The sequence below is a fragment of the Nocardioides sp. 503 genome, assembly GCF_004522095.1.
Lineage (GTDB): Bacteria > Actinomycetota > Actinomycetes > Propionibacteriales > Nocardioidaceae > Nocardioides.
Map to the genome: position 1 here is coordinate 619723 of NZ_SPUI01000002.1, position 55986 is coordinate 675708.

The 55986-nt window shown below is 73.7% G+C and carries 54 protein-coding genes (2 of these 54 cut by a window edge); 29 read left to right on the forward strand and 25 right to left on the reverse strand.

Annotation, left to right across the window (positions count from 1 at the left end):
• Window positions 1-1158, reverse strand: partial view of an MFS transporter gene (locus E4622_RS04000; RefSeq protein WP_134738759.1) — the 5' portion only. The gene continues 255 nt to the left of window position 1, outside the view; 1158 of the gene's 1413 nt are visible here — the first part of the coding sequence; it begins with the start codon at window positions 1156-1158; the stop codon falls past the left edge of the window.
• The gene (locus E4622_RS04005) at window positions 1155-1715 is read right to left on the reverse strand and encodes a TetR/AcrR family transcriptional regulator (RefSeq protein ID WP_134738760.1); all 561 of its coding nucleotides are present in this window, start codon (window positions 1713-1715) and stop codon (window positions 1155-1157) included. The genes E4622_RS04000 and E4622_RS04005 overlap by 4 nt, the downstream gene beginning before the upstream one ends.
• Before the next feature lie 165 nt (window positions 1716-1880).
• On the opposite strand from E4622_RS04005, the gene E4622_RS04010 reads away from it, so the two are divergent.
• Genes E4622_RS04010 through E4622_RS04020 form a run of 3 tightly spaced genes read left to right on the forward strand, consistent with a single transcriptional unit; the run spans window position 1881 to window position 5733 of the window.
• On the forward strand, window positions 1881-3338 hold the full coding sequence (locus tag E4622_RS04010) for an APC family permease (protein WP_134738761.1): 1458 nt from the start codon (window positions 1881-1883) through the stop codon (window positions 3336-3338).
• A gap of 59 nt (window positions 3339-3397) precedes the next feature.
• Window positions 3398-4738 (forward strand): 3-deoxy-7-phosphoheptulonate synthase class II, encoded by a 1341-nt coding sequence (locus tag E4622_RS04015; protein ID WP_134738762.1) that lies wholly within the window; start codon window positions 3398-3400, stop codon window positions 4736-4738.
• A gap of 2 nt (window positions 4739-4740) precedes the next feature.
• Window positions 4741-5733: a GntG family PLP-dependent aldolase gene (locus E4622_RS04020; protein ID WP_134738763.1), complete on the forward strand. Its 993-nt coding sequence runs from the start codon at window positions 4741-4743 to the stop codon at window positions 5731-5733.
• Here the strand turns inward: E4622_RS04020 and E4622_RS04025 are convergent.
• The 6 genes from E4622_RS04025 to E4622_RS04050 form a co-directional block, all read right to left on the reverse strand.
• On the reverse strand, window positions 5730-10766 hold the full coding sequence (locus E4622_RS04025) for an AAA domain-containing protein (RefSeq protein WP_134738764.1): 5037 nt from the start codon (window positions 10764-10766) through the stop codon (window positions 5730-5732). The two genes, E4622_RS04020 and E4622_RS04025, sit on opposite strands and share 4 nt — an antisense overlap.
• Window positions 10766-11926: a M48 family metalloprotease gene (locus tag E4622_RS04030; protein ID WP_134738765.1), complete on the reverse strand. Its 1161-nt coding sequence runs from the start codon at window positions 11924-11926 to the stop codon at window positions 10766-10768. Before E4622_RS04030 ends, E4622_RS04025 begins: the two co-directional genes overlap by 1 nt.
• Window positions 11927-11936: 10 nt before the next feature.
• Window positions 11937-12983 (reverse strand): hypothetical protein, encoded by a 1047-nt coding sequence (locus E4622_RS04035; protein ID WP_134738766.1) that lies wholly within the window; start codon window positions 12981-12983, stop codon window positions 11937-11939.
• A gap of 10 nt (window positions 12984-12993) precedes the next feature.
• Window positions 12994-14028 carry a 3-deoxy-7-phosphoheptulonate synthase gene (aroF, locus tag E4622_RS04040; RefSeq protein ID WP_245155874.1) on the reverse strand — a complete coding sequence of 345 codons (1035 nt, stop codon included), beginning with the start codon at window positions 14026-14028 and terminating at the stop codon, window positions 12994-12996.
• A gap of 200 nt (window positions 14029-14228) precedes the next feature.
• Entirely contained in the window at window positions 14229-15122 is an 894-nt protein-coding gene (locus E4622_RS04045) for a DMT family transporter (RefSeq protein ID WP_245155875.1), read from the reverse strand.
• Entirely contained in the window at window positions 15119-16000 is an 882-nt protein-coding gene (locus E4622_RS04050; protein WP_134738768.1) for a deoxyribonuclease IV, read from the reverse strand. The genes E4622_RS04045 and E4622_RS04050 overlap by 4 nt, the downstream gene beginning before the upstream one ends.
• Before the next feature lie 87 nt (window positions 16001-16087).
• Here E4622_RS04050 and E4622_RS04055 point away from each other — a divergent pair, with 87 nt between their 5' ends.
• The 3 genes from E4622_RS04055 to E4622_RS04065 are packed head-to-tail and all read left to right on the forward strand — an operon-like array spanning window position 16088 to window position 18287.
• Complete coding sequence (locus E4622_RS04055; protein WP_134738769.1) at window positions 16088-16669, forward strand: TetR-like C-terminal domain-containing protein; 582 nt, start codon at window positions 16088-16090, stop codon at window positions 16667-16669.
• Window positions 16666-17844, forward strand: coding sequence for an SGNH/GDSL hydrolase family protein (locus E4622_RS04060; RefSeq protein ID WP_134738770.1), 1179 nt, complete (start codon window positions 16666-16668; stop codon window positions 17842-17844). Before E4622_RS04055 ends, E4622_RS04060 begins: the two co-directional genes overlap by 4 nt.
• Entirely contained in the window at window positions 17841-18287 is a 447-nt protein-coding gene (locus tag E4622_RS04065; protein WP_134738771.1) for a nuclear transport factor 2 family protein, read from the forward strand. The genes E4622_RS04060 and E4622_RS04065 overlap by 4 nt, the downstream gene beginning before the upstream one ends.
• Before the next feature lie 19 nt (window positions 18288-18306).
• Here E4622_RS04065 and pknB read toward each other — a convergent pair whose 3' ends face one another.
• Window positions 18307-20286: a Stk1 family PASTA domain-containing Ser/Thr kinase gene (pknB, locus tag E4622_RS04070; RefSeq protein ID WP_245155876.1), complete on the reverse strand. Its 1980-nt coding sequence runs from the start codon at window positions 20284-20286 to the stop codon at window positions 18307-18309.
• Between the two features lie 187 nt (window positions 20287-20473).
• Here pknB and E4622_RS04075 point away from each other — a divergent pair, with 187 nt between their 5' ends.
• Entirely contained in the window at window positions 20474-20848 is a 375-nt protein-coding gene (locus tag E4622_RS04075) for an Rv2175c family DNA-binding protein (RefSeq protein WP_134738772.1), read from the forward strand.
• Between the two features lie 3 nt (window positions 20849-20851).
• On the opposite strand, the gene E4622_RS04080 is transcribed toward E4622_RS04075, so the two are convergent.
• A complete protein-coding gene (locus tag E4622_RS04080; RefSeq protein WP_134738773.1) occupies window positions 20852-21922 on the reverse strand; it encodes a polyprenyl synthetase family protein in 1071 nt (356 codons plus the stop codon).
• A gap of 63 nt (window positions 21923-21985) precedes the next feature.
• Between E4622_RS04080 and metF the strand changes: the two genes are divergently transcribed.
• Genes metF through E4622_RS04105 form a run of 5 tightly spaced genes read left to right on the forward strand, consistent with a single transcriptional unit; the run spans window position 21986 to window position 26872 of the window.
• On the forward strand, window positions 21986-22876 hold the full coding sequence (gene metF / locus E4622_RS04085; protein WP_134738774.1) for a methylenetetrahydrofolate reductase [NAD(P)H]: 891 nt from the start codon (window positions 21986-21988) through the stop codon (window positions 22874-22876).
• A 34-nt stretch (window positions 22877-22910) separates the two neighbouring features.
• Window positions 22911-23519, forward strand: coding sequence for an SIMPL domain-containing protein (locus tag E4622_RS04090; RefSeq protein WP_134738775.1), 609 nt, complete (start codon window positions 22911-22913; stop codon window positions 23517-23519).
• Window positions 23504-24343: an alpha/beta fold hydrolase gene (locus E4622_RS04095; RefSeq protein ID WP_209021772.1), complete on the forward strand. Its 840-nt coding sequence runs from the start codon at window positions 23504-23506 to the stop codon at window positions 24341-24343. The genes E4622_RS04090 and E4622_RS04095 overlap by 16 nt, the downstream gene beginning before the upstream one ends.
• Window positions 24344-24385: 42 nt before the next feature.
• The gene (locus tag E4622_RS04100; RefSeq protein ID WP_134738776.1) at window positions 24386-25876 is read left to right on the forward strand and encodes a hypothetical protein; all 1491 of its coding nucleotides are present in this window, start codon (window positions 24386-24388) and stop codon (window positions 25874-25876) included.
• A gap of 45 nt (window positions 25877-25921) precedes the next feature.
• Window positions 25922-26872 carry a TIR domain-containing protein gene (locus E4622_RS04105; RefSeq protein ID WP_134738777.1) on the forward strand — a complete coding sequence of 317 codons (951 nt, stop codon included), beginning with the start codon at window positions 25922-25924 and terminating at the stop codon, window positions 26870-26872.
• A 284-nt stretch (window positions 26873-27156) separates the two neighbouring features.
• On the opposite strand, the gene E4622_RS04110 is transcribed toward E4622_RS04105, so the two are convergent.
• Window positions 27157-27816, reverse strand: a complete 660-nt coding sequence (locus E4622_RS04110) for a response regulator transcription factor (protein ID WP_134738778.1) — start codon at window positions 27814-27816, stop codon at window positions 27157-27159.
• A complete protein-coding gene (locus tag E4622_RS04115; protein WP_134738779.1) occupies window positions 27813-28997 on the reverse strand; it encodes a histidine kinase in 1185 nt (394 codons plus the stop codon). The genes E4622_RS04110 and E4622_RS04115 overlap by 4 nt, the downstream gene beginning before the upstream one ends.
• A gap of 305 nt (window positions 28998-29302) precedes the next feature.
• Here E4622_RS04115 and E4622_RS04120 point away from each other — a divergent pair, with 305 nt between their 5' ends.
• From E4622_RS04120 to E4622_RS04140, 4 genes are all read left to right on the forward strand, one after another.
• Window positions 29303-29782, forward strand: coding sequence for a DUF308 domain-containing protein (locus E4622_RS04120; protein WP_209021773.1), 480 nt, complete (start codon window positions 29303-29305; stop codon window positions 29780-29782).
• A gap of 365 nt (window positions 29783-30147) precedes the next feature.
• Entirely contained in the window at window positions 30148-30429 is a 282-nt protein-coding gene (locus tag E4622_RS04130; protein WP_134738781.1) for a hypothetical protein, read from the forward strand.
• A gap of 82 nt (window positions 30430-30511) precedes the next feature.
• Window positions 30512-30886: a hypothetical protein gene (locus tag E4622_RS04135; protein ID WP_134738782.1), complete on the forward strand. Its 375-nt coding sequence runs from the start codon at window positions 30512-30514 to the stop codon at window positions 30884-30886.
• A gap of 87 nt (window positions 30887-30973) precedes the next feature.
• Window positions 30974-31216: a hypothetical protein gene (locus tag E4622_RS04140; protein WP_134738783.1), complete on the forward strand. Its 243-nt coding sequence runs from the start codon at window positions 30974-30976 to the stop codon at window positions 31214-31216.
• Here E4622_RS04140 and E4622_RS04145 read toward each other — a convergent pair.
• From E4622_RS04145 to E4622_RS04160, 4 genes are all read right to left on the reverse strand, one after another.
• Window positions 31158-31877, reverse strand: coding sequence for a hypothetical protein (locus E4622_RS04145; protein WP_134738784.1), 720 nt, complete (start codon window positions 31875-31877; stop codon window positions 31158-31160). The two genes, E4622_RS04140 and E4622_RS04145, sit on opposite strands and share 59 nt — an antisense overlap.
• Entirely contained in the window at window positions 31874-32422 is a 549-nt protein-coding gene (locus E4622_RS04150) for a SigE family RNA polymerase sigma factor (RefSeq protein WP_134738785.1), read from the reverse strand. Before E4622_RS04150 ends, E4622_RS04145 begins: the two co-directional genes overlap by 4 nt.
• A 95-nt stretch (window positions 32423-32517) precedes the next feature.
• Complete coding sequence (locus tag E4622_RS04155) at window positions 32518-33405, reverse strand: LLM class flavin-dependent oxidoreductase (protein WP_134738786.1); 888 nt, start codon at window positions 33403-33405, stop codon at window positions 32518-32520.
• 29 nt (window positions 33406-33434) lie between these two features.
• Window positions 33435-34013, reverse strand: coding sequence for a TetR/AcrR family transcriptional regulator (locus E4622_RS04160; RefSeq protein WP_134738787.1), 579 nt, complete (start codon window positions 34011-34013; stop codon window positions 33435-33437).
• Between the two features lie 86 nt (window positions 34014-34099).
• Here E4622_RS04160 and E4622_RS04165 point away from each other — a divergent pair, with 86 nt between their 5' ends.
• A complete protein-coding gene (locus tag E4622_RS04165; protein WP_134738788.1) occupies window positions 34100-34981 on the forward strand; it encodes an SDR family oxidoreductase in 882 nt (293 codons plus the stop codon).
• A 63-nt stretch (window positions 34982-35044) separates the two neighbouring features.
• On the opposite strand, the gene E4622_RS04170 is transcribed toward E4622_RS04165, so the two are convergent.
• The 6 genes from E4622_RS04170 to E4622_RS04195 form a co-directional block, all read right to left on the reverse strand.
• Entirely contained in the window at window positions 35045-36346 is a 1302-nt protein-coding gene (locus tag E4622_RS04170) for an FAD-dependent oxidoreductase (protein WP_134738789.1), read from the reverse strand.
• Between the two features lie 28 nt (window positions 36347-36374).
• On the reverse strand, window positions 36375-37778 hold the full coding sequence (locus E4622_RS04175) for a hypothetical protein (protein ID WP_134738790.1): 1404 nt from the start codon (window positions 37776-37778) through the stop codon (window positions 36375-36377).
• A gap of 9 nt (window positions 37779-37787) precedes the next feature.
• Window positions 37788-38384 carry a DUF4126 domain-containing protein gene (locus tag E4622_RS04180; protein ID WP_134738791.1) on the reverse strand — a complete coding sequence of 199 codons (597 nt, stop codon included), beginning with the start codon at window positions 38382-38384 and terminating at the stop codon, window positions 37788-37790.
• Window positions 38385-38393: 9 nt separating this feature from the next.
• Window positions 38394-39167, reverse strand: a complete 774-nt coding sequence (locus tag E4622_RS04185) for a hypothetical protein (RefSeq protein ID WP_134738792.1) — start codon at window positions 39165-39167, stop codon at window positions 38394-38396.
• Complete coding sequence (locus E4622_RS04190; RefSeq protein ID WP_134738793.1) at window positions 39164-39658, reverse strand: SigE family RNA polymerase sigma factor; 495 nt, start codon at window positions 39656-39658, stop codon at window positions 39164-39166. Before E4622_RS04190 ends, E4622_RS04185 begins: the two co-directional genes overlap by 4 nt.
• An 83-nt stretch (window positions 39659-39741) precedes the next feature.
• Window positions 39742-40230, reverse strand: coding sequence for a YbaK/EbsC family protein (locus tag E4622_RS04195; protein ID WP_134738794.1), 489 nt, complete (start codon window positions 40228-40230; stop codon window positions 39742-39744).
• Window positions 40231-40271: 41 nt separating this feature from the next.
• Between E4622_RS04195 and E4622_RS04200 the strand changes: the two genes are divergently transcribed.
• The 7 genes from E4622_RS04200 (at window position 40272) to E4622_RS04230 (ending at window position 48079) form a co-directional block, all read left to right on the forward strand.
• Window positions 40272-40739: a hypothetical protein gene (locus tag E4622_RS04200; protein ID WP_134738795.1), complete on the forward strand. Its 468-nt coding sequence runs from the start codon at window positions 40272-40274 to the stop codon at window positions 40737-40739.
• Window positions 40740-40896: 157 nt separating this feature from the next.
• Window positions 40897-41226, forward strand: coding sequence for a DUF6504 family protein (locus E4622_RS04205; protein WP_134738796.1), 330 nt, complete (start codon window positions 40897-40899; stop codon window positions 41224-41226).
• A 3-nt stretch (window positions 41227-41229) separates the two neighbouring features.
• The gene (locus E4622_RS04210) at window positions 41230-41703 is read left to right on the forward strand and encodes an SAV_6107 family HEPN domain-containing protein (protein WP_134738797.1); all 474 of its coding nucleotides are present in this window, start codon (window positions 41230-41232) and stop codon (window positions 41701-41703) included.
• 108 nt (window positions 41704-41811) lie between these two features.
• Window positions 41812-45564, forward strand: a complete 3753-nt coding sequence (locus E4622_RS04215) for a DNA polymerase III subunit alpha (RefSeq protein WP_134738798.1) — start codon at window positions 41812-41814, stop codon at window positions 45562-45564.
• Between the two features lie 19 nt (window positions 45565-45583).
• Window positions 45584-46294 (forward strand): methyltransferase domain-containing protein, encoded by a 711-nt coding sequence (locus tag E4622_RS04220; RefSeq protein ID WP_134738799.1) that lies wholly within the window; start codon window positions 45584-45586, stop codon window positions 46292-46294.
• Between the two features lie 15 nt (window positions 46295-46309).
• The gene (dinB, locus tag E4622_RS04225; protein WP_134738800.1) at window positions 46310-47509 is read left to right on the forward strand and encodes a DNA polymerase IV; all 1200 of its coding nucleotides are present in this window, start codon (window positions 46310-46312) and stop codon (window positions 47507-47509) included.
• A gap of 111 nt (window positions 47510-47620) precedes the next feature.
• Window positions 47621-48079, forward strand: coding sequence for a DUF3040 domain-containing protein (locus tag E4622_RS04230; protein WP_134738801.1), 459 nt, complete (start codon window positions 47621-47623; stop codon window positions 48077-48079).
• 8 nt (window positions 48080-48087) lie between these two features.
• On the opposite strand, the gene E4622_RS04235 is transcribed toward E4622_RS04230, so the two are convergent.
• Genes E4622_RS04235 through E4622_RS04245 form a run of 3 tightly spaced genes read right to left on the reverse strand, consistent with a single transcriptional unit; the run spans window position 48088 to window position 52701 of the window.
• A complete protein-coding gene (locus E4622_RS04235; protein WP_134738802.1) occupies window positions 48088-50481 on the reverse strand; it encodes a DUF3488 and transglutaminase-like domain-containing protein in 2394 nt (797 codons plus the stop codon).
• A complete protein-coding gene (locus tag E4622_RS04240; protein WP_134738803.1) occupies window positions 50478-51758 on the reverse strand; it encodes a DUF58 domain-containing protein in 1281 nt (426 codons plus the stop codon). Before E4622_RS04240 ends, E4622_RS04235 begins: the two co-directional genes overlap by 4 nt.
• The gene (locus E4622_RS04245) at window positions 51751-52701 is read right to left on the reverse strand and encodes a MoxR family ATPase (RefSeq protein ID WP_245155921.1); all 951 of its coding nucleotides are present in this window, start codon (window positions 52699-52701) and stop codon (window positions 51751-51753) included. The genes E4622_RS04240 and E4622_RS04245 overlap by 8 nt, the downstream gene beginning before the upstream one ends.
• A gap of 292 nt (window positions 52702-52993) precedes the next feature.
• On the opposite strand from E4622_RS04245, the gene mraZ reads away from it, so the two are divergent.
• From mraZ to E4622_RS04265, 5 genes are all read left to right on the forward strand, one after another.
• Entirely contained in the window at window positions 52994-53410 is a 417-nt protein-coding gene (mraZ, locus tag E4622_RS04250; RefSeq protein WP_245155922.1) for a division/cell wall cluster transcriptional repressor MraZ, read from the forward strand.
• Window positions 53411-53623: 213 nt separating this feature from the next.
• Window positions 53624-53761 (forward strand): hypothetical protein, encoded by a 138-nt coding sequence (locus tag E4622_RS22625; RefSeq protein ID WP_167735969.1) that lies wholly within the window; start codon window positions 53624-53626, stop codon window positions 53759-53761.
• Entirely contained in the window at window positions 53761-54732 is a 972-nt protein-coding gene (gene rsmH, locus E4622_RS04255) for a 16S rRNA (cytosine(1402)-N(4))-methyltransferase RsmH (protein ID WP_134738806.1), read from the forward strand. The genes E4622_RS22625 and rsmH overlap by 1 nt, the downstream gene beginning before the upstream one ends.
• A 2-nt stretch (window positions 54733-54734) precedes the next feature.
• The gene (locus E4622_RS04260) at window positions 54735-55217 is read left to right on the forward strand and encodes a septum formation initiator family protein (RefSeq protein ID WP_134738807.1); all 483 of its coding nucleotides are present in this window, start codon (window positions 54735-54737) and stop codon (window positions 55215-55217) included.
• Window positions 55214-55986 carry the beginning of a penicillin-binding protein 2 gene (locus E4622_RS04265; protein ID WP_245155877.1) on the forward strand. The gene runs 1084 nt beyond the window's last position, so the window shows 773 of its 1857 coding nt (coding positions 1-773); it begins with the start codon at window positions 55214-55216; the stop codon falls past the right edge of the window. The genes E4622_RS04260 and E4622_RS04265 overlap by 4 nt, the downstream gene beginning before the upstream one ends.

The following is a 55986-nucleotide window of genomic DNA, read 5'->3' on the forward strand; positions in this document are numbered from 1 at the left end:
CGCGGACCCGACGGCCAGCGAGGCCAGGCCGAGGCCGACCAGGCTCAGGGCGACGGCCACCCCGGGGTAGCCCAGCGGCTGGGGGAGCACGGTCAGCAGCAGCAGCCCCGCCGAGCCGACCACGAGGCCGCCGGCAAGCACCGCACGGGCGCCGATGCGTGCGGCGAGCGCGGGCGCGAACGGCCCGGCGATGACGCCACCGGCCGCCATCGGCAGCAGCGCGACCCCGGCGCGCAGCGGGCGGTAGCCCTCGGACAGCTGCAGCCACTGGGCGACCAGCAGCAGCAGCCCCGCCATCGCGAAGCTGGTCACCAGCGCGGTGACCACGCCGGCGCTGAACGCGCGCCCCTGGAACAGGCGCAGCTCCAGCATGGGCGCGGCGACGGTCAGGCAGCGGCGTACGAACACCGCCAGCGCGACCACGGCCACCACGGCCACGAGGACCGTGTCGGTCTCTGGGCCGTGCTTGCCGAGCTGCTTGATCGCGTGCACCAGCGCGACCATCCCGAGCATCGACGAGACGAGGGTGATCGCGTCCAGCCGCCCGGGGCGCGCGGAGCGGCTCTCCGGCAGCAGCAGCAGCGAGGCGACCACGGCGACGACCATCACGGGCACGTTGAAGAGGAACGCCGAGTGCCAGCTGAACCGCTCCAGCAGCGCGCCCCCGACGATCGGGCCGAGCGCGCCGCCGACCGCGGCGACCGAGCCCCAGACGCCCAGCGCCGTCGCGCGCTCGCGCGGGTCGGAGAAGAGGGTGCGGATCAGCGACAGGGTCGAGGGCATGATCATCGCGCCGCCGGCGCCCAGGAAGGCACGGACGGCGATGACCTCGCCGGGGCTGTCCGCGACGAGCACGAGCAGCGAGGCCAGGGCGAACACGCTGAAGCCGGCCACCAGCATCCGGCGCCGGCCCCAGCGGTCGCCGAGCGAGCCGGCCGCGACCAGCAGCCCCGCGAGCACGAGCGGGTAGGCGTCGACCATCCACAGCAGCTCGACCGACGACGGACGCAGGTCCGCTGACATGTCGGGCAGGGCGAGGTTGAGGATGGTCATGTCCATGACCACCACGAGCAGGCTCGCGGACAGCACGGCCAGGCCGGCCCAGCGGCGCCGCACCGAGGGCGCCTGCTCGCCGGTGTCGGGAAGGACGGCGCTCATCGGGCACCCGCTCCGTCCAGGAACGTCGAGACCACCAGGTCGGCCATCGCGTTCGGCGCCACGTCGCCCGCCTGCAGCGCCTCGCGCGAAGCGATGAGCAGCCCGTAGGTGGTGTGGCTGAGCCACACCGCCGGGACGTCACGCCGTACGACGCCCGCCTCCTGCGCCGCGCGGAAGAACGCGACCTCGAGCTCCTGGAGCTGCGCCATGCGGGAGGCCAGGTCGGGCTGGGACAGCATGCACGGGTCGGTCAGGGCGTAGGCGAAGTCCTCCGCGTCCTGGACGAACGCGGCCAGCATCGTGCGCAGGCAGGCCTCGATCCGCGCCGCGTCGCCCGACGCGGCCGCGCCGGACATGTCGACCTCCGCCTGCCCGCGCTCCCAGCGGTCCAGGGACCGCTGCGCGATCTCGTGCACGAGCGCCTCGCGGCTGGCGAAGTGGCGGTGCAGGGTGGCGCGCCCGATGCCGATGGCGCCGGCCACCTCGGTCAGGGAGGCGGTGGGGTCGGCGTTGAGGCATCGAAGGGCCGCGTCCAGGACCTCGTCGCGGGTCTGCATGGGGGATCCGATCTGGGACAGGCGTGGCTCAATTGAGACATCAGTGTCTCATGACGAGTGGACTGGCTCGACATCGGCGTCGCGCGTCGCCGTGAGACGGCAGGTTTGTGCGAATGTGAGCGGTGGAAGCCTGGGTCAGGATAGTCGTCGAGCGGGAGGCAGCACATGTCCGGACAGAGCACCGAAGCCGTCGACGTCAACGGCCCCGAGCCCGACCTCAAGCGGGTCCTCGGCCCCAAGCTGCTGCTGCTGTTCATCGTCGGCGACATCCTCGGCGCCGGCATCTACGCCGTCACCGGTGAGATGGCGCTCGAGGTCGGCGGGATCGTGTGGGTGCCGTTCCTGGTGGCGTTCTTCGTGGCCACTCTGACGGCGCTGTCCTACCTCGAGCTGGTCACCAAGTACCCCCAGGCCGCCGGCGCCGCGCTCTACACCCACAAGGCGTTCGGCATCCACTTCGTGACGTTCCTGGTGGCGTTCGCGGTGGTCTGCTCCGGCATCACCAGCGCGTCCACCTCGGCCAACCTGCTCGCCACCAACCTGCTCGCCGGCATCAACGGCGTCGGTGGCGACGTCGCGGACGGCAACACCGCGGTCACCGTCGTGGCCATGGCGTTCATGGTGCTGCTCGCGGGCATCAACCTGCGCGGCGTCGGCGAGAGCGTGAAGTTCAACGTCGTGCTGACCCTCGTCGAGATGGCCGCGCTCGCGATCGTCATCGGCATCGGCCTCTTCGTCATCGCCAAGGGCGACGGCGACCTGGGTCGCGTCGCGACGTTCGAGTCCGGGGGCGACCGCGGCCTGTTCCTGGCGGTGACGGTGGCGACCGCCATCGCGTTCTTCGCGATGGTGGGCTTCGAGGACTCCGTCAACATGGTCGAGGAGACGCAGGACCCGCTCAAGATCTTCCCGCGCGTCATGCTGACCGGGCTCGGCATCGCCGTGCTCGTCTACATCCTCGTCGCCATCTCGGTCATCGCGGTCATCCCGCAGTCCGACATCGAGTCGGTGGTCGCCGAGGAGGGCAAGGTCCTCCTCAGCGTCGTGTCGACCGGTGCCCCGGACTTCCCGATCGACAAGATCTTCCCGTTCCTCACCGTCTTCGCGGTGGCCAACACCGCGCTGATCAACATGCTCATGGCCAGCCGCCTGCTCTACGGCCTGGCGCACCAGGACGTGCTGCCGCGGGTGCTGGGCAAGGTGCTGCCGAGCCGCCGCACCCCCTACGCCGGCATCGCCTTCTCGACGGCGCTGGCCCTGGGCCTGATCTTCGCGGTCACCTTCCTCGCCGACACCTCGGTGATCAAGGCGCTCTCGGGCACCACCGCGCTGCTCCTGCTTTGCGTCTTCGCCGTCGTCAACATCGCGTGCGTGGTGCTGCGGCGCGACCCGGCGGCCGACGGCGGCTTCAGCGCTCCGTCCTGGTCGCCCTACGTCGCCGGCGCCGCGTGCCTGTTCCTCGCCGGTCCCTGGGCGCGCGACCGCGACGACTGGGTGCAGTACTCGGTCGCCGCCGGGCTGCTCGGCGTCGGCATCGTGCTGTGGGCGCTGACGTGGATGACCAACCGCGGCATCCGGGCCAAGAAGACCGGCTTCCGCGACATCGAGCACCTCGAGGAGTAGGCCGTCCACGGCCGTCCGGCGAATCGGTCGGGGTGCGGCCGTCACCGTAGGCTTGGCCGGTGAGCACCACCATCCCCGACCTCGCCGCCCTGCACGCCCTCGGGCCGGCCCAGCAGCCGACGTACGGCGACCGCGCCGCGGTCGACGCCGCCGTCCAGCGCCTGCGCTCCGTGCCCCCGCTGGTCTTCGCCGGCGAGTGCGACGACCTCAAGGCCAAGATCGCGGCCGTCTCGCGCGGCGAGGCGTTCCTGCTCCAGGGCGGCGACTGCGCCGAGACGTTCTCCGGCGTCACCGCCGACAACGTGCGCAACAAGCTGCGGGTGCTGCTGCAGATGGCGGTCGTGCTGACCTACGCCGCCTCCGTCCCGGTCGTCAAGCTCGGCCGGATCGCCGGCCAGTACGCCAAGCCGCGCAGCTCCGACCTCGAGACCCGCGGCGACCTCACGCTGCCGGCCTACCGCGGCGACGCCGTCAACGGCTACGACTTCACCGCCGAGTCCCGCGTGCACGACCCGCAGCGGCTCGTGGACGTCTACAACTCCTCGGCGGCCACGCTCAACCTGGTCCGCGCGTTCGTCACCGGCGGCTACGCCGACCTGCGCCAGGTCCACACCTGGAACACCGACTTCGTCCGCGACTCCGTGGCCGGTCAGCAGTACGAGAAGCTCGCCCACGAGATCGACCGCGCGATGGCCTTCATGGAGGCCATCGGCGCCGACCCCGACGAGTTCCACCGCGTCGACTTCCACTCCTCGCACGAGGCGCTGGTGCTGGAGTACGAGCACGCGCTGACCCGCATCGACTCGCGCACCCAGCAGCCCTATGACGTCTCCGCGCACTTCGTGTGGATCGGCGAGCGCACCCGCCAGCTCGACAACGCCCACGTCGAGCTGCTGCGCCACATCAAGAACCCCATCGGCGTCAAGCTCGGCCCCACCACGACCCCCGACGACGCGCTCGCGCTGGCCTCCCGGCTCAACCCCGACAACGAGGCCGGCCGGCTCACCTTCATCACGCGCTTCGGCGCCGGCAAGATCCGCGACGGTCTGCCGCAGCTGGTCGAGAAGGTCACCGCCGAGGGCGTCAACGTCGCCTGGGTCTGCGACCCCATGCACGGCAACACCTTCGAGGCCAGCTCCGGCTACAAGACGAGGGCGTTCGGCGACGTGATCGAGGAGGTGCAGGGCTTCTTCGACGTCCACCACGCGCTCGGCACCTGGCCCGGCGGCGTGCACGTCGAGCTGACCGGCGACGACGTGACCGAGTGCGTCGGCGGCGGCGAGGACCTGCTCGAGGCCGACCTGGGCGGACGCTACGAGTCGGTCTGCGACCCGCGCCTCAACCGGGTCCAGTCGCTCGAGCTGGCCTTCCTGGTCGCCGAGATGCTGCGGCGCGCCTAAGCATGATCGACCTCCGCAGCGACACCGTCACCCAGCCCACCGAGGCGATGCGCACGGCCATGGCCCGCGCCGACGTCGGCGACGACGTCTACGGCGAGGACCCCACGGTCCTCGAGCTCCAGGAGCGCGTCGCCGAGATGTTCGGCCACGAGGACGCCCTCTTCACGCCCACCGGCTCCATGGCCAACGTGCTCGCCGTCCGCTCGGTCGTCGCGCCCGGCCAGGAGGTGCTCTGCGAGGCGAGCGCCCACATCGCGCGTGCCGAGCTCGGCGCCCACGGCGCCTACAGCGGCGTCACGATGCGCACCTGGATGCACCCGCGCGGGCAGGTGGACCTGGCGTCGGTGCAGACGCTGTTCGCCCCCGAGATGGGCCCGTTCTTCGTCCGCACGGCCGCCATCTCGGTGGAGAACACCCACAACTTCGCCGGCGGGGCCGTGCTGCCGCTGGGCGACCTGCGCGACCTGCGCGACTACGCCACCGGCGTCGGTGCGGCGGTCCACCTCGACGGCGCGCGCATCTGGAACGCCCACGTGGCCACCGGCACCCCGCTCGCCGAGTACGGCGCGATCGCCGACGTCATGGCCGTGTGCCTGTCCAAGGGCCTCGGCGCCCCGGTCGGCTCGCTGATGCTGGGCACCCGCGACGCCATCGAGGAGGCTCGCGTGTGGCGCAAGCGCATGGGCGGCGGGATGCGCCAGGTCGGCATCCTCGCCGCGGCCGGCCTCCACGCGCTGGCCCACCACGTCGAGCGGCTCGCCGACGACCACGCCCACGCCAAGCTGCTGGCCGAGGCCTGCGGGGTCGACCCGGAGACCGTGGACACCAACATCGTGGTCGTGCCCCGCGCCGACGCGGCCGAGGTCGTGCTGCGCGCGGCGGAGGAGGGCGTGCGGGTCGCCCTCGTCGGGCCGACCGTCGTACGTCTGGTGACGCACCTGGGCATCACCCGCGACGACGCCGAGCGCGCCGCCAAGGTGCTGGCCGCTCTCTAGTCCTCGGCGAGGGCGGCGACGAGCCGGTCGACGACCGCGTCGGGCCGCTCCAGCCACTCGGTGGCGACCACCTGCTCCACGCGCCACCCCGCCGAGGAGAGCACGGCGGGCTGGGTGAGGCGGCGCTCGTCGGGCGTGCCGCCGTCGATGCGGGCCGGGTGGTCGACGAGCACCGCGACGGCGTACGCCGGGGCGCCCGGGCGCCGCAGCGCCAGGTCGCACCGGAAGCCGGACTGGCCGACCCCGGGGGCGACGTCGATGCCGCGCCCGCGCAGGGCCTCGGTGAGCTGGGCGACGAGGACGGGCACGTCGTCGGTGCTGGTGGGCTGAGCCTCGCGCTCGCGCAGGGAGCGCAGGACCGTCGCTGCGCCGTGCTCGTCACCGGCGGAGACGGCCCCGGCGTAGCGCAGGAAGCCCTTGAGGGTGTTGGCGCCGTCGTTGTAGGTGTTGGTGATCGCGGTGTGGTCGATGCTCGAGACCAGCACCATGTGGCGCTTGGCCCGGCTGAAGATGACGTTGAGCCGCTTCTCGCCGCCGGCGTTGTTGATCGGGCCGAAGCTCATCCGCATGCGGCCGTCGGGTCCCGGCGCGTAGCAGACGCTCATCACGATGACGTCGCGCTCGTCGCCCTGGACGTTCTCGAGGTTCTTCACGAACAGCCCGACGCCCTGCCCGTCCTCCTCGCGCACCAGCTCGGCCTCGTAGGCGGCGGCGAAGTCCGGGTCGTCGGCGCTGAGCCGCTCGAGCGCCCGCTCGATCTCGTTCTGCTGGGCCTCGCTGAACGCCACGATGCCCACGGTCAGCCCGGTCCCGCGGCGCAGCAGGTCGCGCACGAAGGCGGCGATCCACGTGGCCTCGGCGGGGTTGGTGCGCTGGGTGTAGACGCCGTCCTCGACCCGGACCAGGCTGATGCTGCGCGCCAGCACGTCGTCGACCATGCCGGTCTCGTCGATGCCGTCGCCCACCGTGACCGCGAGCGGTCGCAGCGCGGTGGCCGGCTGCCGGTCGGGGATCGTCGCCAGCCGGCCCTCGTAGAAGGCGGCGTTGCTGAACTGGATGAGCGCCTCGTAGCGGCTGCGGTAGTGCCAGCGCAGCATCGTCGAGGGCAGCCGCACCGAGCTGACCGCCAGGAAGCTGTCGGCGTCGAGCACGACTCCCACCTGGGCGGGGTCGTCGTCGTCCTCGTCGGGCGTCTCCACGCGGGTCTGGAAGTACGTCGTCGGCGGCAGCTGCATCCGGTCGCCGACCACGATCACCTGCCCGGCCCGGTGCAGCGCCGGGACCGCCTCCTCCACGGGCACCTGGCTGGCCTCGTCGTAGATCACCACGTCGAACGCCGACTCCAGCGGCAGCACGTCCGACAGCGAGGCCGGGCTCATCAGCCACACCGGGCGCATCGCACCCACGACCGTGCCCGGCTCGGTCGAGGTCAGCTGGCGGATCGACTTGTAGGCGCGCACCTTGCCGAACTCGTGCTCCAGCACCCGGCGTCCCGCCACCCAGACGGCCTTCGTGGCCCGCTCCTCGCGGCTCATGCCCTGCACGCTGCGCTGGCTGTGGTCCACGGCCGCGGCGAAGCGGTCGCGCAGCCGGGCGATGACGACGCGGGCGTTGGCCTCCTGCAGCCGGGGCAGCACGCCGCCGACCGCCGCGAGCAGGTCGGCGAGCCGGGGGCCGTCCACGGTGTCGAGGGCGGGCGCCGCGGCGCGCCGCCGCTCGAGCTCGGCGGCCAGCACGGCGTGCTCGAGCTGGTCGGGACCGGCGTCCAGGCGGCGGACGGCGGCCAGCACCTGCGGGTGCTCGACCAGCTCGCGCAGCGCGGGGGCCACCGCGCGGACCAGCGCCTGCCCGGCCGGGGTGGCGAGCACCGCCAGGTCCCGGCCCAGGTCCTCGAGGGTCCCGTCGAGGTGGAGCACCCCGGCCGCCGCGGCATCGATGGTGGCGAGCGGGCCGGCGAGCTCGTCGAGCTCCTCGCGCACGCGGTCGTCGGCGGTGACCAGGAGGTCGCGCCACGCTCCCACCGCGCCGCCCTCGCGGCGGACGGCGACCAGCTCGGTGTCGAGCCCGGCCAGGTCGGGGTGGCCCCAGGAGGTCTCGGCCTCGGCGCGGAGCCCGGCCAGCGCGGCCTCGGCGTCGTGGCGGGCGACGAGCAGCGTCAGCGCCTCGCTCGTCGTCGGCGGGACCTGGCGTCGGGGGTCGGCGTAGCCGCTCGCCACGGCGTCGCGCACCCGCCGCCAGTCGCCGCTCAGGAAGCGCCAGACGGAGCGCTCCTTGGCGCGAGCCACCTCGAGCGCGGCCCGGGCGTCGTCGGGAGCGAGCGGCTCGCGCCAGCCGGCCGCCGCTGCCGCGGCCTCCTGCGCGACGCGCGCGGCCTGCTCGTGCGCCGCCGCCAGCTCGCGCAGCGCCACGGCGTCGGCGGAGCGCTGGCGGAGCACGTCGAGGCGGCCCCGCTGCGCGAGCGGGTCCAGCAGCTCGTGGAGCCGGCCCACGGCGCGGGCCTCGGCCAGCGTGAGCCCCTCGGGGCCGCCACCGAGCCGGCGGCGTACGTCGTCGAGGGCAGCGGCCACCGTCGCCGCGCGCTCGGCGACGAGCGCGTCCACCCGGGGGTCGGCCAGGCAGGCGGGGTCCAGGTGGCGGGCCGGGGAGCGGCCGAGCACCTCCTCGCCGTCGTGGCGGGCGAGCGCCGCGGCGAGCGCGTCGACCGAGCTCCGCGCCTCGCGCCACTCGTCGGCCAGCGGGAGCAGCCGCTGCTCCGCGGGCGGGAGGTCGGTGCCCCAGTGCGACTCGCGCAGCGCCACCAGCCGGTCGACCAGGTCGACCAGCCGCGGCGCCGGGCCGGTCGTGAGCGCCTGCTCGAGCGCGCCGATCTCGGCGCGCGCCCGGGCCAGCTCGGCCGTCAGCCGGCTCCGGGCCGCCTCGAGGTCGGCCAGGTCCTGGGCGGGGGAGAGCCAGCGCTCGTAGGTGTCGCGCAGCGCGTGCACGAACGCCTTCTTGTCGGCCTGGCTGTCGTGCACCAGCGTGCAGACCTCGTCGAGCCCCTGCGAGCGCAGCCGCGCGTGGACCACGTCGAGGGCGGCGCGCTTCTGGCAGATGAAGAGCACCCGCCGGCCGCGGGCGAGGTAGTCGGCGATCAGGTTGGTGATGGTCTGCGACTTGCCGGTGCCGGGCGGTCCCTGGATGACGAAGTTGTCGCCGGCGCGCGCCTGGGCGATCGCGCTGAGCTGGGAGTCGTCGGCCGGGACGACGAGGTAGCGGTCCTCCACCTCGATCTCGGTGCCGGGGTCGGCGACGTCACGGGCCGCGGTCGAGAACAGCTCGTCGAAGGCCGCGTGGGGGGCCGGCTCGGCCAGCAGCGAGTCGTAGTCGCGCACCAGGCTCAGCGTGCGGTAGTTGAAGTTGGCCAGCGTGACCGCGCACAGGTCGAGCTCCCAGGCGTAGGGGTTGCCGTCGCCCTGGGTGTCGATGCTGAAGGTCTCCTGCTCGATCACCGCCTGCCGCGGCACCGGGGCGTCGCCCAGCTCGACGGCCACCGGCAGCGGGGCGCGCAGCACCCGGTCCTTGAAGACCTGCACGCCCAGCGGGACCCAGCCCGGGTGCGTGTAGGAGTAGGCGTACTGGCGGCGACCGATCACGGGACGTCCCGTGCTGCGCCGCCGACGGTAGGACTGCAGGGCGGTCTCGGCCCGGGAGCGGATCAGCTCGATCCGGGGCCGGTCGAGCAGCGTCACCGTGACGCCCGGCTGGCTGGCACGGGCCTGCTGCTCGATCGTGGCGCGCAGCGTCGTGAGCGCGTCGGGGTCGGCGAGGTCCACGGTGGTGGGCAGGGTGAAGCCGTAGAGCTCGCGCAGCTGCTGGCGCAGGACCGGGTTGACCTCGGCCTCGGTGGTCACCAGCTGGAGCCGGTAGGAGTCGCGCACCCCGCGCTGCTTGGCGAGCGTGACCGGCGCCAGCACCAGCGGTGAGGAGATGACGACGCCGGGGTCGCCCTTGACGTCCTGCCAGCGCAGGAACGCCGTCACGAGCCGCAGCTGGTCCTGGCCGTACTCCGCCCGGTCGCGGCGGGCGGTCGAGATGATCGCGTCCAGCGACGCGGCGGCGTACGGCGCGTCGTCCCAGCGCACCACCGAGCCGACGTCGACCGGCTTGCCGTCCACCAGCCGCTCGGCGGCCTTCCCGCCCCAGGTGAACAGCTGCTCGGCGCGCACGCTGCGCACGTCGAGCACCAGCGGCACCGAGGCCTCGGTGAGGTTGAGCGTCCGCTGGGTGGGTCGGAAGTGCAGCAGCGGGTTGCGGCGGGTGAGGTCGAAGAGGCGGTCGCGCAGGTGCGTGAGTACGGCCTCGCGCCGGTCGCGGAAGCGGCCCTCGTCGGCGAGCACGCGGGCCAGGTCGAAGTCCTCGGGCTGGTCGCGGTAGGTCGCCAGCCGCAGCGTCACGTCGCCCAGGTCCTGGGCGCGGAGGTGGCGCCGGGGCTCGAGCATCGAGGTGAGGACGGCGGCGACCACCGGGTGGAGCGTCGGCGCGAGCGCGAAGAGGTTGCGGTGGTGCCTCGCGAGCTGGGCGGCGTCGCCGTGGTCGGTGAGGTCGAGCCCGCAGCACAGCGCTGCGAGGAGCTCGCCCAGGCTGCCGATGTCGGTGAGCTGGTCGTGGTGGTCCACGAGGTGCTCCCAGCGCTGCCAGCCGGCGACGATCCGCGCGGTGCGTGGCCCCGCGGGATCCACGTCGACCTCGTCGGTGGTGGTGCCGGTCGACAGGTCGCGGCGCCGGTCGGCGCCGCGGCGGACGTCGAGCGCGCCCGAGGCCGGCTCCTCCGCGGCGCGCAGGGCCGAGGGGTGCCGCAGCCCGGGGTGCGCGTCGGCCGGGTCGAACCCGAGGGCGTGCTCGGCGACCCGGAGGGCGTCGAGCCCCCGCAGGGGGGCGACCTGGCCGCCCTCGTGGACGGCCTGCACCTGCCGCAGCAGGGGCAGGGTCAGCGCCAGGACGTCGTCGACGGGCAGGCCGCCGCGCTCGACCGCGCTCGCGACGAGGGCCCGCATCACTCGCCTCCCGAGAGCAGTGCGTCGGCGCGGTCGCCGACCCGACGGCGGTCGCGCTCGGACAGCCCCAGCTCGCCGCCGAGCAGCTTGAGGAACTCCGGGGCCAGCCCGGTCCGGCGCGCGAACGCGAGCATGCGTGCCAGCGTCTCCGGCCCGGACTCGGGATCGGCGGTCGCGAGGTCGGCGAGCACGGTGGCGAGGTAGCGCCGGGTCTCGGCCGGGAGCGGGTGGGGGAGCAGGGAGGACGGCACGCGGGCGTACGTCGGGCCCGCCGCCGCCACGCCGTACTGCTCGGTGAGCTCGGCGACCTCCGGGGTGTCCAGGCCCTCGACCGCGGTCGCGGCGGTCACCAGGTCGCGGGTGAGCGCCAGCAGCCGGTCCTGGCCGGGCAGGTCGAGGGTGTTGAGGTCGAGCGACGGGGCGAAGGCCTTCTCGACGCGCTCGTCGGCGGCCTCGGGGTCCTCGTGCCACTGCTGCAGGGCCCAGGCGCGCAGGACGGTCTCGGGGTGGGTCGTGCCGGCGCTGCCGGAGGAGAGGTCCACCTCCGCCGCCTGGCGCAGGTACGCCGCCGGGTCGACGCGGCGCAGCCCGGTCGCCACCTTGAGCAGCCCGCCCACCGCCGTGGTGAGCACCTCGGTCGCGACGAGGGCCGCCCGGTCGGCGTACAGCTCCGTGGCGAGGCGGTAGCGGCGGGTGGTCTCGAGGTACTCCGACGGTGTGCGGGCGTCGGCCTCCGCCGCGTCGAGCAGCCGCGCCGCGGCCAGGTAGCGCGCGCCCTCGGTCGTCCAGAGCTCGTGGTGGGCCAGCTCGTGGGCGGCGACGGCGCACAGCTCGTCGGCCTCCAGCAGGTCGAGCGTCGGTCCGCTGAAGAGCAGGACCGCCCGGTCCGGCACGAAGACCAGCTCGGCGTTGGGCGCCTGCTGCCCCTCGTCGGCGTAGACCTCCACGGGCACCCGCACGCCCAGGGCGTCGGCGGCCCGGCCGACCGCGGCGTGCACCTCGGGGTGCGCGGCCGCCTCGAGCCGGTAGGTGCTGCGCAGCAGCGCCTGCTCGAGGTCGTCGCGGCCGTGCCCGCCCCGCGCCGCCAGCGCCCGGAAGGACTCCGGGTGCTCGCGCTCCAGCACGTCGGCGACGACGCGGTGGTAGGGCAGCGGGGTCACGGGGCCGGCGTCACGAGGCGGGCGAGCCGACCAGGGAGAGGTCGCTGATCGCGGTGTAGTCGCGCCGGGCGCGACCGGTGCCGGGGGAGGAGACGTCGACCAGGCGCAGCGTGACCGTGGACGTCGTGACGGCGTCGACGTCGATCATCTGCAGCTCGCGCGTCTCGCCGAAGCTCTGCTCGACGGTCGTGCCGTCGTCGAAGGTCCACTCGGCGACCAGGACGCGGCGGTTGCCCTGGTACCAGTTGAGCGTGCGGCGGCCGTCCTGCGAGCTCTTGGCGTAGCCGTTGACCATGCCGACCCGCGTCAGCGTGGTCGGGCCGTCGAGCGTGATCGTGACCGCCGAGCCGGTGCCGTCGCCGGGCATCCGCCAGCAGGTGGTGGGGACTCCGTCGAGCATGTTGCGCGCCTCGAAGCGCACGAGGTTGCCCTCCACGTCGGTGTTGGGCGGCGCGGTGGCGGGCACCTTCGCGCTGGCGCGCGTGGCCACGTCCTCCGGCTCGGCCGGCGGCGGCGGGGGCTCGGGCTCCGCGGTCGGGGTCGGGGTCGGCGTCGGCTCCGTGGAGGGCGCCTCGGTGGTCGGCGTGGGTTCCGGCGAGGAGGAGGTCGTGTCGCGGGCGGACGGCTCCTCGTCGTCGTCGCCGCCGGTCACCAGCAGCACCACGCCCAGCCCGGCGACCAGCACGAGCACCGCCGCACCGATCACCCAGGGCAGCCAGCCCGGCCGGCCGGCGCGCGCGGCCCGGTGGTCGGTCGACGGCAGGTTCGGCGGCGGTGCGGCCGGCGGGGTTGGGCTCGGGGGTGGACCACTGGGCATCGGGCCGCGCGCGACCTCGTCGGCGAACAGCGGGAAGCGCGGCTCCGCCGGCGTCTGCAGCGCCGGGGGAGGCGTGATCGGCACTCCAGCCGTCGGTGCCGCGGCGGTGGGGGCCGCGCCGGGGTCCCGCACGGCCGGGCGCTCGGCGGTGTCGGTCATCCCGCGGCCGGTCGGGTGCCCGCAGTTGAGGCAGTAGCGCCCCGCCCCCAGCGGGTGCCCACACCGCTCACACGTCTCCACGCCGCAGACTCTAGACGCGCATCCGCTCCGCGGCATCGACGCGTCCCACGACGGGCGGCAGCCGGCGTACGGCGTTCGCGAGGTCGCGCAGGTCGTTGCCCAGGAGCGCCTGCGGCCCGTCGCACAGCGCGGTCTCGGGCGTGGGGTGCACGTCGACGATGATCCCGTCGGCGCCCACGGCGATCGCGGCCCGCGAGAGCGGCACCACCAGGTCCTTGCGGCCGGCGGCGTGCGAGGGGTCGATGATGATCGGCAGGTGGCTGGTCGCCTGCACCACCGGCACCGCGGAGATGTCGAGGGTGTTGCGGGTGGCCGGCTCGAAGGTGCGGATCCCGCGCTCGCACAGGACGACGTCGAGGTTGCCGCGCTGGGCGATGTACTCCGCCGCCATCAGCCACTCCTCGATGGTCGCGGTCATGCCCCGCTTGAGGAGCACCGGCTTGCCGGCGTCGCCGACGGCCTGGAGCAGCCCGAAGTTGGCCATGTTGCGGGTGCCGACCTGGAGCATGTCGGCGTGCTCGGCCACCACGGGCACGTCGCGCGCGTCGACGACCTCGGTGACGATGGGCAGGCCGGTGGCCTCGCGCACGTCGGCGAGGATCTCCAGCCCGGCGCGGCCCAGCCCCTGGAAGGCGTACGGCGAGGTGCGCGGCTTGAACGCCCCGCCCCGCAGGATCGTGGCGCCGGCGGAGCGCGCCATCTGCGCGGCGGCGAGCGTCTGCTCGGGGGTCTCCACGGCGCACGGCCCGGCCATGAAGGTGAACGTGTCCGGGCCGATCGGCACCTGTGCGCCCTGGGGGCCGACCCAGACGGTGGACCGGGTGGCGTGGTGCTGGCGGCTGACCAGCTTGTAGGGGTCGCTGATCCGGTGCACGTCGGCGACCCCGCGCAGGGTCCGCAGGTTGAGGTGGTGGAAGGACTCGATGTCCCCGACCAGGCCGATGATGGTGCGGACCACGCCCTTGGAGACGAAGGCCTCGCCGCCGACCGCCTCGACCTTCTCGACGACGTGCGCGACGTCCTCGTCGGTGGCGTCCGGTGACATGACGACGACCATGGGGTTCCTCTTCTCTGGTGCCCGACCCGCCCCGGACAGCACAACGCCCCGGTCGGTGCCGGGGCGATGGATGGTGTGTGAGCGCGTCTAGACGGCTCGCACGGGGATGCCCGGCGAGTGTCCAAAGAGATACGTGTGCGTCACAGGGGCGACTCTAGCCAGGGGCGCGGACCCCGGCGCCCGGGTGCTCACACCGCGAGATGCTGGACCTCGCCCACGACCTTGCGGCGCGGGCCGACCTCGACGACGAGCATCGCGGTCAGCACCATGAACCCGCCGACCAGCATCCGCAGGGCCAGGGACTCGCCGCCGAGCAGGACCGCGAAGAACGCCGCGAACACCGGCTCCATGCTCATGATGATCGCGCAGCGCGTCGGCGCCAGGTGTGCCTGCGCCCAGGTCTGGCCGACCAGAGCCAGGGCGCCGGCGAACACCGCCATGTAGACGACCGAAAGCCAGTCGACGGTGGTGCCGGGCAGGACGATCCCGTCGGGCGCGGTCGCGACCAGGCAGATCACCGCGATGACGAGCAGCTGCACGATCGACATCCCGAGCGCCTCGTCCGGCCGGGACCAGGCGCCCAGGCCCACGATGTGAAGCGCGTAGAGGATCGCGGCCACGAGCGTGATCGCCTCGCCGTAGCCGATCGCGACGCCGTCCAGCGTCAGCACGCCCAGCCCCGCAGTGGCCAGGAGCACGGCGAGCCAGGTGACAGCGGTGATCCGGGTGCGCAGCAGCACGGCGGCGAGCAGCGGCGTCGCGACGACGTACATCCCGGTGATGAAGCCGGACACGCTCGCCGCGGTGTGGGCGAGCCCGGCGGTCTGCAGGATCTGCGCGACGCCGTAGAGCGCGCCGAGCGCGAGGGCGCGGCGGCGGGACTCGGGGGACAGCCGGGCCACGGCGCGTGGGGCGACCGCGAGCATCACCACCCCGGCGATGGTGAAGCGCACGGCCAGGAAGTCCAGGGTCGGCACCCGGTCGAGGAGGTCCTTGATGAGGAAGAACGTCGAGCCCCAGCAGGCGGTCATGGCCAGCAGGGCGCCGGTGGCGAGCAGCGTCGTACGCCGCGAGCCGGTCACGGGCTGACCAGGGCGCGGGCGCGCAGCTCCTTGAGGAGGGGGAGGTCGCGGGTGTCGGCGCCGCGCGAGTCGGGGGTCTCGAGGATGAAGGGGACGCCGTCGGTGGCCGGGTGGGCGAACAGCTCCTCGAAGGCGCCGACGCCGATGTGGCCCTCGCCGATGCCCTGGTGGCGGTCCTTGAAGGCGCCCCGCACGTCCATCGAGTCGTTGGCGTGGACCAGCCGGAGCCGGCCGGGTCCGCCGATCTCGACGATCCGGTCGAGCGTGGCGGTGGTCCCGCCGGGCTCGTCGAGCGGGGCGCCGGCGGCGAAGACGTGGCAGGTGTCCAGGCACAGACCGGCCTTGGGGTGGTGGTCGAGCGCGTCGAGGTAGCCGGTGAGGTCCTCGACCCCGGCGCACAGGGAGCGCCCCTGGCCCGCGGTCGGCTCGAGCAGCAGCCACGGGGCGGCGTCGTCGGCGATGGCATCCAGGACCGGCAGCAGCGCCTCGCGCACCTGCCGCATCGCCTCCGCGTGCCGCTCGGGCCCGCCGTCGGCGTCGACGTAGGAGCCGGTGTGGACGACCACGCCCTCCGCGCCGATCTCGGCTGCCCGGCGCAGGTTGTGGGCCACCAGCGCAGCCGAGCTGGCGTAGGTGGCGGGAGTGGGGGAGCCCAGGTTGACCAGGTACGGCGTGTGGATGAACGTCCGCATGCCGCGCCGCTCGGTCTCCGCCCGGAAGCGCCGGTCGTCGGCCGGCTTGCCCGCCGAGAGCGCCCAGCCGCGCGGGTTGCCCACGAAGACCTGGATGGTCTCGGCGCCGACCAGGTCGGCGTTGGCGAGCGCACCGTCCGCGAGGCCCTTGCCCACCAGGACGTGGGTGCCGATCGGGTTGCGCATGCGACGACGCTATCGCCCGCCGAGTTGCCTAAGGTCTTTAGGTAGATGCATAGTTGACTTAGGAAACGCGACACGGGAGGAGACGCCATGCGCGCCGGCATCACCAAGGAACGGCTCGCGCTGGCGGGCGCGGAGCTCGCCGACGAGCTGGGCTTCGACCGGGTGACGATCAGCGAGGTCGCGCGGCGCTTCGACGTCAAGGTCGCCAGCCTCTACTCCCACGTCACCGGCTCCGACGACCTGCGCACGCGCATCGCGCTGCTGGCGCTGGAGGAGATGGCGGACCGCGGGGACGCCGCCCTGGCAGGTCGCTCCGGCAAGGACGCGCTCGTCGCGCTCGCCGACGTCTATCGCGACTACGCGCGCGAGCACCCCGGCCGCTACGCCGCCGCGCAGCTGCGCCTCGACACCGAGACCGCCCGCGCCAGCGCCGGCCCGCGCCACGCCGCGATGAGCCGCGCCGTGCTGCGCGGCTACGACCTGACCGAGCCCGACCGGACCCACGCCGTACGCCTGCTCGGAGGCGTCTTCCGCGGTTACGTCGACCTCGAGCTCGCCGGCGCCTTCAGCCACAGCGAGCCCGACTCCGAGACCTCCTGGCGCCGCTCGCTCGACGCCCTCGACGCCCTGCTCCGCAGCTGGCCCACCCCGGAAGGCACCGACCCGTGACCCTCGAGAGCACCCCGATCGTCGACCTGCTGCGCGGCGCCGTGGAGGTCGAGCCCACGCCGCGCGGCCTGCGCCCGCACCGCCTCACCGCGCCCGCGCTGGCCCAGGCCGCCGACCCCCAGCTGGCCGGGGCCGAAGAGCAGCCGTCCGGCGTACGCCTGGCCTTCCGCACCGCCGCGACCGTGGTGGAGCTCGACGTCGTGCCGACCAAGCGCGACTACGTCGGAGCCCCGCCGCGACCCGACGGCGTCTACGACCTCGTGGTCGACGGGCGCCCGACCGGGCAGGCCACGGCCCTCGGCGGCGACGTGGACACGATCGACCTGACGACGGGCGCCGTGGAGCACCGCGAGGGCGCACCGGTCACCCTGCGCTTCGCCGACCTGGGCGAAGCCGCCAAGGACGTCGAGATCTGGCTGCCGCACGACGAGGCGACGCTCCTGGTCGACCTGCGGGCCGACGCGCCGGTCGGGCCGAGCACCGCGAGCAGGCCTGTGTGGGTGCACCACGGCAGCTCGATCAGCCACGGCTCCAACGCCGCCCACCCCGCCGGCACCTGGCCCGCGGTGGCCGCCCGCCTGGGCGGCGTGGAGCTGGTCAACCTCGGCTTCGCGGGCAGCGCGCTGCTCGACCAGCTCGTCGCCCGCACGATCCGCGACCTGCCGGCCGACCTGGTCAGCGTCAAGATCGGCATCAACCTGGTCAACACCGACGCGATGCGGCTGCGGGCGTTCCGCACCGCCGTCCACGGCTTCCTCGACACCGTGCGCGACGGTCATCCGACCACCCCGCTGCTCGTGGTCTCGCCGATCCTGTGCCCCATCCACGAGCAGGTCCCCGGCCCCACCGCGATGGACGTCAGCGGCCTGGCCGACGGCGTGCTGCGCTTCACCGCAGCGGGCGACCCCGCCGAGGTGGCCGCCGGCAAGCTCACGCTCGAGGTCATCCGCGCCGAGCTGGCGCGCATCGTCGCCGAACGCTCGGTGTCCGACCCGCACCTGCACCTGCTGGACGGCCGCGAGCTCTACGGTGGGCAGGACCACGCCGAGCTGCCGCTGCCCGACGACCTGCATCCCGACGCCGCCAGCCATCAGCGCATGGGGGAGCGGTTCGCGCGGCTGGCGCTGGCACCGGGCGGCCCGCTGGGTGGTGGCGTGCGAGGCTTCGTCCCGTGATGCGACAGATGGTGGCGCTGGGCGCCGTGGTGCTGGTCCTCGGTGGCTGCTCGCGCGACGACGACGATCCCGATGGCCGGGCCGAGCCCCGTCCGAGCAGCCCGGCGCCGAGCAGCACCGCCTCGGGCTCGCCCGCGGAGATCGAGCTGAGGGCGGCGGTCCAGGCCTACTCCGATGCCTCGCTGACCGGCAAGGTGCCGGCGGCGTTGCGGCTGATGTCGCAGCGGTGCCGGGACACGATGGACGAGCAGCAGTTCACCGCGGAGGTCGAGCTCAACGGCTCGATGCACTCGGAGCCGCTCGAGCTCCAGTCGTACGACGCGGAGGTCGACGGCAAGCGGGCGCTGGTGAGCTACACCTACGTCGTCGTCGAGTCGGACACCGAGCCCACCGGGGAGCCGTGGGTGCTCGAGTCCGGCGGCTGGCGCAACGACGCCTGCTGACCGGCCGCGTGCGGGACCCTCAGACGAGGTTGAGCTTGATCGTGCTGCCCTTGGGCACCATGGCGCCGGCGCCGGGGTCCATGCTGAAGACGAAGCCCAGGCCGATGTAGGTGGAGCCGCGGACCAGCTCGACCTCGAAGCCGAGGGCCTCCAGCTCGGCGACGGCGTCCTCGTAGCCGGCGGCCTTGACGTTGGGCACCTGGACGAGCTCGGGCCCCTTGGACACCACGAAGCTGACGGGCTGGCCGCGGAAGAGCGTGCCGGTGGCCGGGTCCTGGCTGATGACGCGCCCCTTCGGGACGGCGTCGTCGAAGACCTCCGAGGTCACCTTCGCCTCGAGCCCGCGCGACTCGAGTGCCTCGCGGGCGTCGTCGATGTCCTTGCCGACCCACGAGCCGACCTTGATGGGTCGCCGGCCCTTGCTGACCACGAGGTCCACCGCCGCGCCGGGGCGCACGGTGGTGCCGGTGGCGGGGATGCTGCGCAGGACGGTGCCGGCCGGGACCGTCTCCGACCAGCGCTCGATCGTCTCGTCGAAGGCGAGCTTGAGCCGGAGCAGGGCGTCCTGCGCCTGGTCCTCGGTGAGCCCGCGGACCTGCGGCACGTCGTAGCGCTCCTTGCCGAGCGACACCGTCATCGTGACGGTGCCGTCCTTGAGGACACGCGAGCCGGCGGCGGGGTCGGTGGAGATGACCTGGCCGGCGGGGACGGTCTCGGAGAACGTCTCGTCCGCGTAGTCGACCCCGAGGCCGGCCGACTCCAGCTTGTCCTCGGCGGCGCTCTGGGCCATCCCGACCACGCCGGGGGTGGAGGTGTAGCGGGCCCAGCCGAACCAGTAGGCGCCGCCACCGCCCGCGAGCACCAGCAGCAGGGCGAGCACGAGCAGCAGGGGACCGCGACGCGACCGCCGGGGACGGCGGGTCCGCGGTCGCGGCTCGCGCGGCGGGGCGGTCGGGCGCGGGGCGCCGGCCGGAGGGGCCATCGGCGGCGGCTTGGCCGCGGGGTAGGTGACCGTGTCCTCGCGCACGAGCGTCGACGGTGCCATCAGCGTGGCCATCTCGTCGGCGTCCCACATGTCGGGGGCGGTGTCGCCCTGGCGTCCGGCCAGCAGCACGGGCGTGAGGTCGGCGGTGAGGTCGGCGTCGTCGCGGACGCCCTCGGCGAGGGCGTGGCTCACCCGGTGGACCTGGTGCAGGAAGACCCCGGCGTCGGCGGGACGCAGCCCCGGCTCGCGGGCGGTGGCGCGGGCGACCAGCGCGTCGACGTACGGCGGGAGGCCGGGGACGACCGCCGACGGCGGCGGCACGTCGTGGTGGACGTGCTTGTAGGCGACCTGGATGGGGGACTCGCCCTCGTGGGGCTTGGAGCCGGTGAGCAGCTCGTAGAGCATCACGCCGGCGGCGTAGACGTCGGCGCGCGCGTCGGCGCGGCCCTCGACGACGAGCTCGGGGGCGAGGTAGCTGACGGTGCCGATCAGCACGCCCTTGGTGGCGGTGTGCTGGGTGTCGGTGCTGACCGCCTTGGCCAGCCCGAAGTCGGCCACCTTGACCCGGCCGTCGTCGGCGATGAGGACGTTCTCCGGCTTGACGTCGCGGTGGACGAGACCGGCGCGGTGGGCCGAGGCGAGGGCCGAGAGCACCGGGTCGAGCAGCGCCAGCGCCCGGGCCGGCGCCATGGGGCTCTCCTTGGAGATGGTGTCGCGCAGCGTGTGGCCCTGCACGAGCTCCATCGCGAGGAAGACGGTGCCGGCGTCGTCGCCCTGGTCGTAGACCGCCACGACGTGGGGGTGGGAGAGCCGGGCCGCGGCGCGGGCCTCGCGCACGAAGCGCGCGGCGAACTCCTCGTCGTCCCCCAGGCCGGGGTGCATCACCTTCACGGCGACGGTGCGGTCGAGCCGCAGGTCGGTGGCCTCGTAGACGCTGGCCATGCCGCCGCGCGCGATGCGGGGGCCGACGCGGTAGCGGTTGTCGAGGAGCCGGCCGGTCACGGGGTCGGACACGGCAGAGCCCGGCACGTGCCGATCAGCGCTCACAGCGACCCTCCTGCGGCCGGACGGGGAAGGATCCGGTGGGCCAATCGTACGGTCGCAGGCCCCGTACGGCGGTCCTCGGCCGGCTCCGGCGTGGCGCGGTGGCCGCGCGGTCGCCCATTTCCGTGCCCGGCCCGAGGGTGGAAGCATGGGACCCATGAGCGAGACGCGACTGGCTGACCACGACCTGGCGGCCCTGGTGCCCGAGTGGATCGACTGGGCGGAGACCGCCCGGCTGCTGGACGTGACGGTGGGCAAGGTCAAGACGATGATCCGCGACCACGACCTCGCGGCCGCCGTGCCGGCGCCGGGCGAGGGCCAGAAGGTCCCGGCCGCGTTCGTGCAGGACGGGCTCGTCGTCAAGGGCCTGCCGGGGCTGCTGACCCTGATGCACGACAACCGCTACGACGACCGCGAGATCATCGCGTGGCTCTTCCTGGAGCAGGACGACCTGCCCGGGTCGCCGATCGACGCCCTCCGTGAGAACCGCGGCACCGAGGTCAAGCGTCGCGCCCAGGCGATGGCCTTCTAGAGGTCAGACGGCGCGCTGGGTGGCCGCGGAGGCCAGCTGGCGCAGCACCTCGCCGGCCCGCTCCTGCACGCCGGCCTGCGCGAGGCCGGTCACGGCGTGCTCGGCGAGCGCGGCGATGACCTCCTCCACCTGGGCGTGGGCACCGCTCGCGTCGATGACGTCGCGCAGGCGGTCGACCTCCGTCTCGTCGAGCGGGCGTCCGAGCGCGCGGTCGAGGAGGGCGGCGTCCTCGTCCGGCGCGGCGTCGAGCGCGAGCGCGACGAGCACCGTGCGCTTGCCCTCCACCAGGTCGTCGCCGGCGGGCTTGCCGGTGGTCGCGGGGTCACCGAAGACGCCGAGCAGGTCGTCGCGCAGCTGGAACGCCTCGCCCAGCGGGAGTCCGAACGCCGAGAGCCGCTCCAGCGTGGCCGCGTCGGCCCCGGCGAGCGCGGCGCCGATGTGGAGCGGGCGCTCGATGGAGTACTTGGCCGACTTGTAGCGCAGCACGGTCATGGCGGTGTCGACGTCCGCGCGGCCGCGGGCCTGCACCGACACGTCGAGGAACTGCCCGGCGATGACCTCGGTGCGGCAGGCGTCGAACACCGCCAGCGCGGGGCCGACGCGCTCGGCCGGGAGCCCGCAGCGGCGCAGCAGCTCCTCGGACCAGCTCAGCAGCAGGTCCCCGAGCAGGATGGCCGCCGCGGCGCCGTACTGCTCGGGGTCGCCGCGCCAGCCGTCGCTGCGGTGCTCGGCCTCGAAGGCGCGGTGCGTGGCGGGGCGGCCGCGACGGGTGTCGGAGGCGTCCATGAGGTCGTCGTGCACGAGCGCGGAGGCGTGCAGGAGCTCCAGCGACGCGCAGGCGCGGGCCAGGGCGGCCTCGTCCTCGACCTCGGGTCGCACGGCCTGGTAGCCCCAGTAGCAGAACGCCGCGCGGAAGCGCTTGCCGCCGGAGACGGCGCGCCGGGCCTCGTCGAGGAGGCGCGCGGCGTCGGGGCCGAGGGGGGTCAGGGTGGCGGCCTGCTCGTCGAGGAACGTGTCGAGCGCGGCCTGGACCGCCGTACGGAACTCCTCGCCGTCCCACTGGTCGCTGGCCACGCGGACGAGACTAACGAGCGGACAGGATTCGGAGCGCACCGACCGGCTACCTAGACTCGCGGCATGGACTCAGGACGTGGGCGCGGCGTGGCCGAGCTGGTCGCGGCAGGGGAGCGGTCCTTCTCGTTCGAGTTCTTCCCGCCGAAGGACGAGGCCGGCGAGGCGCAGCTCTGGAAGGCGATCCAGGACCTGGAGCCCTTCGAGCCGAGCTTCGTCTCCGTGACGTACGGCGCCGGCGGCTCCCACCGCGACACGACGATCCGGGTCACCAGCCGCATCGCCCGCGAGACCTCGATGACGCCGATGGCCCACCTGACGTGTGTCGGCCACACGCGCCAGGAGCTCGAGGAGATCCTCGACTCCTACCTCGCCGCCGGCGTCGACCACGTGATGGCGCTGCGCGGCGACCCGCAGGAGGGGCCGCGCGCCGCGTGGACCCCGACCGACGGTGGCCTCGACTACGCCACCGAGCTGGTGGAGATGGCGCACGCGCGCGGGCGCTTCCGCATCGGCGTGGCGGCCTTCCCCGAGGGCCACCCGTCGGCGGAGTCGCTCGACCACGACGCCGACGTGCTCGTGGCCAAGGCGCGCGCCGGCGCGGAGTTCGCGGTGACCCAGATGTTCTTCCGGGCCGAGGACTACTTCGGTCTGGTCGAGCGCGTGCGCGACCGCGGCGTGGACATGCCGATCCTGCCGGGCATCATGCCGATCCTGAACCTGAACGCCATCCGCCGCCAGGGCGAGCTCATCGGCACCGACGTGCCCGACGACGTCGTGGCCCGCATCAGCGCCAAGGACGGCGACCCGGTCGCCATGCGCGCCGAGGGCATCGCGCTCGCCGCGGAGCTGTGCCGGGACCTGCTCGACGGCGGCGCGCCGGGTCTGCACTTCTACACGCTCAACCGGTCCAAGGCGACGCTCGAGATCTTCCAGGCGCTGAAGATCACCGTCTGAGCGTCGCCGTCCCTGTCCGGATAGCGTGAGCGGCATGCGCACCCTCACGGTCACCGGCCACGGCTCGGCCTCGGCCGTCCCCGACACCGCGGTCGTGCGCGTCAGCGCCGTCCACCGCGCGCCGTCGCTGGCCGACGCCCTCGCCGGGGTGTCCTCGACCGGGGACGCGATCGTCGCGGTCGCTCGCGGCCTGGTCGCGGCCACCGGCATCGGCAGCGACGACCTGTCGGTATGGCCCGCCCAGGACGACGAGGGCCGACCCGACGGCTTCGAGGCGCGCCACGGCTACCGCGTCGCCTGCGACTCCCTCGACATCGCCGGCACCCTGGTCGCCGAGCTCGCCCAGCAGGTGGGGGACCGGCTCCAGGTCGACGGCGTCTCGCTCGAGCTGTCGGACCGGTCGGCCGCCGAGGCCGCGGCCCGCGAGGCGGCGTTTGACGACGCGCGGGCGCGCGCCGAGCACCTCGCCGGCCTCGCGGGCGTCGCGCTCGGCGACGTGCAGTCGGTCGTCGAGGGCGGGGGAGCAGGCGCGTTCTCGCGCTCCGCGGGCGATGGCGCCTACGCCTCCAAGCTGACCCTCAGCCTCGAGCCGGGGCAGACGTCCGTGACCCAGACGCTCACGGTGACGTGGAGCGTGCTCTGAGCGTCGCCGCCTCGAACCTGCACTGGGCGCGCCCCGCCGTCGCGCGCGGCACCGGCGTGCTGGTGCTGGCCGGCTCCAGCGGCCGCGTGGACGTGGGCCGGGCGGAGCTGCTGGCGACGTACGGCGTGACGGCGCTGGCGCTGCGCTGGTTCGGGGCCGAGGGACAGCCGGCGGTGCCGCGGGAGGTGCCGCTCGCGACGTTCACCGACGCCCTCGACCTGCTGGTGCCGGAGTGCGACCGGGTCGTGCTGATGGGGCTGTCCTACGGCGCGGAGGCGGCGCTGCTCACCGCTGTCGTCGACGATCGCGTCGACGCGGTGGTCGCGCTGGCGCCGACGGACGTGGCCTGGGAGGGGCAGGCCGAGCGCGACGACGACCCGCCTCGCAGCAAGTGGACGCACCACGGCCGACCGGTGCCGTTCGTGCCGCTCGACCGGGCCTGGGAGCCGTCGTCGGGGCGGCCGTCGTACGTGGAGCTGTACGAGCGCAGCCTGGCGAGCGCGGGCGCCGACGTGGTGTCGGCGGCCACCATCACCGTCGAGGCGATCGGCGGCGACGTGGTGCTCGTCGCGGGCGGGGACGACCGGGTGTGGCCGAGCAGCACGTCGGCGGAGCGGATCGCGGCGCGGCGTGCGGCCACGGGCCTGCGGACGGTCGTGGTCGTCGACCCGACGGCCGGGCATCCCGTGGTGCTGCCGGGGGAGAGCGTCCCGGACCTGCGCCGTCCGTACGACGTGGGCGGGGACGAGGGCGCGCCGCAGCGCCTGGGATCGGCGGCTTGGCCGGCGATCCGACGGGTGCTGCACCTCTCCGACTCAGAGTGAACGAGGTCTTGCATTCGAACATGTGTTCGGTTATGATGAAGCATGCAGTACCTCGGACGCCCCGACTCCGACCTCGACGCGCGCGACACCCTCGCCGCGATCGAGGGCAGCGTCTCGCGCCGACGTGAGATCGAGGTCGAGGAGATGTTCCTGGTGCTGCGGTGGTGCGACCTGCACTCCTCGGATCCCGCCCAGGAGCCCGGGCCGCGTCCGCCCGGCTCCGACCGGCTCGACACCATCGGCGGCGACGGCACTCCGGGAGTGCGTGAGCTCGCGTTGTGTGAGCTCGCGGTCGCGCGCCAGATCCACTCCCGCAGCGCCCGCGCGCTCGCGGGGGACGCGCTCGACCTGCGCCACCGCCTGCCCCGGGTGTTCGAGCGCGTGGTCGCGCTGGACGCCGAGCTGTGGCTCGCGCGTCGCGTGGCGGCGATGACGCGTGACGTGCCGTTCGAGTCCATGCACCTCATCGACGACGCCGTCTCCGCCGCGATCGGCTCCCAGGCGCCCTCACGGGTGATCGAACTCGTCGAGGCCAAGAAGATCGAGGTCGACCGGGTCGCCCACGAGGAGCGGCTCGCCGCCGAGCGCAAGCGCCGCTACGTCGGAGTCTCCCGCCGCGACGGCTCCGGCCTGCGCCACGTCATCGCCCGCGTCACCGAGGGCGACGCCCAGTCGGTCAACGCCATGGTCGACAAGGTCGCCGACCTCATCGCCGGCGAGCCCGAGTGCGCGGGGATGTCGCGCGACGAGCTCCGCGCGACGGCGTTCGGCTGGCTGGCCCGGCCCCTCGACCTCCTGATGCTGCTCGCCAAGCACGACGAGGTCCCGGACGCCGCCGCCCTGCTCGAGCAGCTCGAGCGCCTGGACCTCACCCCGCTCCGGCCCCGCGCCGTCGTCTACGTCCACGTCCACCAGGCCGCGCTCGCCGGCATGCCCGGCGTCGCCCGCGTGGAGGACCTCGGACCGCAGCTGCTGTCCCAGATCACCGACCTGCTCGGTCACCACCACGTCCGGCTGACGCCCGTCGTCGACCTCGCCGACCAGGTCTCGGTCAACTGCTACGAGCACCCCGAGGCCATCAAGGAGCGGATCCACCTGCTGCGACCGGGCGACCAGTTCCCCCACGCCTCGAGCATGTCCCGCCGCCTCGATCTCGACCATCCCGTGCCCTACTCACCCCACGGGCCGCCCGACCAGACCTCCACCCGCACCAGCCAACCGCTCGGCCGGACCAACCACCGCGCCAAGACCCACCTCGGACACCGCGCCACCCCGCTGCCCACCGGCGAGGTCGTGTGGCGGACCCCTCACGGCCTCTGCCGCATCGTGGACTCCGCCGGCACCCACCTCCTCGACCCCACCGAGGCCGACGCCCTCACCGGCGACGACCCGGTCGACCGCGCGCTGGCTCGCCTCCTCCACCGCTTCCGCACCGGCCAGCTCGACACCGAGGTGGAGATGGACCGGATGGCTGGGGATGGGTCAGAGTCCGACGGATCAGTCGGTGATGGACACGTCGAGCTGACCGACTGAGCCGTGAATCGGACTTGGTATGACACGGGTCATTCAGTCCGACCGGTGTCGAAGTGGCAGGGCAGGCCCGAATTCGATCTTGAAGTTCCTCCCTTCAACTATCTTGTCCCCATGTCCGACTTCCCGAAGCGCAAGGTCTTCATCAGTTGGTCGAAGAGGCCAACGGACGCGGTTGCCTCTGCGCTGGCCGCACTTCTCCGGCACATGTTTGACAACGTTGAGCCGTGGGTGTCGCGAGACGACATCGACTCCGGGTCCTTGTCGATCGCTGAGATTCACAAAGAGCTGGCGGAAACCACATTCGGTATCCTAATCGTGACGACGAGAAACCAAGCTGAGCCCTGGTTGAACTTTGAGGCGGGGTCGTTGGCCAAGACTGTAGTTGACGGGACGGCTACTCGGGTGGTGCCGTTACTTGTCGATATGACAGGGCAGGGGGAGCTGGCGCCTGGTCCGATCGCCAACCTGCAGGCAGAAATAGCCACAGAGGGCGGCGTCCGAAGGATCGTGAATTTGATCGGGGCAGCGGTGGGTGCGGATCGGACTACGCTCGATGGTCGCTGGCCTGCTGCTTGGAAGACGTTCGACGCCGTACTCGCCGGAGCCAAGAAGCAGCTATCTGAAGCTGAGCCCAAGGCAGAGCCGAGGTCCACAGAGGACATGCTCGCGGAATTGCTTGCACTCAGCCGGAGACGAGATGCCCGTGACCGCGGCCGAAGTGCGCCCCAACTGAAGTCGGTTGCTCAGCGGGTCGAGGAATCCCCTGGCTCTACCGCACTTGAACGGGCGCTTGACGATGCGAACATCCGTTGGTCCAGCGTCAGCAGTACTGAATCGGGCAAACAGGTGACCGCCACGGTGGAACTTCGGGAACCCCTTGCTGATGATCAGCGCTCCTGGTTCGAGCAGCTCATTCGCCTTGCTGAAACCGACACAGGTCTGCTTTTCGAGGTTGACTTTGAAGGTGGGGGCGAGACAGTGAAGGTCAAGAGCTAGGCGACGCCTTGCGCTGGAGCGGCCCCGTGATCACCGCCGGGACTTAAAGGAACGCGATCGGCGTGACGGGATGCGTCATTCGGCCGCAATTCTGCGCAGAACGCACCGGAGCTGGCGACGCCTCGCTCGCCCAGTACTTGACCTGCTCCGCCCTCGTCTTTGCAGTAGCCACCGCACCCGGACATCTCGATCTCGAGGAGGAGACGAACGGGATGCCGGAGGCTGATAAGTGAGCACCGGATGGACGCGTCGATTGATGGTGACTCTGAATCGAGTTCGGTGGCTCAGGGGTAGAGCCCGGCCCGGAACGCAAAGGACACGAGCTGAGCGCGATCCCGGGCACCGACCTTCGTCATGGCGCGCACCGCGTGCGTCTTCACGGTGAACGGCGAGACGAACAGCTGAGCGGCGATCTCGTCGTTGCCGAGCCCGCTGGCGATCAGGACGACCACGTCGCGCTCTCGGGGCGTCAGGGCGGTGAAGAGGCGGACGAGGTCCTGGTCGATCACCGGCGGCGGACTGTCGGTCATGTGCCCGATGAGCGCGGCGGTGGCGACGGCGGACAGGGTGCCGCCCCCGGCGACGACCTCGGCGATGCCGGCGACGAGCTCGGCTGGACTCACCGTCTTGCTCAGGAAGCCGTTGGCGCCCGCGCGCAGGGCCGCGAGCACGATCTCGTCCTGGTCGAACGTGGTCAGCACGATCACCCGCACGTCCTCGGAGGTGTGCTCGGCGCGGATCCGCCGCGTCGCCTCGACACCGTCGATCCCCGGCATCCGGATGTCCATCAGGACGAGGTCGACCGGGTGCTCCCGCAGGAACGCCGCCACCTGGAGCCCGTCGGAGAGGTCCCCGGCGACGACGAGGGTCGGGTCGAGCCGGAGCATCGACCGGATCCCGGCCCTCATCTCGTCCTGGTCGTCCACGATCAGGATCCGCGTCATGCGAGCACCGCTCCCACCGGGCTGAGCTCGGCACGGACGTGGAACCGGCCGTCGACGCTCTCGACCGTCAGCCGGCCGCCCGACGACTCGACCCGCTCGCGCATCCCCACGAGTCCCAGGCCGCTGCCGGACCCGGAGTCGCGCCGTACGTGGCCGATCTCGTTCTCCACGTCGACCCGGATCGTGCCGCCCTCCTCGCGCACCGTCACGGTGGCTGCGCCCTCGCCGTGCCGGTAGGCGTTCGTCAGCGCCTCCTGGACGACGCGGTAGAGCGTCACCCCCACACCCGGGCCCACGGCCTCCTCGGCGAGGTCGATGGACGGGTGCACGTCGAGGCCGACGCTCTCGAACGACGCGATCAGTGCCGCGAGGCCGCCGAGGCTCGGAGTCGGCCGGAGCGCCTCGTCGTCCGAGACGTCGTCACCGCGGCGGAGGAGGGCCAGGATGCGCTGCGTCTCGACGACGACGCCGCGGGCGCTCGACCTCGCCGAGACGAGAGCCTCCCGGGAGGACTCGGCGTCGGCGGGCAGCCCGATCTCGGCGACCCCGAGGTGGACGCTCAGCATCGCGACCTGGTGGCCGACGACGTCGTGGAGGTCCCGGGCGATGCGGAGACGCTCCTCGGTGACGCGCCGCGTGGCTTCCAGCTCGCGGGTGGCGAGCGCGCTGCGGGCCCGCTCCGCCAGGACCAGCCAGTGCTCCCGGTAGATGCGCAGGGCGGCGCCGGTGGCACCTCCCGCGATGGCCGAGAACAGGGCGGCGGAGCCCACGACCGCACCACCGCGGAACCCACCGATCGTCATGTACGCCGCCAGGAAGAACCCCGCCACGACCACGGTCGCGACGACCGGCTGCTTGCCCCGGAAGGTGACCGAGAACAGCACGAGGACCGCCATCATCCACACCGACAGCGGGTCCTGCCCGACCTCGGTCACGGCGAAGGACGCGGCGCTGGTCACGACCAGGCCTGCCCAGGGTGTCCACACGGAGAGGACGACACCGACGCCGGCGAGCACCACGGCCAGGACGGTCGCCGCGTCCGATCCTCGGAGCAGCAGCGCCACGACCTGCCCGGTGAACACCAGCGCCGCCAGTGCGTAGGCGACGGCGTGCAGCACTCGGGGGCTGCGGATCCACAGGGGTGCCGTCGCCCCGTCCTCGTCGTCCTGCGCGGTGACCATGTGGTGATCCTCGCCGACCTCGCCGGATCCCGCGTACTTCGAACGAAGTAGACGAGCCGGTCTCGCTCGAAGTCGACGGCAGATCTACTTCGTTCGTAGTACGTCGCCCCGTCCGACACGGCGAACACTCGGCGTCGAGGCGAACCACCTCGCCCGCTACGAACAGACAGGGACCTCTCATGGCTCACCCCGCTCCATCCGCACCTACTACCGCCATCACCACCACGCCCACCGCCGCGTCGTCGGCCGGGCTCCGTTCGCTCCACCTGCTACGAGCAGGCGTCTCCCTCGCTTGGGTGGTGCTGGTGCTCACGACCTCTGCGTCACTCGTCGCGACCGACGAGACCCCGGTCGTCGCCGCCGTGCTCCTGGTGGCGTACCCGCTCTGGGACGTCGTCGCCACGGTGCTCGACCGACGCAGGGCCGGGGCCGGCGACCGCGTCAACACCCTCAACATCGCCGTCGGTCTCGCCGCCACCGCCGCGATGACCGTCGCCGTGCTCGACACCATCGGCAGCACGCTGCTCGTGTTCGGCCTCTGGGCCCTCGTCTCCGGCGCGATCCAGCTGTCCGTCGCGATCCGGCGCCGGCGCACCGTCGGAAGCCAGTGGCCGATGATGATCAGCGGCGGCCAGTCCGTGCTGGCCGGTGCCGTCATCGCCGGCATGTCCGGCTCGGCGACCAGTGACCTCACCACGGTCGCCGGGTACGCCGCCTTCGGGGCCGTCTGGTTCCTCGTGTCCGCCGTCGCGCTCACCATCCGCGGCGAGCGGGCGACGCGCTGAGCGCCGGTCAGCGACGCAGGTCGAGGACCGCCCGGGCGAACTCCTCGGGCGCCTCCTGCGGCAAGGCGTGCCCGGCATCGACCAGCCGATAGTCGACCAACGACGAGGTCGTGGGCGATCGCGGTCTGCTGACCCGAGCGCATGGTGGTCTCGTCGACGAAGCGGGTGCCGCCCTACCCGCGCAGCGCGGGCACCACCACGTCCGCCCCCGCCTCAGCCAGGAGGTCGGCGACCCGGTCGAAGCTGTGTGCGTCGTAGGGGAAGCCGTGCAGCAGGATGACCGGCTCGCACGATGGTGGGTCTGACGGACACGCGGTGCGGGTACCCAGTGGCGTACCGGGCACGCCTGCGCGAAGATGCTGGGCATGACCTATCGGTTCGATCTGGTGGCCGACAGCGGACACTTCCACTTCGCTGATCGCGGCTGGGACAAGGTCCGCTTCATCTTGTCGGAGTTCCAACCCGCCAGGAAGGTGAGTCTGATGGGCAACCCGCCGTCGCGAATTCGCGTCGTGGCCGTGGGCGACGGCCCGGTCGAGATCGCCCCCGCGGTTCTGGCCCGGGTGGAGGAACTGGCCGGCACGTCGCTGGCTGTCGAACCGCTGACCCGAGGCGCGACCCTGCGGCAGAGGCTGAAGCGAGACTGAGGTCGGTCGCGGCGCATCCGCACCAGCGGCGCATGGCTGAAATGCGTAAGCCAGGGGAGGACATCGTCCGTAGCCTGACCACATGCCTCGAAGCGTCATCGTTCTCGGTAGCGATCCGGATCTGTTCGAGCGCGTCCGGACGGCACTGAGAGAGGACTCGCGCTTCGTCGACGTCGGCGACGGCATCCACTGCGACGGTGTGAAGGCGCCGCTCACGAACATCTACCCGATCCTGACCTCCCAGGCAGAGTGGACGGACTGGGACGTGGACGCGACAGGGATCACCGAGCCGCACAGGATGTCGAACCTCATCTTCGAGTGCTCCTCAGCCGCATGGGTAGCCGAGGCAGGCCGGCTCCTGACGCGCAGCCTGGAAGCGCCTCTGTGGTTCGTCGACGCAGCAGAACGGGCCTGGCCGGCTGAGCGGGTGGACCTGGCCCTGCTGCGCCTCTCCTGATCAGGCCATGACCGCCGAAGCTCCGAGAGTCATAGTTCAGGCGGGGCCCCTTGACCCGGTGTCGGTGGCCTGATGCATCCTCGTGGCATGGTCGACGAGGATTCCATGGAGCTCATCCACAAGCGCATGCTCAAGGTCGGTGAGTTCCTCACCGCCGGGGCGGCGTCGAAGAAGGTGGGCTTCGACCGGTCGACGCTGAGCGTGGCGTTCCGCGTAGGCCTCGAGCGGGGCTGGTACACGACGCGCGACAGCGCGAAGTGGACCAACCCCATCACCGGTGGGCCGGCGACTGAGTACTCCGCCGTGCCTCGGCGAGGTCCTCGAGGCTGACGAATCCCTCGCCGGGTGAGTTCTCGTCGATGACAGGGTGCGCGGCTCCGGGGCCGACCTCCACCGAACCGAGCAGGGCGATCATGTCGTCCACCTCGAAGGCGCCGTCGGGCCACTGCACCAACACGTGACCCTGCGGCTCCCCGGCCCGGGTCGCGGTGACGACCGCCGTGGTGCCGCTGTCGCCGCGGACGACGTAGTCACGACCGTCGACGGTCTCGACGCGGCCGGGGCCGGGGCGGCCGGGCTCGTAGAGGATGACGAGCTTGCCCTCGAACGCGTCGGGGAAGGGGTCGGGGGCGCCGGAGAGCGGCACCATCGTCACGTAGTCCTGCCTGTTGCCCTGCACCTCCCACCCGTCCGGGACGGCGTCGAAGGAGAGGGGGCCCAGCACGACGCGGTCGTCGGTGGGGCTCGGCGCAGCGGCGACGCCCGCGTCGTCGGTCGAGCGACCACCGTCGGTGGCGCGTCCGTCGAGGGCGGTGGCCGCGCCGACGCCGACCACGGCGAGCGCGGCGAGGCTGGCCACGCCCACGGCGCCACGGCGGCGCCGGTGGCGGCGCAGCGCCTCGTGGCCGCGGGTGAGGTCGTCGGTGGGCGGGGCGGTCGTTGCGTCGGGCGCGTAGGCGGCGGTGTCGAGCAGGGTGCGCAGGTCGTTCATCGGATCTCCTCAGGGACGGGGTGGGCGGGGAGCACGTGCTCGCCGAGGGCGGCTCGCAGGTGCGCGAGGGCCTTGGCGTTCTGGGACTTGACGGTGCCTTCGCTGCAGTCGAGCAACCGGGCGGTCTCGGCGACGTCGAGGTCGAGCCAGTGCCGCATCACGACCACGGCCCGCTGGCGCGGGGCGAGCCCGGCCAGGGCGGTCAGGACGTCACGGCGCAGGTCGACGTCGGGCGTCCGCTCGGAGTCGCCCTCGCCGGTGAACGCGTCGTCGCCGGCGCCTCCGGCGGCGATCTCACGCCGTCGGTGGGCCCGGCGGGTCTCGTCGAAGAAGGCGTGGGTCAGCGAGGTGCGGGCGTAGCCGAGCTGGTTGCCGGCGCGCCGCACCCGCGGCCACGACACGTAGAGCTTGGTGAGGGTCGTCTGGACGAGGTCCTCGGCCCACGCCTGGTCACCGGCCGTGAGCAGCCGCCCCATCGACACCAGGGTGCTGCGGTGGGCGCCCACGAAGTCCGCGAACTCCTCGTCGCGCTCGGCGCGTCTCATCTGGGTGCGTCTCCTCGGTGCCGTCGGTCGCTGTCACCTCCTTGACGGGGGTGGCGCCGCGCACGGTTGCCCCGGGCGGAAAGACGCCCGAGGGCTCAGCCGCGCTGCAGCCTCGGCACCACGTCGGCGGCGACCGCCTCCAGCACCGCCACGTCGCCGACGTACGCCGTGTCAGGACGCGGCCAGTGGGTGACCAGGTCGGTGAACCCGAGCTCGTCGAGCCGGCCGGCGATCTCCTCGAAGAACGCGACGCTCGACAGCGCGAAGCGCCCGGTGCCGGACAGGTGCGGGGTGGCGTCGGTGAGGACGTAGCGGGGGATCGACGCCAGGTCGCGGCCGGCCGCGGCGACGGCGTCCTCGAAGACCCGCACCGACTCGGCCAGACCGGCGTACCAGGACTCCACGGTGTCCGCAGGCGGCCCGGTCGTGACCCAGCCGTCACCATGAGCGGCGGCGAAGCGCAGCGAGCGGGGGCCGTTGGCCGCCACCAGGTACGGCGTGCGCGTGAGGCCGGGCAGCGTGCGGGCTTCCGCCGCGGAGAACCAGCGCCCCTGGCTGGTGACGTGGTCACCGGCGCGCAGCTGCTCGAGCAGCCCGACGAACTCCTGGAAGCGGTCGACGCGCTCGCGCACCGTGAGGTCCTCGACACCGAGGACGCGGGAGTCGAGGTCGCCGCCGGTGCCGAGGCCGAGCAGGAAGCGGCCGTCGGAGATGTCCTCGAGCGCCTGGGCGTCGCGGAAGAGCAGGTAGGGGTGGCGGAAGTTGGGCGCCGAGACCAGCGTGCCGAGCCCGATCCGCTCGGTGACGGCGGCCGCGGCGGCCAGGGTCGGGGTGGCGCCGGCCCAGGGGGAGTCGGGCAGGCCGCCCCACGTCAGGTGGTCGTAGGTCCAGGCGTGGTCGAAGCCCATGTCCTCGGTGGCTCGCCAGCGAGGAGCGGCCTCCGCCCAGGGCAGGTCGGTCAGCAGGGTGATTCCGATGCGCATGCGGCGAGCCTAGGGGTGCCGCACGACGCTCAGCCCAGCGCGGCCGTGGCGGCGCGCAGGTCGTCGAGGGCGGCGAGGGCGTGTGGCGCGAGGCCGCCCTCGTCGCCGCGGTCTCCCTCGGACCACTCCGCGTAGCCGCGCTTGAGGGCGAGCACCCCGAGCTCGGCCGCGAGGTGGGCGGTCGGGTCCGGGACGCCGCGCGCCACGAGCGCGTCGGTCATCGCCGTCGCCATGCCGACGCTCTTCAGCGCGTCGCGCTCCTGCAGCTCGGCGCTTGCCGCGACCGCCGCCTTGAGGCGCGGGCCGAGCTCACGGTTGGCGGGGCCGAACTCGCCCGACGCCCGCTCGAGCCCGCGCGCCACGGCCTCCAGCGGGCTGGCGTCCGCCTCGGCCTCGGCGATGCCCTCGGCGAGCAGCCGGCTCAACGTCTCCTGGCCGGCGACCAGCAGCTCGCGCTTGTCGGGGAAGTGGCGGAAGAAGGTGCTCTTGGTGACCCCGGCCCGCTCGGCGATCTCGGCGACCGTCGTGGCGTCGTAGCCCTGCTCGGTGAACAGGTCGACGGCGGCGAGGACGAGTCGCTCCCGCGCTCCCGGCTCCCAGCGTCCCATGAGCACACCCTACGTGATGGGACACTTGTCCCATCACTCTGCTACGGTCATGGGACCAAGGTCCCATCATCTGTCAGGAGCATCTCATGCACGTCTTCGTCACCGGTGGCACCGGCACCATCGGCTCCGCCGTCGTCCCCGAGCTCGTCGCCCACGGGCACACCGTCCTCGCGCTGGTGCGCTCCGAGGAGGCCGAGCGGGCGGTGACCGCCGCGGGCGCCAAGGCGCTGCGGGGCGGTCTCTCGGACCTCGACGTCCTCCGCGCGGGAGCCGCCCGCGCCGACGGCGTCGTCAGCCTCGCGTTCGGCCGCGACTACGGCACCCCGGAGGCGCTCGCGCGCAGCATCGCCGAGGAGACCGCCGCCATGACGGCGCTGGGGGAGGAGCTGGCCGGCAGCGAGCGCCCGTACGTCGTGGTGTCCGGGACCCCGTGGGTGCCGGGCCGCGTCGCCACCGAGTCCGACCCGGTGCCCACCGACGGGCCGGTGGGCGACCGCGGCCGCACCGTCATGGCCGTGCTCGACCTCGCCTCCCGGGGGGTGCGCAGCAGCGCGGTCCGGCTGCCGCGCACCGTCCACGAGGACGGCCAGGGCGGCTTCGCCGGCTTCCTGACCGAGGCCGCCCGCCGCAGCGGCGTGGCCGGCTTCCCCGGCGACGGCGCCCAGCGCTGGCCCGCGGTGCACGCGCGCGACGCCGCGGTGCTGTTCCGCCTCGCGCTGGAGTCGGCGCCGGCCGGCACGGCGTGGCACGCGGTCGCCGACGAGGGCGACGCGGTGCTCGACATCGCCACCGTCATCGGGCGCCGACTCGGGCTCCCGGTGCAGAACGTGCCGGAGGAGACGTTCGGGCCCTTCGGCCCGATCTTCGCCATGGACCAGCCGGCCTCGAGCGTCCACACCCGCGAGGCGCTCGGCTGGGAGCCGACGCACGCGAGCCTGCTCGACGACCTGGAGAACCTCCAGCCTTGACCAGGTGGTAAGCCAGGAGGGGAACGCACCCGGTGAGATCGAGCCGCTGAGGGACGAGGTGGCTCAGGCGGGGCCGACGGCCTGCGCCACGAGCGAGGCCGAGAGCCCGACGAACGGCAGACCGCCGCCCGGCGTCGCGTGCGCGCCGGCGGCGTAGACGCCCGGCACGGGGGTGTCGGGGCCGAGGCGACGCTGCACCGTCGAGCGGCCCTGCCAGAGCACGCCGAGCGGGGAGCCGCCCCACGCCTCGACGAGCTCGCGCGGGGAGCGATCCACCCGCACCACGACGTGGTCGCGGACGTCGAGCCCGTGGCGCGCCAGGGCGCGGAGCAGGTCCTCGGCGAGCCGGCCGCGGCCGTGCACGGTCCACGCGGTGCCACCCTCGGGAGTGGTGCCGCCCGGACGCACGACGAGCATCGGGTCGCCGTGCAGCACCAGCTCGTGGGGGACGTCGGGCACGTCTCCGTCCAGGCCCAGGTGCGACACGACCGGCGGGAGCGCCGGCATCGTGCGGGCGACGTACGGCGCGAGCGTGGGCAGGCGGCGCGGGTCGATCGCGACGACGACGACGTCGGCGGCCAGCTCGCCCATCGCGGTGCGCACGGCGGCGACCCGGCCCTCGCGCACGACGAGGTCGAGCGCGGGGGTGGACCGCAGGACCGTGACCTTGCGCGTCGCCAGGCGCGCCTCCAGCGCGATGGCGAGCGCGGACATGCCGCCGACGACGGTCCAGGCGTCGAAGCGCTGCTCGAGGTAGGCCTGCAGCCCGGCCCACGCCGGCACGTTGCGCAGGTCGTGGCCGGCCTCGACGAAGGGATGGCCCGCGACCAGGACGAGCCGGTCGTCGCGGAAGGCGCGGCGCAGCCGCTTGTGCAGGGTCTCGCGGCTGTTCAGCCGTGCGGCGACCTCACGTGGCAGCCGGTCGCGGTCCCACGGCACCTCGAAGTAGCCGCGCCGCAGCACCTCCCAGTCGTCGGCGTACGACGCCACGTGGTCCACCCACGCCTGGCCCAGGCCGGGCCCCAGCTCGTCGAACGCCGCCAGCTGCGCGCCGCGGGTGCCGCCGGGCAGCCGCACGCTGGTGTGGTCCTCGAAGCGGTGCTCGCGCACCACGTCGAGCGCCACCAGCTCGAGCTCGCGCTCCGCGGGCCGGCCGGACTTGCGGAACAGGTCGCGGATGACCGCCGGCAGCACCGTCGACGTGGCGGCGGCGTCCCAGGAGTAGTCGCCCTCGGACACCGTGCCGAGCGCGCCGCCCAGGCCGTCGGAGGCCTCGACCAGCGTGACCTCGTGGCCGAGCTTGGCGAGCCGGGCGGCCGAGGCGAGACCGCCGAAGCCGCCCCCGACCACCACCACCCGCGCCATGCGGCCAACCTACTGGCCTCACGTCGGCCTACGTGCGGACGTCCGGGGCGGCCTCGACGGCGCCGAAGTCGGTGCCGTACTCGCGGTCGACCAGGCGCAGCAGCCCGGCCGTCACCGGGGCGAGCCGCTCGCCGGTCACGAGCGCACCGCACGGGTCGACCTTGGCGAAGAGCCCCGTCGGGGTGTCGGCCGCGATCAGCGTGTCGCCGGTCTCGGCCTCGACGGGGGCGAAGTCGCGGCCGTCCCAGGAGAGCGGCCGCGCGACGCCGCCCCCCACCTTGATCGGGCCCTCGTGCATGGCCACGGCCCTGCCGGTGCGCGTCGCGTCCATCAGCGGCACCAGCGACTCCAGGTCGTCGGGGGTCAGGCCGGTGTCGCGACCCACGACCAGGTTGCCCTGGAGCAGCGTGAAGAACCGCCGGTCGACCTCCCCGACGAGCGTCGCGCCCGCGGACATCCGGGTGTTGAGCTCGGTGGGGCGGAAGCCATCGGCGGTGAGCACCCCGTCGACGCCGAACGCCCCGCGGTAGCCGTGCGCGGACGCGAGGTGCGCCCCCACCCGGCGCACGACGCCGCGCATCTCCTCCCGGTCGGCGGCGGGCGGGTCCCAGGTGGTGCCGATCCCCCCGTAGACGAAGCGCCTCCTCGCCGGGTCGCGCAGCGTCGCGATCTCGACGGGGCGGAAGGCGGCGGTGCCGCCGGGCAGGACCACGCCGTGGATCGAGCACGGCACGCCCTCGAGGAACGGCATCACCCGCACCCGGTCGCACCGCGGCCGGAAGAACCCCAGCGCCGCCTCGCGGTCGTGCTCGTCGACGACCCAGCGCACGTAGTTGCCCGCGCCGTTGAAGCCATCGCGCGCGTCCCCGGACCACACGGCCCCGAGCGGTCCCGCGAGCTCGTCGGTCGCGGCCGCCAGCGCCGCGGGCTCGTTCGCCACCACGGCGTACGGCGCACGGTCGACGCCGGCGGCGTCCCACACGGCGTCGGCCAGCATCTTGTCCTCGAGCGCGAGGAACGCCGCCGGGCGGCCGAACAGCACCGGGCGGCCGTCGATCGGCTCGTCGGTCGTGACGAACGGGTGCGCGAACCAGCCGCCGACCCGGTCGGGGTCGAAGCGCTCCACGGCGGCCCGGGCCAGCGGCGGCAGCTCGCGCGCGACCCGGTCCATCAGCCGCAGCTCGTCGGTGACCGAGTCGACCTCGGGCGCGACGATCTCGACGATCCGCGACTCCTCCAGCGCCGGCAACGGCCCGGCGCCCCGGCCGGTCGACAGCACCAGCACCGGGCAGCCCAGCTCGCGCAGCCAGGTGACGGCGGACGTGGCCCCCGCGAGGACCCCGGGGCCGACGACGATCGGCCGGCCGGCGTACAGCTCGGCGAGCCGCTCGCTCGCCGCGGCGCGGGCGGAGGGGTCGGCGAGGTCCGGCATGGGTCGACGCTAGGTGACGGCGCCCGTGGTCGCGAGCGGTTTGCGGCGCAGCCGTCGCCAGCCGCGGCGCACGAGCCGGGCCGCGAGGTAGAGCACCACGAGGCCCACGGCCAGGAGGACCCCGGCGACGGCGGCGGCCGCGGCGGGGTGGTCGAGCGCGAACCACACCAGGGCCAGCACCACGACGTCCTCGGTGACGCTGGCGCCGATGTTGGTGACCGGCTCGGGGGAGGAGTTGATCGCGAGCCGGCTGCCGGCCTTGACCAGGTGGGAGAGCAGCGCCGTGCCGCCGCCGACCGCACCGTTGACCGCCTGGGTCAGCGAGTCGGCGTCGCCCGCGAGCAGCACCCCGATCACCGCGCCGGCGGTCGGGCGGATCAGCGTCGAGACGACGTCCCACCCGGAGTCGATGAACGGGATCTTGTCGGCCACGAACTCCATCGCGTAGAGGAACCCCGCGACGCCGAGCACCTCCCAGCGGCCCAGGACGTCGGGCACCTCCGCCAGGCCGCCGACGCGGTCGGCGACGCCCAGCACCAGCACGACCAGGTAGGCGTTGACGCCGCTGGCCCAGCCGCTCGAGAACGCCAGGGGGAGGGACTCCATCCCCGGAGGCTAGCCGGGCAGGACGAGCCGCGGGTCCGTCCCCAGCTCGACCAGGTCGGCCTCCGGCACCTGGAGCGCGTCGCGGGCCGTCTCGAGCGACGACGCCCGCACCAGCTCCTTGACGTAGGTCACGAGCGTCGCGGACTTCACGACCTTGACCCGCCGCTCGAACCACAGGCTGTCGCGCTCGGTCGTGGCGATCTCGTCGTTCCGGATGGCCTTGAAGGTCCCCTGGGGAGTCAGCCGCACCGCCCAGAGCTTGGTGATGACGACGCTGTCGTCGTCGCGGACCTCGCGGGTGCACTCGAGGTAGGCGCCGCGGACGAGGCCGGACTCGCAGTACTGCTCCCCGCTGTCCTCGGCCCGCGCCCGGTCCTGGGTGAGGGTGACCTCGAAGCGGTGGTCCGAGCCGGCGCCGTAGCGCAGCACCGCCGCGCGGGGGCCGCCCTCGAACGTCGCCGGGCCGAGGTCTCCGACGCTGCGCCCGAGCACCGTGCGCGAGGCCTCCTCGATGACGCGCGGCAGCTGCGCGGGGTCGAGGGCCGGGCCCTGGGTCCGGTCGACGGCCGCCGAGCGGTCGTCCGGACCGTCACCGCCGACGAGCGCCGGGCCCGCGAGGCCGCCGACGGCCAGCACCGCGGCCACGGTGCCGCCGAGGACGAGTCGCCGGCGGCGTACGACCCGGCGACCGCGCAGGATGGCGGCGTCGGGGGTGAGGGAGAACGGCGGCTCGTCGGAGCTGACGTGGTCGTGGACGAGGGTGGACAGCTCGCGCTCGGTCATGGGGACTCCTCGCTGAGGACGAGATCGGGAAGATGGGTGCGCAGGGTGTGCAGGGCCCGCGAGGTCTGGCTCTTGACGGTGCCCTCGGCGACGGCCAGCGTCCGGGCGACGTCGGCGACGGAGAGGTCGTCGAGGAAGCGGAGCGCGATGATCGCCCGCTGGCGTGCCGGCAGCAGCGCCAGCGCCTGGCCGATGTCCAGACGCTCGTCGGGCACGGAGTGGGCCCGCTCGGGCAGGACGTCGGTCGGGATGTCGGGCGGGTGGCGTCGCAGGTGGCTCAGGCACTGGTTGACCACGGCCTTGCGTGCGTAGGCGTCGGCGGTCTCGGGCCGCACGCGCGGCCAGGCGGCGTACAGGCGCACGAACGCCTGCTGCGTCAGGTCCTCGGCCGTGTGCCAGTCGCGCACGATGAGGTAGGCGGTCCGCCGCAGGGCGGGGCCGCGGGCGAGGAAGAACTCCGAGAAGTCCTGCTCGCGGCGCTCACGTCGCATCGCCCCTCCGTCGGCTGGTGGTCCGGGTCCCCCTGTCTACGCGCCGAAGGGCCTGCGGGGTTCGCACCGCACCGGACTTTCTCTCACTCCACGTCGACGGAGGTGCCCCCGGTGAGCGCGACCAGCTCGTCGTACGTCGTCGAGAAGACCGCGGCCGGGTGGCCGGCTGCCGCCCACACGACGTCGTGGCGGCGCAGCCAGGGGTCGAGGTAGGTCGGCACGGGCGCCGGGTGGGCGATGGGGGAGACCCCGCCGATCACCTGGCCGGTGTGCTCGCGGACGAACTCCGGCTTCGCGCGCTTGAGCGAGGCCACGCCGATGCGCTCCGCGACCAGCGCGACGTCCACGCGGTGGGCGCCCGAGGTGAGGATCAGGACCGGCGCGCCACCGGCGTCGAAGAGCAGGCTGTTGGCGATCGCGCCGACCTCGCAGCCCAGCGCTTCCGCGGCCAGTGCGGCGGTGTGGACCGAGTCGGGCAGAATGACGATGTTTCCGGTCCCACCGCGGTTGGCATGCTCCGCGCGGAACCGGACGATGCCCGGGTGCTCCGTCAGGGGGTGCTCGGTCGTCATGCCGCGACCCTAGCGACCGCTACCGAGAGACCGGGTTACCCATGGACCACCAGCTGGACGACCTGCCTGCGGCGCCGCGCTCGGTCGGCCTGGCGGTGTGGCTGGTCGTGGTGCTGGTCGTCGTCGGCGCCGCCGTGACCGCCCTGACCGCGGTCCAGCGCGACGCGCTGATCGACGCCTGGTCCGTCGGGCACCCCGAGGACAGCGCGATCCAGCCGCCGGCGTTCGTGCCCGTGGCGGTCGTCCTCTACGTCGTCTTCGCCGGCCTGCTGCTGGTGCTGCTGCCGTTCCTCAGGACGGCCCACAACTGGGCCCGGTGGTCGCTGGTGGCGATGGTCGTGGTGATCGTGCTCGCGACGCTGGCCAGCCTGCGCACGGAGCCCCCGGCGCTGTTCGTCGTCTGCGCGATCGCCTCGCTGCCGCTGGACGCGGCCATCCTTTACGCGCTCCTGCACCGCGACACCACGGCGTACGTGCACGCCGACGCGTTCGCCCCCGCCCGCGGCTGAGACCCCGCTGGGGCCCCGGCCGGGCTCGCTCTTGACGCGCTGTCGGTGGCGCGGTGTACCTTGACGGTGTTCGAACGTCTGTTCGAACACCGTCGGCGGAGGTGACCTCGACCCCCACCTCCGCCGGCACCGGGGTCACCAGTGCGAGGAGGACGACGTGAGGCGCTACGACGACCCGGTCGAGGTACGCAAGGGCGGTGACGGTCCCGAGCAGTTCCTGTGGCGCGGCCGGCTGTGGAAGGTCCGCGCGGTGCTCGCGCACTGGGTGGAGACCGGTCCGTGGTGGCAGGGCCCGGTGGCCCGCGTCGCGATCGGCTCCCAGGAGCCCACCGAGTCGGCCCCCGTCGGCGACCTCCTCGGCGAGCGCGAGCTGTGGCGCGTCGAGGCCGGGCGCGGGCTCGAGGGTGGTCCGGACGGCGGCGGCGTCTTCGACCTCTCCTTCGACTGGGTCGACGGTCGCTGGCAGCTCGTCGGCTGCGAGGACTGAGCCGTGAGCGCCCAGCCCCACCCCTACGCCCTCCCGGCGACCACCCACTCCTACCTCGCCCGGGCCGCCGACTCGCTGAGCGAGGCGGTCGCCGCGACCGACGTCCCCACCCGCTACGCCGCGGCCCACGTCGCCGCGCTCCGCTCGGCCGCCGCGCTGCTCGCCGCCCGCGCCCGCCCGGCCCCGGCCCGGCGCCGCCCGCAGAAGAACGCCTGGGTCCTGCTCGCCGAGGTGGCCCCCGAGCTGGGGGAGTGGGCCACGTTCTTCGCCGCCGGCGCCGCCAAGCGCGCCGCCGCCGAGGCCGGCTCCACCCGCGCCGTGACCGAGCGCGAGGCCGACGACCTGGTGCGCGACGCCGACCGGTTCCTGGGTGTCGTGGAGCAGTCCCTGGGGCTGGTGCCCCACCTCCCGCTGGGCCAGGCGCTCGCCCAGGCGAGGGCCGTTCCGCCCGGGCGCGAGGTCTCCCGCTCGGCCTGAGCCGGGGGGTTGACGGCGGCCCGTCGGACCGGCCTACACTGGTCTCATTCGAACACCTGTTCGAACCACAGTCAGGGGTCGACCGGCTGGTTCTCCAGGAGCGTCCCCGTGCCCGATCCGTTCGTCCATCTCCACGTGGCCTCGGGCTACTCCCTGCAGTACGGCGCCTCCCACCCCCACGTGCTGGTCGAGCGGGCGGCCGAGCACGAGATGGACACCCTCGCGCTGACCGACCGCGACGGCACCTACGGCGCGGTCAAGTTCGCTCGGGCCTGTGGGCAGGCGGGGATCCGCCCGGTGCTGGGTGTCGACCTGGCCTACCGCGCCGGCGCCGCGCCGGAGGCGGCGAGGACCCGCACCCCGGTGCGCGGCGGCGCGTTCCGCGACCTGCCGGCCGAGCGCGGCGGGCTGCCCCGGGTGACCGTGCTGGCCAGCGCCGACACCCAGGGCGGCCGGGCCGGCTGGGCGGCGCTGTGCCGGCTGCTGTCGGCGACCCACCTGTCCGGGGAGCGCGGCAGCCCGGTGCTCGACCTGGACGCGCTGCCCGACGAGGTGGCGGGCCTGCTGGCCTCGGGCGACCTCACGGTGCTGCTGGGTCCCAGCTCCGCCCTCGGGGTGGCCGCCACCCGCCGCCGCGACGACCTGGGGCTGGCCGCGCTGGCGCCGTGGCGCACCCTGGTCCCGCGCTCGCACCTCGTCGTGGAGCTGGTCTCCCACCGCCTGCCCGGCGGCGGGTCGGGCTGGGGCCCCGGCACCACCCCCCACGCCGCCCGGATGGCCGGGGTGGCCCGGCAGGCGGGGCTGACGACGGTGCTCAGCAACGCCGTGCGCTACGCCGACCGCCGCGACGCGGTCACCGTCGACGTGCTCGACGCCGCGCGCCGGCTGGTCGCGCTCGACCAGCGCCACCTCGACCGCCGCAACGCCGAGGGCTTCCTGAAGTCCGGCAAGCAGATGTGGGAGGTCGCCGAGGAGGTCTGCCGGGCCGGCGGCCTGGGGGAGCGCGACGCGGCCCGCCTGCTCGCCGACACCCGCGCGGTGGCCGACCGGTGCGGGCTCGACCCGCGCGCCGACCTCGGGCTGGGCGAGGTGCACTTCCCCGAGTTCGAGCTCTCGACCAGCCACACCAGCGCCGATGCCGCGCTGCGCCAGCGCTGCGAGGGCGCGATCGGCGACCGCTACGGCTCCGCCCCGAGGCAGGTGATCTGGAAGCGCCTCGACGACGAGCTGGCGACCATCCGCAGCCTGGGCTACGCGCCGTACTTCCTCACGGTGGGCGACGTCACCGACCTGATCCGCGACCTGGGCGTGCGCTGCGCCGCGCGCGGCTCGGGCGCCGGCAGCCTGGTCAACTACCTGCTCGGGATCTCCGGCGTCGACCCGATCCGCCACCACCTGCTCATGGAGCGCTTCCTCTCGCCCCTGCGCGGCGCGCTGCCCGACATCGACGTCGACGTGGAGTCCGCGCGCCGGCTGGAGGTCTACGAGGCGATCCTCGACAAGTACGGCGGCGAGCGCTGCGTCTGCGTCTCGATGATGGACACCTACCGGGTGCGCCACGCGGTGCGCGACGTCGGTGCCGCACTCGGGATGCCGCCGGGGGAGACCGACGCGATCGCCAAGGCCTTCCCGCACATCCGGGCTCGCGACGCGCGGATCGCGCTGCGCGACCTGCCCGAGCTGCGCGCCAGCGGGCTGACCGACCAGCGCCTGGACCTGATGTTCCAGCTCGTGGAGCGCCTCGACGGGCTGCCGCGCCACATCGCCGTCCACCCCTGCGGGGTGCTGCTCTCCGACGCGACGCTGCTCGACCGCACCCCGGTGGAGGCGAGCTTCGCGGGCTTCCCGATGAGCCAGTTCGACAAGGACGACGTCGAGGACCTCGGCCTGCTCAAGCTCGACGTCCTCGGCATCCGCATGCAGTCCTCGATGGCCCACGCGGTCGCCGAGATCGCGCGGGTCGACGGGGTGCACGTCGACCTCGACGACGAGGAGCAGGTGCCCTTCGACGACCCCGCGACCTACGACCTGATCAGCAGCGCCAAGACGCTCGGGATCTTCCAGATCGAGTCGCCCGGGCAGCGCGAGCTGGTCGGCAAGTCCGGCATCGAGACCTTCGGCGACATCATCACCGACATCTCGCTGTTCCGCCCCGGGCCGGTCAAGAGCGACATGATCACGCCCTACCTCGAGGTCAAGCAGGGCTGGCGGGAGGCGACCTACCTCCACCCCGACCTGCGCCCGATCCTGGAGGAGACCCGCGGCGTGGTGGTCTTCCACGAGCAGGTGATCATGATGATCGCGGAGTTCACCGGCATCTCCTACGCCGAGGCCGACGAGAAGCGCCGGGCCCTCGGCGACGTCGAGGGCATGGCCGAGACCAAGGTCTGGTTCTTCCCCCGCGCCCTCGCCCGGGGCTACCCGCTCTCGGTGGTCGACCAGCTCTGGAAGGTGATCGCGGCGTTCGCGTCGTTCGGGTTCTGCAAGGCCCACGCGGCGGCGTTCGCGCTGCCGACCTTCCAGTCGGCGTGGCTCAAGACCCACTGGCCGGCCCACTTCCTCGCCGGCGTGCTGACCCACGACCCCGGCATGTACCCCAAGCGGCTGATCCTCGACGACGTGCGCCAGCTCGGCATCGAGGTCCTCGGCCTCGACGTCAACGCCTCCGAGAAGGAGTACGTCGTGGAGCGCGGGGAGGACGCCGGCTACGCCATCCGGCTGTCCCTCTCGGAGGTCAAGGGCATCAACGAGGCCGAGGTGGAGCGCGTCGTCGCCGCCCGCCCCTACGCCTCGCTGAGCGACTTCTGGCAGCGGGCGCGGGTCTCGCGGCCCGTCGTGGAGCGGCTGGTGCTGTCCGGCGGCTTCGACTCCGTCTACGGCATCGGCGCCGCGGGCGGCAGCGGCGTGCGCCAGCGCGGCCGGGTCACCCGGCGCGACCTGCTGCTGCAGGTGGCCCAGCTGGAGCGCCACGGCAAGGCGGTCGAGAAGGCCTCGCGCGGTCGCGGCCTGGCCACCCGGCGCCGCACCTCGGTCGCGACGACGCGGGCCGACGAGGCGGTCGTGCGCAACAGCACCGACCCGCGGGCGCGCGAGCAGGTGGCGCCGCTGGAGCGCCATCCGCTGGCGGAGGAGGGGGTCTGGGCCAAGGCCGCGGCGCAGAGCCGGGCCACCCCGGCGCCGCCGCCGGTGACCTCGGTCCAGCTGGCCCTCGACCTCGGGGACGGCCCGCGCGAGGGCGAGGTGTCCGGGCTGCCGGAGATGACTGCGGCCGAGTCGATGGCCGCCGAGCTGGAGATCCTCGGGCTCGACGTCAGCCGCCACGTCATCGACGACTACGCCGACTTCCTCGACGACCTCGGCGCCACCCGCAGCAAGGACCTGCTGGCGCAGCGCAGCCGCTCCGAGCTGCTGGTCGCCGGGGTCAAGGTGGCCACCCAGACCCCGCCGATCCGCTCGGGACGCCGGGTGGTCTTCCTGACCCTGGACGACGCGACCGGCCCGGTCGACGCGACGTTCTTCGAGGACGCCCAGGGCCCCTACGCCGCCACGGTGTTCCACTCCTGGCTGCTGGTCGTGCGCGGCGAGCTGCGCCGCACCGGATACCGCGGGGTCTCCCTGCGCGCCACCGGCTGCTGGGAGCTGCCGCTGCTGCACGCGCTGTGGCAGCGCGAGGGCATCGAGGCGGTCCACCGCCACCTCGCGACGGTGCCCGAGGGCTTCACCCCGCCCGAGCAGCGCCGGGTGCTGGTGCACTCCAGCGGGTTCCAGATGTCGCCCTACGCCGACATCAAGCCGGCCGGCGAGGACGGCAGGGCGGTCGCGCGCAAGCTCTGGCACCGCTCGCCGGGGAGCGCGGGATGAGGGCACTAGGGTTGGCGCCATGTCAGCCAGCGAGCGCAGGGGCGCCACCCGGACGGCCGTGGTGTGGGACGTCCTGCGCCCGATCCTGGGCGCCGGGTCCCGCGACGTCCTCGACATCGGCGGCGGCACCGGCGGGTTCGCGGTCAAGGTGGCCGAGCTCGGCCACCGGGTCTCGGTCGTCGACCCCAGCCCCGACGCGCTCGCCGCGCTGGCCCGCCGGGCCCGCGAGGTCGGGGTCGAGGTCGCCGGTCAGCAGGGCGACCTGTCCAGCCTGGTCGACGCCGTGGGCGCCGACAGCGCCGACGTGGTGCTGTGCCACGGCGTGCTCGAGGTCGTCGAGGACCCCGCCGCCGCCCTGGCCACGATCCGCGAGGTGCTGCGCCCCGGCGGCACGCTCAGCCTCCTGGTCGCCCAGCGCCACGCCGCGGTCCTGGCCCGCGCCATGGCCGGGCACTTCCAGCAGGCGCTGGCGCTGCTCGACCCCGCGCAGGCCCCGGCCGGGCGCTCCGGCCACCGGTTCACCGCCGAGGAGACCACCGACCTGCTCACCGAGGCCGGCTTCGAGATCGCCTCGGTCCACGGCATCCGCGTCTTCGCCGACCTGGTCCCCGGCTCGCTGCTCGAGCTGGAGCCCGGCGCCACCGCGGCCCTGGTCGAGCTCGAGCGCGCCGTCGCCGAGCGCCCCGAGTACCTCCCGCTCGCCACGCAGCTGCACCTCATCAGCAGCTGACCCCGGGAGCCGGCCATGAGGCCGGTGACCAGCACGCCGATCCTGCACGTCGACATGGACGCGTTCTACGCCTCCGTCGCCACCCGGGAGCGGCCCGACCTGCAGGACGTCCCGGTGATCGTCGGCGGCGGCTACCGCGGCGTGGTGCTGTCGGCCAACTACCTCGCCCGCGAGTACGGCGTGCGCTCGGCGATGACCGCCACCCGGGCCCGCCGGCTGTGCCCGCACGCGGTGGTCCTCGCGCCCGACTACGACACCTTCTCCACGGTCTCGACCGCGGTGATGGAGACCTTCCGCCGGGTGACCCCGCTGGTGGAGGCGCTGTCGCTGGACGAGGCGTTCCTCGACGTCCGCGGCTCGGTGCGCCGGCTCGGCCCGCCCCTGCAGATCGCCGAGGAGCTGCGCGCGCGCATCCACGACGAGCAGGGCATCACCTGCTCGGTGGGGGTGGCTGCGTCGATGTCGGTCGCCAAGCTGGGCAGCCGCCGGGCCAAGCCCGACGGGGTCGTCGTCGTCCCGCCCGAGGAGGTGACCTCCTTCCTGCACCCGCTCGACGTGGGCGAGCTCTACGGCGTGGGGGAGAAGACCCGGGCGATGCTGCACCGGCTCGGGCTGGTCCGCGTCGGCGACGTCGCGCACACGCCGCTGCGCACCCTGCAGCGCGCGGTCGGCGACGCGCTCGGCCGGCAGCTGCACGACCTGGCCTGGGGCACCGACCGGCGCGAGGTCGTGGCCGGCACCGCCACCGCCTTCGGGCTCGGCGGCGGCCAGCCGGACAAGTCGATGGGCGCGCAGGAGACGTTCGGCCGCGACACCGACGACCGGGAGGTGGTGCTGCGCGAGGTGCTCGCGCTGACCGCCAAGGTCACCGGCCGGATGCGAGTGGCGGAGGTGGCCGGTCGCACGGTGACGATCACCGTGCGCTTCGCCGACTTCACCACCCTCACCCGCTCGCGCACCCTGCCCGAGGCGACCGACGTGACCCAGGAGGTCTACCGCGCCGCGGTGGGCCTCTACGACGCCCTCGGGCTGCAGCGCGCCCGGATCCGGCTGGTGGGTGTCCGCGTCGAGGGACTGATGCCGCGCGAGCGCGTGCACCGCCAGCTGGTGCTGGGCGAGCGGGAGCACGGCTGGGCCGACGCCGACCGTGCCGTCGACCGCGCCACCCGCCGGTTCGGGACCTCCGCGGTGCGACCCGCTAGCCTCCTCACCTGACCGGCGCCCGTCCGACCGGTCTCGCTTCGGCGACGATTTCCTGAGTGCGCCTACCGTGATCAGGGGTCGCTGCCTAGACTTGGTTCACGCGACCAAGGTTGGAGGGAACCGGTGCCACTCTCGGAAGAGGAGCTGCGACTGCTGGAGCAGATGGAACGCGCCCTCGTCGAGGAGGATCCGAAGTTCGCCTCCACGCTGCGCGGCACCACGCTGCGCCGCACCGCCCGCCGCCGCGCCATCCTGGCCGGCGTCGTGTTCGTCGTCGGCATCGTCGTCCTCATGACCGGCGTCATCAGCCAGGTCATCCCGCTCGGCATCGTCGGCTTCGTCATCATGCTGGTCTCCGCGACCGTCTCCCTGACCGCGATCCGCGGCCAGGCCGCGGCCGCCGCCGAGCCCCGTACCACCGGCCACCCCTCCGGCTTCGCCGTCATCGACGGCGGCCGCAGCGCCCGGCTGCGCCGCCCGCGCGGCGCCGGCCGGTCCGGTCGCCAGCAGAGCCACGGCTCGTTCATGGAGCGGCTCGAGGAGCGCTGGCGCCGCCGCCGCGACCAGAACGGCGGCTTCTGACCCGTCGGTCAGCCGACGTGCTCGACGACCCCGCCGCCACCGAGCGGCTCGGTGCGGGCGGTGCGTGAGGGCAGCGTCCGCGTGTCCCGCACCACGAGCGAGCGCGGCCACCACTGCGCCGTACGCCGCACGCGCGCGGTGGCGCCCTGCTCCAGGGCCGCCACGCAGAGCGCGCCGTCCTCGCCGACGGACGTGGGCACGGCCGCCTGGCCGCGGGCGTAGCGCAGCCGCTCGAGCAGGTCGACCACGCGGTCGAGCGCCGCGACGGCAGCCGGCGCGTGGGCGGGGCCACGGGCGGGTCGCTCCAGCGAGGTGTCCCCGTCGGGGTCGCGCAGCAGCCCGGCCAGCCAGTCGCGGGTCTCGCGCGGCGAGCGGGCGCGGGGCCAGCTCAGGCCGAGGTCGACCGCGGTGGCGCGCAGCTCGGCCCACACGTCCTCCGGGCCGCCGGCGAGCCGGCGCTCGCGCGCCCGGCGCCGCAGCAGCCGAGGGGTGAGGACCAGCGCGCCCAGCAGCAGCAGGCCGCCGCCACCGCCGATCACCCGCAGCCAGGGGAACGCCGAGCCCTGGTCCTGCTGGTCGGCCGTGGCGTCCTCCTCGACCGGGACCTCCGCGCTGGGCGTCTGGGTCGTCCGGTCGGGCGCCTCCTCGCTGGCGGTGGGCGCGGGCGGGACGCTCGGGTCGCCGACGTCGGGCACGTTCTCGGTCGTGTAGTCCGGAACCGAGCCGGCGCGGTCCGGGGGCGTGGGCTCGAAGCGGACCCAGCCGGCGCCGGGGAAGAACAGCTCGGGCCACGCGTGGAGGTCGTGCGAGCTGTACTCGAACACCCCGTCGCCGAGGTCGGTGGGCTCGAGGAAGCCGAGCGCCACGCGGGCCGGGATGTCCAGGACGCGGGCCATGGTCGCCATCGCGGCCGCGAACTGCTCGCAGTAGCCCACTCGCCCGTCCTCGGGGTCGAGGAACGCGGCGAGGTCGCCGGTGCCGCTGCCCTCGTCGGCCGACAGGTCGTAGGTGAAGCCCCCGGCCTCGCGGAACCACCGCTGCAGGGCCTGGGCCTTCTCGAAGGGGGTCGTGGCGTTCTCGGTCACGTCGAAGGCGAGGTCCCGCACGATCGCGGGCAGCCCCTCGGGCAGGTCGACGAAGTCCAGCGTCTCGTTGGTGACGCCGGATCCCGACCGCGCCAGCTCGGCGGCGTCGAGGTCCAGCTGCGCCCCGGTCATGGAGTAGTCCATGCCGGCCGTCGTGAGGTCGTCGTCGCCGGAGTTGCCGGCCAGGAAGTCCATCGTGCGCGGGTCGTAGCGCCAGTCGCCGTCGGCGACGATCTCCACGATGGGCGCCTGCGTGGGCAGCCAGGTCGAGTCGAAGCTGTCGTCGATGCTGACGTCGTAGTCGTAGAACTGCCGCGGCACCGCGGAGGCCACGCCCTGCAGCTCCGGCAGGGCTCCGTCGGGTCGGTTCTGCTCGGGGACCTCGCGGTCGCCGGAGCTCCACTCCTCGCCGGAGAAGCGGTTGAGCACCGAGATCCGCAGGTAGGAGGGAGACGGGTCGTCCGTCGTCACCCGGATCAGCGGCGTGTCCTCGCCGCGGCGCAGGTCGCGGCGCAGGTCGACCATCGGGTTGCGGATCGAGATCTCGTCGCTGCCACCGGAGCCCCGGCCCAGGTCGAACACGTGCAGGTCCAGGGTCGGGATCAGCAGCGGGACCACGATCGCCAGCGCGGTCGCCACGCCCCCGATGGTGCCGGCGCTAGTGCGGATCGCGCCGGTGCGGACGCCGAGGCCGTCGCCCGCCTCGACCGGCTGGCCCAGCGGCCGGCCCCAGCGGGCGACCAGCTCGCTCTCCTGGAGGAACAGCATCGTCATGAAGCCTGCCGCGGTGAGGCCGAAGACCCACCAGGAGATGCTGGCGTCGAGCACGCTGACGGGGACGCTGTAGACGGTGAGCAGCGGCAGGCCGGCGAGCGGCACCCGGCGCAGGGTGCAGGCCAGCAGGTCGACCAGGAGCATGCAGAGCAGGCCACCGCCGACGAGCAGCGGGTGGACGCCCGGGGCGGTGGCCGGCACCGGCGCCTCGAACTTGTTGGCGCTGGACACCGCGTCGCGGAACGCCGCCTCGAGCTCGGTCCACGCCGGTCCGACCGGCAGCGGCGAGCCGGTGAGCATCAGGCACGCGAGCATCCCGGACAGGAGCACCTGCAGGAGCACGACCAGCGCGCCGGGGACCCGCCACCAGCGCGCCACGGCGCCGGTGACCGCGACGCCTGCGCCCAGCACCAGCAGCGGGCCGACGAAGTCGGCGGACTCCTCGGTGAAGCCACGCCAGGAGAACGTCGCCGCCCAGGTCGTGGCGGCGGCGACGAGCGCGAGCAGGAGGGCGGCCCGCAGGCTGCCGCGGGAGCGGGTCATCGCGCGACCATCCCTTCGGGGGCGGGCCCGCCGGAGCGGCCAGAGGGGGAGGCGCTGCGGCCGAGGTCCTGCCAGACGGCGTCGAGCCGGTCGCGGGGTCCGAGCGCGACCGAGCGCCAACCCTGCTGGGCCAGCACGGGCACGGCGCCACCGGTGGCGGCCGCCGGCGAGGTCCACGCCTCGACGTCGAGGGCGATGGCCAGCGCGGAGGTCGTGTGGTGCTGCATGCGACGCAGCACCGGGATGTCGAGAGGCTCGACGCTGCCGAGGACGGCCACGGTGAGGCCGCCGTGCGACTGCTCGCCCAGCCAGCTGGTGTCCAGGCGCGGGGTCTGGACCGCCTCCACGACGGCCAGCGCCTCCAGGAGGGGACCGGTGTTGAGGTCGGAGCTGCGGTCGTGCCAGGCGGCCGCGCGGTCCTCGCCGGACGCGGTCACGAGCCGGACGGTGAACCCGCGGCGGGCCAGGTGGACGGCGACCGACGCTGCGGCGGAGACGGCCGCCTCGAGGGAGGACGCGATGCCCTGGCCGCGGTGCACCCGGGTCCGGTTGTCGAGGAACAGCGTCGCCCGCGACTGCCAGGGCTGCTCCTCACGGCGCACCATCAGCTCGCCGACGCGCGCGGAGCTGCGCCAGTGGACGCGGCGCAGGTCGTCGCCGCGGCGGTACTCGCGCACGGTCACGTCCTCGGCGGACCCGGCCGCGAAGGAGCGGGGCCGGTTGTCGCCGGAGCCGGTCCAGCCGCCGCCGAGCGGGATGCTGGGGAGGGGCACGGTGCGCGGCGTCACCGTGAGCGGGACCGTCGTACGGAAGGAGCGGCCGAGCTCGACGAGGCCGAAGGGGTCGCTGACCCGCACCGACATCGGGCCGATGTCGAAGTGACCGCGCACGTCGGAGCGCACCTGGTAGGTGACGTGGCGCCGCCAGCCGTGGCCGATGCCCTCCAGCACGAAGCGGGGCCGGGTGCCGAGCACGTAGGGGACCTGGTCCTCGAGCAGCAGCACGCCGCTGGGCGTGCGCCCCTCGTTGGTCAGCGTCAGGCTGACCCGCGCCGGCTGGCCGGCCGCGACCAGCGGCGGGGTGACCGTGCGGACGAGCGCGAGGCGGTAGCGGCTGCGGCCCAGGACGACGGCGGTGACGAGCGGGAGCGCCAGGACCAGCACGCCGACGCGGGTCAGCGCCGGCTGCCCCAGGACGACGGCGCAGACGATCGCGGTGAGGCCCGCCGCCAGGAACGCCCGGCCGCGGACGGTGAGACCGGCGAGCGCCTCACGCACGGTTCGGGGCGTCGGGCACCGGCACGGAGGCCAGGATGCCGTCGAGGATCACGCTCGTGGACCGCCCGCTCATGGCGGCCTCGACGCTGGGCATCAGACGGTGCGCGAGGACCGGCCGGGCCAGGTCGCGCAGGTCGTCGGGCAGGACGTAGTCGCGGCCGTGCATCGCCGCGAACGCCTTGGCGGCCCGCACCAGGTGCAGCGTCGCGCGGGGCGAGGCGCCCAGCGTCAGCTCGTCGGTGCGGCGGGTGGCGCCGGTGAGGGCGACGGCGTAGCGCTGGACGGCGGGGGAGACGTAGACCGAGGCGACGATCGCGCTGAGCTTGCGGATCTCCGCGGCGTCGGTGACCGCCTCCAGGTCGTCGAGGGGGTTGCTCTCCGCGCGGGAGTCGAGCATCGCGATCTCGGCGGCCTCCACGGGGTAGCCGATCGACACCCGGGCCATGAACCGGTCGCGCTGGGCCTCGGGCAGGGCGTAGGTGCCCTCCATCTCGACGGGGTTCTGGGTCGCGATGACCATGAACGGCGTCTCGAGGTGGTACGTCGCGTTGTCGACCGTGACCTGCCGCTCCTCCATGCACTCCAGCAGGGCCGACTGGGTCTTGGGGGAGGCGCGGTTGATCTCGTCGCCGACGACGATGTTGGCGAAGATCCCGCCCGGGCGGAACTCGAACTCGCGGGTGTCCTGGTTGAAGATCGACACCCCGGTGACGTCCGAGGGCAGCAGGTCCGGCGTGAACTGGATGCGCCGCACCGAGCAGTCGATGCTGCGGGCCAGGGCCTTGCTCAGCATCGTCTTGCCCACGCCCGGGACGTCCTCGATGAGGAGGTGGCCCTCCGCGAGGAGCACCACCAGGGCGGCCGAGACGACATCCGGCTTGCCCTCGATCACGCGCTCCACGTTGTGGCGCACCCGGCCCACGACCTGCGACAGCGTCTCCAGGTCGGCGCCTCCGGTCGATGGCTCCACGTGCGGTCCTTCCGGGTCGGGCGAGCGGGGGGCTCCCAGGCTGCTTCACACCCTAGGTCGCGGAAGCAACTTACGCGGCCGGACCGCGGCACCCCGCCGTCGGGCCAGGGGTGGGCCACGGGTGGGCGCGGCGTGGGGCGGAGTGGAAACGCGGGGAGTGATGTGGTTGACGGTGGAGCAAAGTGGAGTAATGTGGGGCGAAGTGGAGGAAGCAACCAGTGCGGTGGGTGTCGGTGGCTGATCAAGGAGGTGCTCCATGCGGTTCATGGGCACCTTCACGCCGAAGCTCGACGAGAAAGGCCGGCTGTTCCTCCCCGCGAAGTTCCGGGACCGACTGGCTGAGGGGGTTGTCGTGACGCAAGGTCAGGAGAACTGCCTGGTCGTCTGGCCCCCGGAGGTCTTCGACCGCGAGGCCGACCGTGCCGCCGAGCGACCGATGACCAGCAAGGCCGCTCGTGGCTACAACCGCATGTTCTTCAGCGGCGGCGACGAGGTCACCCCCGACAAGCAGGGCCGCATCGGCATCCCCGCGCCCCTGCGCGACTACGCCCAGCTCGAGAAGGACGTGGTCGTCATCGGCGTGCGCGACCGCCTCGAGATCTGGAACCCCACCAAGTGGCGGGAGTACCAGGAGGCCGAGGTCCTCAAGTTCGCCGACCTCGACGAGGACGACGACGAGTAGCACCTGCTCCACCCGGCTCCACCCAGCTCCACAACTCCACATGGATCCGCAGGACGAGGTCTCTGGCCCGCTTCCTGTACTCGCCGAGTTCTGGGCACCTTCCCCGGCTCCAGAAAGCGGCACTTCCCTCGGGAAGCGGGCAGGGACCTGGTCCTGCGGATCACCACCACTTCCTCAGCAGCACGCACCAACTTCCAAGCGGGGTCGAAACCGATGAGCGTCACACCTGTCACACCGGTCCGGAGGGTCCGCCACCAGGCGCGCGACGCCGCGGCCCTGATGACGTTCTCGGCGCTCACCTCGCTCGGCTTCGCCACGGTCTTCCTCCTGCTCGCCCACCTGGGCCGCTGATGGCCTCGCCCACCCACGACCCCGTCCTCCTGGACCGGGTCGTCGCTCTGCTGGCCCCGTCCCTCGACCACACCGACGCCGTCCTGGTGGACGCCACGCTCGGCCTGGGCGGCCACACCGAGGCGGTCCTGGCCCGCTGCGCCCTCGCGCGGGTCGTCGGCATCGACCGCGACCCGGCCGCGCTGGAGCTGGCCGGCCGCCGCCTCGCGCCGTACGGCGACCGGTTCACGGCCGTCCACGCGGTCTACGACGAGATCCCCGAGGTGCTCGCCGAGCTCGGGCTCGACGCCGTCGACGGGGTGTTCTTCGACCTCGGCGTCTCCTCCATGCAGCTCGACGTCCGGGAGCGGGGGTTCGCCTACGCCGTGGACGCGCCGCTGGACATGCGGATGGACGGCACCACCGGCCCGACGGCCGCCGACGTGCTCAACACCTACTCCGCCGCCGAGCTGACCCGGGTGCTGCGCGACTACGGCGAGGAGAAGTTCGCCCGCAAGATCGCCGGCGCCGTCGTCCGCCAGCGCGAGAGCGAGCCGTTCACCACCTCGGCCCGGCTGGTCGAGCTGCTCTACGCCGAGATCCCCGCACCGGCTCGCCGTACCGGCGGACACCCGGCCAAGCGGACCTTCCAGGCGCTGCGCATGGAGGTCAACGACGAGCTGGCCGTGCTGCGGCGCGCCGTGCCCGCCGCGATCGACGCGCTCGCGGTCGGGGGGCGCGTGGTCGTGGAGTCCTACCACTCCCTCGAGGACCGGCTCGTTAAGCAGGCGTTCACCGCCGTGACGCGCTCGCACGTGCCGGTCGACATGCCGTTCGTCCCCGAGGGCCACGAGCCGGAGCTCCGGCTGGTCACCCGCGGGGCCGAGCGCGCCGACGACACCGAGATCGCCGCCAACCCCCGCGCCGCGTCCGTCCGGCTGCGCGCCGTCGAACGAGTCCGTCCCCGCAGCACAGGCATTGGAGCCGCATAGCCATGAGCAGCAGCGCACCCGCATCCGTCCGGAGCCGACTCTCCTTCCCTGCGCGCGGCCTGGCGGAGGCCGCGGTCCAGCGGGCCCGGCTCACCGTCGTGCCCCGGCGCCGCACCCGCGCGCCGAAGGTGCCGTTCGTGACCCTGGTCAGCCTGCTGCTGCTCGCCGGCGTGGTGGGCCTGCTGCTCTTCAACACCTCGATGCAGCAGGCGGCCTTCACCACCACCGCGCTCCAGGACCAGGCCACCACGCTGGCCGCGCGCCAGGCCGCCCTCGAGAGCGACATCGAGGAGCTGCGCGACCCCCAGCGCCTCGCCGAGGCCGCTCAGGAGGCCGGGATGGTGCCGTCCGGGCCGCCCCAGTTCCTGGACCTGGGGACCGGCCGGGTGGTCGGAGCCGCGGAGGCGGCGGCCGCTGACCCCCTCGACCTGAACCCCGACACCCCGGTCCGGCCGGGCGCCGGCCGGGCGGGCGGCAACAGGTGAGCCGCTCACGGCAGCAGCGCCTGCGCACGCGCGGGTCCTCCGAGCTCCGCATGCGGGCGGGCTTCGTCGTCATCGCGATGGTGCTGTCGCTCTTCGGCGCGCGCCTGGTGCAGCTGCAGGGCCTCGACCCCGAGCAGTACGCCGAGATGGCGGCCGCCGACAGCACCGTGCCGGTCGTGCTCCCGGCCCAGCGCGGCGACATCCTCGACCGCAACGGCGAGCCCCTCGCCGACTCCGCCGACGGGCTCATGGTGGTGGCGGACCCGGCCGTGACCGCGCAGCTGGCCCCCCAGCTGGCCAAGTTCCTCTCGACCCGGCTGGCCGTGGACTACTTCGACACCCTCGAGCGCCTGCGCGTCGAGGACAGTCGCTTCCAGTACATCGCCCGCCAGGTCCCCGCCAGCCTCGCGATGGAGGTGCTCGACGAGGCCAAGCGTCGCGCCGCCGCCGCCAAGGAGGAGGAGGAGCAGGCGCGCAAGGACAAGGACGCCGACGCCCGCGAGCAGGCCGAGGCCGTCGCCGACGCGTACGGCGGCCTGGCCACCCGCCGCGACCCCGTGCGGGTCTACCCCGGCCGCGACGTCGCGGCCAACCTGGTCGGCTTCCTCGGCACGCCCAACCCCGACGGCAGCGCCAAGCCCTCGGCCGGCTTCGAGGCGACGTTCAACGACTACCTCGCCGGCACCGACGGCGAGGCCCGCTACCAGGTCGGCGCCGGGCACAAGATCCCGCTCGGCGACAACACGGTCACCGACGCCGTCGACGGCCG

Coding starts and splice junctions, on each gene's coding strand:
- E4622_RS04055 (WP_134738769.1), top strand. CDS start 16,088: ATGCGCGCCGGCATCACCAAGGAACGGCTCGCGCTGGCGGGCGCGGAG.
- E4622_RS04140 (WP_134738783.1), top strand. CDS start 30,974: ATGGTCGACGAGGATTCCATGGAGCTCATCCACAAGCGCATGCTCAAG.
- E4622_RS04145 (WP_134738784.1), bottom strand. CDS start 31,877: ATGAACGACCTGCGCACCCTGCTCGACACCGCCGCCTACGCGCCCGAC.
- E4622_RS04020 (WP_134738763.1), top strand. CDS start 4,741: ATGATCGACCTCCGCAGCGACACCGTCACCCAGCCCACCGAGGCGATG.
- E4622_RS04180 (WP_134738791.1), bottom strand. CDS start 38,384: ATGGAGTCCCTCCCCCTGGCGTTCTCGAGCGGCTGGGCCAGCGGCGTC.
- E4622_RS04160 (WP_134738787.1), bottom strand. CDS start 34,013: ATGGGACGCTGGGAGCCGGGAGCGCGGGAGCGACTCGTCCTCGCCGCC.
- E4622_RS04170 (WP_134738789.1), bottom strand. CDS start 36,346: ATGGCGCGGGTGGTGGTGGTCGGGGGCGGCTTCGGCGGTCTCGCCTCG.
- E4622_RS04165 (WP_134738788.1), top strand. CDS start 34,100: ATGCACGTCTTCGTCACCGGTGGCACCGGCACCATCGGCTCCGCCGTC.
- E4622_RS04005 (WP_134738760.1), bottom strand. CDS start 1,715: ATGCAGACCCGCGACGAGGTCCTGGACGCGGCCCTTCGATGCCTCAAC.
- E4622_RS04130 (WP_134738781.1), top strand. CDS start 30,148: ATGACCTATCGGTTCGATCTGGTGGCCGACAGCGGACACTTCCACTTC.
- E4622_RS04090 (WP_134738775.1), top strand. CDS start 22,911: ATGCGCACCCTCACGGTCACCGGCCACGGCTCGGCCTCGGCCGTCCCC.
- dinB (WP_134738800.1), top strand. CDS start 46,310: ATGAGGCCGGTGACCAGCACGCCGATCCTGCACGTCGACATGGACGCG.
- E4622_RS04050 (WP_134738768.1), bottom strand. CDS start 16,000: ATGCGCAACCCGATCGGCACCCACGTCCTGGTGGGCAAGGGCCTCGCG.
- E4622_RS04155 (WP_134738786.1), bottom strand. CDS start 33,405: ATGCGCATCGGAATCACCCTGCTGACCGACCTGCCCTGGGCGGAGGCC.
- E4622_RS04200 (WP_134738795.1), top strand. CDS start 40,272: ATGGACCACCAGCTGGACGACCTGCCTGCGGCGCCGCGCTCGGTCGGC.
- E4622_RS04075 (WP_134738772.1), top strand. CDS start 20,474: ATGAGCGAGACGCGACTGGCTGACCACGACCTGGCGGCCCTGGTGCCC.
- E4622_RS04135 (WP_134738782.1), top strand. CDS start 30,512: ATGCCTCGAAGCGTCATCGTTCTCGGTAGCGATCCGGATCTGTTCGAG.
- E4622_RS04110 (WP_134738778.1), bottom strand. CDS start 27,816: ATGACGCGGATCCTGATCGTGGACGACCAGGACGAGATGAGGGCCGGG.
- E4622_RS04235 (WP_134738802.1), bottom strand. CDS start 50,481: ATGACCCGCTCCCGCGGCAGCCTGCGGGCCGCCCTCCTGCTCGCGCTC.
- E4622_RS04115 (WP_134738779.1), bottom strand. CDS start 28,997: ATGGTCACCGCGCAGGACGACGAGGACGGGGCGACGGCACCCCTGTGG.
- aroF (WP_245155874.1), bottom strand. CDS start 14,028: ATGTCACCGGACGCCACCGACGAGGACGTCGCGCACGTCGTCGAGAAG.
- E4622_RS22625 (WP_167735969.1), top strand. CDS start 53,624: ATGAGCGTCACACCTGTCACACCGGTCCGGAGGGTCCGCCACCAGGCG.
- E4622_RS04150 (WP_134738785.1), bottom strand. CDS start 32,422: ATGAGACGCGCCGAGCGCGACGAGGAGTTCGCGGACTTCGTGGGCGCC.
- E4622_RS04100 (WP_134738776.1), top strand. CDS start 24,386: ATGCAGTACCTCGGACGCCCCGACTCCGACCTCGACGCGCGCGACACC.
- E4622_RS04220 (WP_134738799.1), top strand. CDS start 45,584: ATGTCAGCCAGCGAGCGCAGGGGCGCCACCCGGACGGCCGTGGTGTGG.
- rsmH (WP_134738806.1), top strand. CDS start 53,761: ATGGCCTCGCCCACCCACGACCCCGTCCTCCTGGACCGGGTCGTCGCT.
- E4622_RS04175 (WP_134738790.1), bottom strand. CDS start 37,778: ATGCCGGACCTCGCCGACCCCTCCGCCCGCGCCGCGGCGAGCGAGCGG.
- E4622_RS04185 (WP_134738792.1), bottom strand. CDS start 39,167: ATGACCGAGCGCGAGCTGTCCACCCTCGTCCACGACCACGTCAGCTCC.
- E4622_RS04260 (WP_134738807.1), top strand. CDS start 54,735: ATGAGCAGCAGCGCACCCGCATCCGTCCGGAGCCGACTCTCCTTCCCT.
- mraZ (WP_245155922.1), top strand. CDS start 52,994: ATGGGCACCTTCACGCCGAAGCTCGACGAGAAAGGCCGGCTGTTCCTC.
- E4622_RS04190 (WP_134738793.1), bottom strand. CDS start 39,658: ATGCGACGTGAGCGCCGCGAGCAGGACTTCTCGGAGTTCTTCCTCGCC.
- metF (WP_134738774.1), top strand. CDS start 21,986: ATGGACTCAGGACGTGGGCGCGGCGTGGCCGAGCTGGTCGCGGCAGGG.
- E4622_RS04010 (WP_134738761.1), top strand. CDS start 1,881: ATGTCCGGACAGAGCACCGAAGCCGTCGACGTCAACGGCCCCGAGCCC.
- E4622_RS04195 (WP_134738794.1), bottom strand. CDS start 40,230: ATGACGACCGAGCACCCCCTGACGGAGCACCCGGGCATCGTCCGGTTC.
- E4622_RS04025 (WP_134738764.1), bottom strand. CDS start 10,766: ATGCGGGCCCTCGTCGCGAGCGCGGTCGAGCGCGGCGGCCTGCCCGTC.